Annotated in this window: 58 protein-coding genes, 1 other RNA gene and 1 pseudogene (1 of these 60 running past the window's edge); 25 read left to right on the top strand and 35 right to left on the bottom strand. The window is 66.9% G+C overall.

What is annotated here, in order from left to right; genetic code table 11:
• The 17 genes from SB751_RS16740 to SB751_RS16660 all read left to right on the top strand — a co-directional run.
• A protein-coding gene (locus SB751_RS16740) for an aminoglycoside phosphotransferase family protein (protein ID WP_144197230.1) crosses the window boundary here: on the top strand, nt 1-197 show its 3' portion. 850 nt of this gene lie to the left of the window's left edge; 197 of the gene's 1047 nt are visible here — the last part of the coding sequence; its start codon lies off the left edge, out of view; it ends in the stop codon at nt 195-197.
• 89 nt (nt 198-286) lie between these two features.
• Entirely contained in the window at nt 287-964 is a 678-nt protein-coding gene (locus SB751_RS16735; RefSeq protein WP_246118944.1) for an AzlC family ABC transporter permease, read from the top strand.
• A complete protein-coding gene (locus SB751_RS16730) occupies nt 961-1284 on the top strand; it encodes an AzlD domain-containing protein (protein WP_144197228.1) in 324 nt (107 codons plus the stop codon). The genes SB751_RS16735 and SB751_RS16730 overlap by 4 nt, the downstream gene beginning before the upstream one ends.
• Nucleotides 1285-1289: 5 nt before the next feature.
• On the top strand, nt 1290-2054 hold the full coding sequence (murU, locus tag SB751_RS16725) for an N-acetylmuramate alpha-1-phosphate uridylyltransferase MurU (protein ID WP_211943434.1): 765 nt from the start codon (nt 1290-1292) through the stop codon (nt 2052-2054).
• A gap of 99 nt (nt 2055-2153) precedes the next feature.
• The gene (locus SB751_RS16720; RefSeq protein WP_144197227.1) at nt 2154-3560 is read left to right on the top strand and encodes an aminopeptidase P N-terminal domain-containing protein; all 1407 of its coding nucleotides are present in this window, start codon (nt 2154-2156) and stop codon (nt 3558-3560) included.
• Nucleotides 3557-4114, top strand: coding sequence for a hypothetical protein (locus SB751_RS16715; RefSeq protein WP_244844806.1), 558 nt, complete (start codon nt 3557-3559; stop codon nt 4112-4114). Before SB751_RS16720 ends, SB751_RS16715 begins: the two co-directional genes overlap by 4 nt.
• Nucleotides 4032-5342 (top strand): UbiH/UbiF/VisC/COQ6 family ubiquinone biosynthesis hydroxylase, encoded by a 1311-nt coding sequence (locus SB751_RS16710; RefSeq protein WP_211943423.1) that lies wholly within the window; start codon nt 4032-4034, stop codon nt 5340-5342. Before SB751_RS16715 ends, SB751_RS16710 begins: the two co-directional genes overlap by 83 nt.
• 204 nt (nt 5343-5546) lie before the next feature.
• Complete coding sequence (gene dusB, locus SB751_RS16705; RefSeq protein WP_144197225.1) at nt 5547-6620, top strand: tRNA dihydrouridine synthase DusB; 1074 nt, start codon at nt 5547-5549, stop codon at nt 6618-6620.
• Nucleotides 6617-6850: a Fis family transcriptional regulator gene (locus SB751_RS16700; RefSeq protein WP_019447044.1), complete on the top strand. Its 234-nt coding sequence runs from the start codon at nt 6617-6619 to the stop codon at nt 6848-6850. Before dusB ends, SB751_RS16700 begins: the two co-directional genes overlap by 4 nt.
• A gap of 16 nt (nt 6851-6866) precedes the next feature.
• Nucleotides 6867-8441 (top strand): bifunctional phosphoribosylaminoimidazolecarboxamide formyltransferase/IMP cyclohydrolase, encoded by a 1575-nt coding sequence (gene purH, locus SB751_RS16695; RefSeq protein WP_144197224.1) that lies wholly within the window; start codon nt 6867-6869, stop codon nt 8439-8441.
• 119 nt (nt 8442-8560) lie between these two features.
• Nucleotides 8561-9106, top strand: a complete 546-nt coding sequence (ruvC, locus tag SB751_RS16690; protein ID WP_144197512.1) for a crossover junction endodeoxyribonuclease RuvC — start codon at nt 8561-8563, stop codon at nt 9104-9106.
• A gap of 123 nt (nt 9107-9229) precedes the next feature.
• Complete coding sequence (locus tag SB751_RS16685; protein WP_313818792.1) at nt 9230-10396, top strand: glycerophosphodiester phosphodiesterase; 1167 nt, start codon at nt 9230-9232, stop codon at nt 10394-10396.
• 77 nt (nt 10397-10473) lie between these two features.
• Nucleotides 10474-11055: a Holliday junction branch migration protein RuvA gene (gene ruvA, locus SB751_RS16680; protein ID WP_144197222.1), complete on the top strand. Its 582-nt coding sequence runs from the start codon at nt 10474-10476 to the stop codon at nt 11053-11055.
• 60 nt (nt 11056-11115) lie between these two features.
• The gene (gene ruvB, locus SB751_RS16675) at nt 11116-12186 is read left to right on the top strand and encodes a Holliday junction branch migration DNA helicase RuvB (protein WP_144197221.1); all 1071 of its coding nucleotides are present in this window, start codon (nt 11116-11118) and stop codon (nt 12184-12186) included.
• A 239-nt stretch (nt 12187-12425) separates the two neighbouring features.
• Nucleotides 12426-13007 (top strand): hypothetical protein, encoded by a 582-nt coding sequence (locus tag SB751_RS16670; RefSeq protein ID WP_144197220.1) that lies wholly within the window; start codon nt 12426-12428, stop codon nt 13005-13007.
• A 62-nt stretch (nt 13008-13069) separates the two neighbouring features.
• Complete coding sequence (locus tag SB751_RS16665) at nt 13070-13654, top strand: YSC84-related protein (RefSeq protein WP_144197219.1); 585 nt, start codon at nt 13070-13072, stop codon at nt 13652-13654.
• 147 nt (nt 13655-13801) lie between these two features.
• On the top strand, nt 13802-14545 hold the full coding sequence (locus tag SB751_RS16660) for a queuosine precursor transporter (RefSeq protein WP_144197218.1): 744 nt from the start codon (nt 13802-13804) through the stop codon (nt 14543-14545).
• A gap of 30 nt (nt 14546-14575) precedes the next feature.
• Here the strand turns inward: SB751_RS16660 and SB751_RS16655 are convergent, their stop codons facing one another.
• The 4 genes from SB751_RS16655 to tyrS are packed head-to-tail and all read right to left on the bottom strand — an operon-like array spanning nt 14576 to nt 17693.
• Nucleotides 14576-15250: a histidine phosphatase family protein gene (locus tag SB751_RS16655; RefSeq protein WP_144197217.1), complete on the bottom strand. Its 675-nt coding sequence runs from the start codon at nt 15248-15250 to the stop codon at nt 14576-14578.
• A 56-nt stretch (nt 15251-15306) separates the two neighbouring features.
• Nucleotides 15307-15954 carry a YbhB/YbcL family Raf kinase inhibitor-like protein gene (locus tag SB751_RS16650; protein WP_144197216.1) on the bottom strand — a complete coding sequence of 216 codons (648 nt, stop codon included), beginning with the start codon at nt 15952-15954 and terminating at the stop codon, nt 15307-15309.
• 20 nt (nt 15955-15974) lie between these two features.
• Nucleotides 15975-16445 (bottom strand): D-aminoacyl-tRNA deacylase, encoded by a 471-nt coding sequence (gene dtd / locus SB751_RS16645; RefSeq protein ID WP_144197215.1) that lies wholly within the window; start codon nt 16443-16445, stop codon nt 15975-15977.
• Between the two features lie 6 nt (nt 16446-16451).
• On the bottom strand, nt 16452-17693 hold the full coding sequence (gene tyrS / locus SB751_RS16640) for a tyrosine--tRNA ligase (protein WP_144197214.1): 1242 nt from the start codon (nt 17691-17693) through the stop codon (nt 16452-16454).
• A gap of 215 nt (nt 17694-17908) precedes the next feature.
• On the opposite strand from tyrS, the gene SB751_RS16635 reads away from it, so the two are divergent.
• Nucleotides 17909-19303, top strand: coding sequence for a M23 family metallopeptidase (locus tag SB751_RS16635; RefSeq protein WP_144197213.1), 1395 nt, complete (start codon nt 17909-17911; stop codon nt 19301-19303).
• 2 nt (nt 19304-19305) lie between these two features.
• Complete coding sequence (locus SB751_RS16630) at nt 19306-20448, top strand: anhydro-N-acetylmuramic acid kinase (RefSeq protein WP_211943426.1); 1143 nt, start codon at nt 19306-19308, stop codon at nt 20446-20448.
• 79 nt (nt 20449-20527) lie between these two features.
• Here the strand turns inward: SB751_RS16630 and erpA are convergent, their stop codons facing one another.
• From erpA to rplM, 5 genes are all read right to left on the bottom strand, one after another.
• The gene (gene erpA, locus SB751_RS16625; protein WP_092135946.1) at nt 20528-20896 is read right to left on the bottom strand and encodes an iron-sulfur cluster insertion protein ErpA; all 369 of its coding nucleotides are present in this window, start codon (nt 20894-20896) and stop codon (nt 20528-20530) included.
• Between the two features lie 112 nt (nt 20897-21008).
• Entirely contained in the window at nt 21009-21503 is a 495-nt protein-coding gene (locus tag SB751_RS16620; protein WP_144197211.1) for a polymer-forming cytoskeletal protein, read from the bottom strand.
• A gap of 22 nt (nt 21504-21525) precedes the next feature.
• On the bottom strand, nt 21526-22215 hold the full coding sequence (locus tag SB751_RS16615; protein ID WP_244844807.1) for a DUF6776 family protein: 690 nt from the start codon (nt 22213-22215) through the stop codon (nt 21526-21528).
• Nucleotides 22216-22483: 268 nt separating this feature from the next.
• The gene (gene rpsI, locus SB751_RS16610) at nt 22484-22876 is read right to left on the bottom strand and encodes a 30S ribosomal protein S9 (protein WP_092291885.1); all 393 of its coding nucleotides are present in this window, start codon (nt 22874-22876) and stop codon (nt 22484-22486) included.
• Nucleotides 22877-22888: 12 nt separating this feature from the next.
• Nucleotides 22889-23317 (bottom strand): 50S ribosomal protein L13, encoded by a 429-nt coding sequence (gene rplM, locus SB751_RS16605; protein WP_092291883.1) that lies wholly within the window; start codon nt 23315-23317, stop codon nt 22889-22891.
• A gap of 691 nt (nt 23318-24008) precedes the next feature.
• On the opposite strand from rplM, the gene SB751_RS16600 reads away from it, so the two are divergent.
• Nucleotides 24009-24431, top strand: coding sequence for an OsmC family protein (locus tag SB751_RS16600; RefSeq protein WP_144197209.1), 423 nt, complete (start codon nt 24009-24011; stop codon nt 24429-24431).
• A gap of 22 nt (nt 24432-24453) precedes the next feature.
• Here the strand turns inward: SB751_RS16600 and rnpB are convergent.
• From rnpB to SB751_RS16575, 5 genes are all read right to left on the bottom strand, one after another.
• An RNA gene (gene rnpB, locus SB751_RS16595) (RNase P RNA component class A) lies at nt 24454-24794 on the bottom strand.
• Nucleotides 24795-24818: 24 nt separating this feature from the next.
• The gene (locus SB751_RS16590) at nt 24819-25598 is read right to left on the bottom strand and encodes a DUF3025 domain-containing protein (protein WP_250025331.1); all 780 of its coding nucleotides are present in this window, start codon (nt 25596-25598) and stop codon (nt 24819-24821) included.
• A complete protein-coding gene (pyrC, locus tag SB751_RS16585; protein ID WP_144197207.1) occupies nt 25595-26629 on the bottom strand; it encodes a dihydroorotase in 1035 nt (344 codons plus the stop codon). The genes SB751_RS16590 and pyrC overlap by 4 nt, the downstream gene beginning before the upstream one ends.
• A gap of 10 nt (nt 26630-26639) precedes the next feature.
• Nucleotides 26640-27947, bottom strand: a complete 1308-nt coding sequence (locus tag SB751_RS16580; protein ID WP_211943428.1) for a glycerate kinase — start codon at nt 27945-27947, stop codon at nt 26640-26642.
• A complete protein-coding gene (locus SB751_RS16575; protein WP_092291873.1) occupies nt 27944-29017 on the bottom strand; it encodes a tartrate dehydrogenase in 1074 nt (357 codons plus the stop codon). Before SB751_RS16575 ends, SB751_RS16580 begins: the two co-directional genes overlap by 4 nt.
• A gap of 129 nt (nt 29018-29146) precedes the next feature.
• Between SB751_RS16575 and SB751_RS16570 the strand changes: the two genes are divergently transcribed.
• Nucleotides 29147-29977 (top strand): class II glutamine amidotransferase, encoded by an 831-nt coding sequence (locus SB751_RS16570; protein WP_144197205.1) that lies wholly within the window; start codon nt 29147-29149, stop codon nt 29975-29977.
• A gap of 87 nt (nt 29978-30064) precedes the next feature.
• Here SB751_RS16570 and SB751_RS16565 read toward each other — a convergent pair whose 3' ends face one another.
• The 6 genes from SB751_RS16565 to SB751_RS16540 all read right to left on the bottom strand — a co-directional run bounded on the left by SB751_RS16565 (nt 30065) and on the right by SB751_RS16540 (nt 35854).
• On the bottom strand, nt 30065-30799 hold the full coding sequence (locus tag SB751_RS16565; RefSeq protein ID WP_144197204.1) for an amino acid ABC transporter ATP-binding protein: 735 nt from the start codon (nt 30797-30799) through the stop codon (nt 30065-30067).
• Nucleotides 30796-31479, bottom strand: a complete 684-nt coding sequence (gltK, locus tag SB751_RS16560; protein WP_144197203.1) for a glutamate/aspartate ABC transporter permease GltK — start codon at nt 31477-31479, stop codon at nt 30796-30798. Before gltK ends, SB751_RS16565 begins: the two co-directional genes overlap by 4 nt.
• 10 nt (nt 31480-31489) lie before the next feature.
• A complete protein-coding gene (locus tag SB751_RS16555) occupies nt 31490-32218 on the bottom strand; it encodes an amino acid ABC transporter permease (RefSeq protein ID WP_144197202.1) in 729 nt (242 codons plus the stop codon).
• A gap of 66 nt (nt 32219-32284) precedes the next feature.
• Nucleotides 32285-33184 (bottom strand): glutamate/aspartate ABC transporter substrate-binding protein, encoded by a 900-nt coding sequence (locus SB751_RS16550; RefSeq protein ID WP_144197201.1) that lies wholly within the window; start codon nt 33182-33184, stop codon nt 32285-32287.
• A gap of 289 nt (nt 33185-33473) precedes the next feature.
• Nucleotides 33474-34781 carry a Glu/Leu/Phe/Val family dehydrogenase gene (locus SB751_RS16545; protein ID WP_144197200.1) on the bottom strand — a complete coding sequence of 436 codons (1308 nt, stop codon included), beginning with the start codon at nt 34779-34781 and terminating at the stop codon, nt 33474-33476.
• A gap of 122 nt (nt 34782-34903) precedes the next feature.
• Nucleotides 34904-35854: a LysR family transcriptional regulator gene (locus SB751_RS16540; RefSeq protein ID WP_144197199.1), complete on the bottom strand. Its 951-nt coding sequence runs from the start codon at nt 35852-35854 to the stop codon at nt 34904-34906.
• Between the two features lie 177 nt (nt 35855-36031).
• Between SB751_RS16540 and SB751_RS16535 the strand changes: the two genes are divergently transcribed.
• Both SB751_RS16535 and SB751_RS16530 read left to right on the top strand, forming a co-directional pair.
• Nucleotides 36032-36562, top strand: coding sequence for a cysteine dioxygenase family protein (locus SB751_RS16535; protein WP_144197198.1), 531 nt, complete (start codon nt 36032-36034; stop codon nt 36560-36562).
• A gap of 6 nt (nt 36563-36568) precedes the next feature.
• Nucleotides 36569-37027, top strand: a complete 459-nt coding sequence (locus SB751_RS16530) for an Lrp/AsnC family transcriptional regulator (protein WP_144197197.1) — start codon at nt 36569-36571, stop codon at nt 37025-37027.
• Nucleotides 37028-37045: 18 nt separating this feature from the next.
• Here the strand turns inward: SB751_RS16530 and SB751_RS16525 are convergent, their stop codons facing one another.
• The 4 genes from SB751_RS16525 to SB751_RS16510 all read right to left on the bottom strand — a co-directional run bounded on the left by SB751_RS16525 (nt 37046) and on the right by SB751_RS16510 (nt 41891).
• Nucleotides 37046-37819, bottom strand: coding sequence for an ABC transporter permease (locus SB751_RS16525; protein ID WP_144197196.1), 774 nt, complete (start codon nt 37817-37819; stop codon nt 37046-37048).
• A 15-nt stretch (nt 37820-37834) separates the two neighbouring features.
• A complete protein-coding gene (locus tag SB751_RS16520) occupies nt 37835-38752 on the bottom strand; it encodes an ABC transporter ATP-binding protein (protein WP_410748231.1) in 918 nt (305 codons plus the stop codon).
• Entirely contained in the window at nt 38749-39807 is a 1059-nt protein-coding gene (locus SB751_RS16515) for an ABC transporter substrate-binding protein (RefSeq protein ID WP_211943430.1), read from the bottom strand. Before SB751_RS16515 ends, SB751_RS16520 begins: the two co-directional genes overlap by 4 nt.
• Before the next feature lie 182 nt (nt 39808-39989).
• Complete coding sequence (locus tag SB751_RS16510) at nt 39990-41891, bottom strand: ABCB family ABC transporter ATP-binding protein/permease (RefSeq protein WP_144197194.1); 1902 nt, start codon at nt 41889-41891, stop codon at nt 39990-39992.
• 163 nt (nt 41892-42054) lie between these two features.
• Between SB751_RS16510 and SB751_RS16505 the strand changes: the two genes are divergently transcribed.
• Nucleotides 42055-42393, top strand: coding sequence for an acyl-CoA thioesterase (locus SB751_RS16505; RefSeq protein WP_410748254.1), 339 nt, complete (start codon nt 42055-42057; stop codon nt 42391-42393).
• 18 nt (nt 42394-42411) lie between these two features.
• Here the strand turns inward: SB751_RS16505 and SB751_RS16500 are convergent, their stop codons facing one another.
• From SB751_RS16500 to clsB, 7 genes are all read right to left on the bottom strand, one after another.
• Nucleotides 42412-43188, bottom strand: a complete 777-nt coding sequence (locus SB751_RS16500; RefSeq protein WP_144197192.1) for an enoyl-CoA hydratase — start codon at nt 43186-43188, stop codon at nt 42412-42414.
• A 41-nt stretch (nt 43189-43229) separates the two neighbouring features.
• Complete coding sequence (locus SB751_RS16495) at nt 43230-44186, bottom strand: DegV family protein (RefSeq protein ID WP_250025039.1); 957 nt, start codon at nt 44184-44186, stop codon at nt 43230-43232.
• Between the two features lie 137 nt (nt 44187-44323).
• Nucleotides 44324-45523 carry an acetyl-CoA C-acyltransferase gene (locus SB751_RS16490; RefSeq protein WP_211943436.1) on the bottom strand — a complete coding sequence of 400 codons (1200 nt, stop codon included), beginning with the start codon at nt 45521-45523 and terminating at the stop codon, nt 44324-44326.
• Between the two features lie 21 nt (nt 45524-45544).
• Nucleotides 45545-47971 carry a 3-hydroxyacyl-CoA dehydrogenase/enoyl-CoA hydratase family protein gene (locus SB751_RS16485; RefSeq protein ID WP_144197189.1) on the bottom strand — a complete coding sequence of 809 codons (2427 nt, stop codon included), beginning with the start codon at nt 47969-47971 and terminating at the stop codon, nt 45545-45547.
• 85 nt (nt 47972-48056) lie between these two features.
• On the bottom strand, nt 48057-49844 hold the full coding sequence (locus tag SB751_RS16480; protein ID WP_144197188.1) for an acyl-CoA dehydrogenase C-terminal domain-containing protein: 1788 nt from the start codon (nt 49842-49844) through the stop codon (nt 48057-48059).
• An 88-nt stretch (nt 49845-49932) separates the two neighbouring features.
• A complete protein-coding gene (locus tag SB751_RS16475) occupies nt 49933-50523 on the bottom strand; it encodes a TetR/AcrR family transcriptional regulator (protein WP_092291837.1) in 591 nt (196 codons plus the stop codon).
• A 379-nt stretch (nt 50524-50902) separates the two neighbouring features.
• Nucleotides 50903-52234, bottom strand: coding sequence for a cardiolipin synthase ClsB (gene clsB, locus SB751_RS16470; protein WP_410748230.1), 1332 nt, complete (start codon nt 52232-52234; stop codon nt 50903-50905).
• Between the two features lie 93 nt (nt 52235-52327).
• Between clsB and mobB the strand changes: the two genes are divergently transcribed.
• Complete coding sequence (gene mobB / locus SB751_RS16465) at nt 52328-52837, top strand: molybdopterin-guanine dinucleotide biosynthesis protein B (RefSeq protein WP_144197186.1); 510 nt, start codon at nt 52328-52330, stop codon at nt 52835-52837.
• 10 nt (nt 52838-52847) lie between these two features.
• Here the strand turns inward: mobB and SB751_RS16460 are convergent, their stop codons facing one another.
• From SB751_RS16460 to SB751_RS16445, 4 genes and pseudogenes are all read right to left on the bottom strand, one after another.
• A complete protein-coding gene (locus SB751_RS16460; RefSeq protein WP_410748229.1) occupies nt 52848-53606 on the bottom strand; it encodes an endonuclease/exonuclease/phosphatase family protein in 759 nt (252 codons plus the stop codon).
• Nucleotides 53603-54076, bottom strand: coding sequence for a dihydroneopterin triphosphate diphosphatase (nudB, locus tag SB751_RS16455; protein ID WP_144197185.1), 474 nt, complete (start codon nt 54074-54076; stop codon nt 53603-53605). Before nudB ends, SB751_RS16460 begins: the two co-directional genes overlap by 4 nt.
• A 47-nt stretch (nt 54077-54123) precedes the next feature.
• Nucleotides 54124-55041, bottom strand: a complete 918-nt coding sequence (locus tag SB751_RS16450; RefSeq protein ID WP_144197184.1) for a hypothetical protein — start codon at nt 55039-55041, stop codon at nt 54124-54126.
• 159 nt (nt 55042-55200) lie between these two features.
• A pseudogene (locus SB751_RS16445) lies at nt 55201-55721 on the bottom strand (DUF2235 domain-containing protein); the annotation flags it as partial.

Genomic DNA, 55721 nt, shown 5'->3' with positions numbered 1-55721 from the left:
TGCAGCGCCACCTGAAGGTGCTCGGCATCTTCGCCCGCCTGTACCACCGCGATGGCAAGGACGGCTACCTCGCCAACCTGCCGCTGGTGCTCAAGTACACGCGCAACGTGGCCGGCCGCTACACCGAACTGCGCAAGCTGGTGCGGCTGCTCGATGCCCTGGAAGGCACCGAGCGCCCCGCCGGGTTCACGTTTTGAGCGCCACCCCCGCTGATCCTGCATCGCCCAGCCCCGCGCCGGTCACCCGTGGCGGGGAATGGTGGGCCGGCGTGCGCGCGCTGGCGCCGATGCTGCTCGGCGTGGTGCCGTTCGGCCTGATCTATGGCGTGCTGGCGGTCAATGCCGGCATGCCCGCCTGGCTGGCCTGCGCGATGAGCGCCATCGTGTTCGGCGGCGCCTCCCAGATGATCCTGACCCAGCTCTGGTCCGCCGGCACGCCGGCGCTGGTCATCGCCTTTACCGTGGCGATGGTCAACCTGCGCCACGCGCTCTATTCGGCCACCATCGCCCCCTCGCTGGCGCCGCTGCCGCGCCGCTGGAAGGCGCTGGTGGCCTACCTGCTGACCGATGAAGCCTTCGCCGCCATGACGCGCCGCCTGGGCGATACCGGCGAACGGGCGCGCTACCGCCACTGGTTCTACTTCGGCGCCGGCTTCTCGCTGTGGTCGAGCTGGCAGCTCTCCACGCTGGCCGGCGTGCTGGTCGGCGCGCAGGTGCCGCAGGACTGGCCGCTCGATTTCTTCCTGCCGCTGACCTTCATCGCCATCATCGTGCCGAACCTGAAGCACCGCGCCCACGTGGCTGCCGCGCTGGTGGCCACGGCGCTGGCGGTGGCCTGCTTCGGCCTGCCGCACAAGCTGGGCCTGATGGTGGCCGCGCTGGGCGGCATCGCGGCGGGCATGCTGCTGCTCGGGCGCGGGCACCCCACGCCGCGCCGCAGCCCGCGCAAGGAGCCGGCGGCATGAATCCGATGACCTTGCTGTGGGTGTTCCTGGGCGCCGGGCTGGCTACGTACTTGATCCGGCTGTCGTTCATCGCCGTGGAAGGCCGCGTGCGGCTGCCGTCCTGGTTCCGCACCGCGCTCCAGTTCGTGCCGGCGGCGATGCTCTCGGCGCTGATCGCCCCGGACCTGCTGATGCACGACGGCGCGCTCTACCTGAGCCCCTATAACACCCGGCTCGCGGCCGGGCTGGTGGCCATCGTCATCGCCGCCTACACGCGCAGCGTGGGCTGGACGATTGCCGGCGGCATGGCCACGCTGATCGCCCTGGAGTATTGGTTGTGAACACCCTGAAAGCGATGATCTTCGCGGCGGGACGCGGCGACCGCATGCGTCCGCTGACCGATACCTGCCCCAAGCCGCTGCTGCACGTGGGCGGCAAGCCGCTGATCGTCTGGAAGATCGAGGCGCTGGCGCGCGCCGGCCTGACCGACATCGTGATCAACCATGCCTGGCTCGGCGAGCAGCTGGAAACGGCGCTCGGCGACGGCTCGCGCTTCGGCGTGCGCCTGCACTGGTCGGCCGAAGGCAGCGCGCTGGAGACCGCCGGCGGCATCGCCAAGGCCCTGCCGCTGCTGACGACCAACCCCGACGCCGGCGAGATCTTCCTGGCCGTGTCGGGCGATATCTTCTGCGACTTCGACTACGCCACGCTGCTGCCACGCGCCCGCGCCATGGCCGGCGCGGTGCGCCCGATGATGCACCTGGTGATGGTGCCGAATCCGCCCTTCCACCCGCGCGGCGACTTCGCGCTGGCTGGCGATGGCCTGCTGCGGCTGCCCGATCAGGCAGGGGACGGCGAATCGCTGACCTTCGGCAATATCGGCCTGTACGACACGCGCCTGTTCCGCGAGATCGCGCCGGGCCAGAAAGTGGCGATGACGCCTTATTACCGCGCCGCGATTGCCAGCGGCGATGCCACCGGCGAACGTTTCGACGGGCGCTGGGAGAACGTCGGCACGCCGGCGCAGCTGGCCGCGCTGGATACGGAACTGCGCGCCGGATTAGGCGCCGAACCGGGCGCGCCCGCCACGGGCACCGGCGGCCGCGCCTGAGGCGCCCGCGCCACCGGCCAGGCTCCCAGGGGGCCACCCGCACGCCGACGGGTTTAGAATCGGCATCATTCCCCACCTCGCCACCTCGCCACCCACTCCATGTCCGCACCCGACTCCGCCCTGCTTGGCGCCTGCCGCGACCGCCGCGCCCGCGTGCTGCAACACCTGCGCGCCGGCGGCGGCGGCGTGGCCATCGTGCCCACCGCGCCCGAGGCCATGCGCAACCGTGACAGCGACTATCCCTATCGTCACGACAGCTATTTCTATTACCTGACCGGCTTCACCGAGCCCGAGGCCGTGCTGGTGCTGGTGGCCGGCGCGCCCGGGGACGGCCCCGGCGCGGACCGCAGCATCCTGTTCTGCCGCCCCAAGCACGAGGAGCGCGAGATCTGGGACGGCTTCCGCCATGGCCCCGAAGGCGCGCGCGCCGCGTTCGGCCTGGACGAGGCGCACTCGGTGGAGGAAATCGACGCCCTGCTGCCGCCGCTGCTGGCCAATCGCGCCCAGGTGGCGTATCCGCTCGCTGCCTCGGCCGAGACCGACCTGAAGGTGCGCGGCTGGCTCGACGCCGTGCGCATGCAGGGCCGCGCCGGCGTGGCCGCGCCGTCCGCCGCGCTCGACGTGCGCACCCTCCTCGACGAAATGCGGCTGTTCAAGGACGCCGGCGAGGTGGCGATCATGCGCCGCGCGGGCGAAATCTCCGCCCAGGCGCACGTGCGGGCCATGCGCGCCTCGCGCGCCGGGCTCAAGGAATATCACCTCGAAGCCGAACTGCTCTACGAATTCCGCCGCCATGGCGCGCAGAGCGTGGCCTACAACTCGATCGTGGCCACCGGCCCGAACGCCTGCGTGCTGCACTACCGCGCCGGCCCGGCCGAATTGCGCGATGGCGACCTGTGCCTGATCGACGCCGGCTGCGAACTCGACGGCTATGCCTCCGACATCACCCGCACCTTCCCGGTCTCGGGCCGCTTCTCGCCCGCCCAGCGCGAGCTGTACGACCTGGTGGTGGCCGCGCAGGAAGCCGCCATCGCCCAGACGCGCGCCGGCGTGCCGTACAACGTGCCGCACGACGCCGCCGTGAAAGTGCTGGCGCAGGGCATGCTCGACACCGGCCTGCTCGACCGCAACAAGGAGGGCACGCTGGACGACGTGCTGGCCAGCGGCAGCTATCGCCGCTTCTATATGCACCGCACCGGCCACTGGCTGGGCATGGACGTGCACGACGTGGGCGAGTACCGCACGCCGGGCCCGCTGCCCGCCGGCCATGAGGGCGAGCGGCCGTGGCGGCCGCTGGAACCCGGCATGGTGCTGACCATCGAACCTGGTATTTATGTGCGCCCGGCCGAAAACGTGCCGGAGCGCTACTGGCATATCGGCATCCGGATCGAGGACGACGCCGTCGTCACCACCGGCGACTGCGACCTGCTCACGCGCGGCGTGCCGGTCAAGGCCGATGAGATCGAGGCGCTGATGCGCGACAACCTGGGAGATTTCGCACGATGAAGACCCTGCTCCGCAAGCTGTTCAGCGGTGGCGGCACGCAATATACGCATTCCAGCAAGCCCGCAGCAGCGCGGCAAGTGGTGCCGGGCGAGCCGTTCGTGATCAATCTGTATGACGACCGCCTGGTCGTGCATCGTCCTGACGGCCAGCGCGAGGAACTCGCCTGGGCGGCGCTGGAACGTGTGATCGTGCGCGTTTCCGACCGCGCGCCCTGGGCCGGTGCCGCCTGGCTGATCCTGGCCGGCGACGCCGAGAGCAAGCAGGGCTGCGTGGCCCCGCTGGACGCCGCCAACGGCGATGCGCTGGTGGCGCACCTGCAGGCGCTGCCCGGCTTCAGCCAGCAGAAGCTCGACAACGCGCTGCGCGATGCCGCTGCCGGCAAGTCACGCACGGATGCCGTGCTGTGGAAGCGCGCCGCGGCCAATGCAGCAAACGCGGCCGAGACTGCCCAATCCGGCGAGGAAGCTCCTGATGACAAGCACCGTGACCCCGACGCCCAGCACCAGCACCAGTCCCAACACCAGTCCCAGCCACAGTCCGGCGCCCAGCCCTGAGCCGTTCGACATTGCCATCGTTGGCGGCGGGCCGGTCGGCCTGGCGCTGGCGGCGCAGCTCTTGCGCACCACGCCGTGGCGGATCGTGCTGATCGATGCGGCCACGCCGGCACGCGCCGCGCGGGACCCACGGGCGATTGCGCTGTCGCACGGCAGCCGCCAGCTACTGGAGCAGATTGGCGCGTGGCCGATGCCGGTGCAACCCATCGAGCACATTCATGTGTCGCAGCGCGGGCGCTTTGGCCACGTGAAACTGCATCACGACGATTACGGCGTGCCGGCGCTCGGCTATGTCGTGCGCTACGGCGACCTGTGCCAGACGCTGGAACGCGCGCTGGCGCGGGCTGCGGAGGCTGCGCCGGGCCGTCTGGCGCGCCTGTTCGAGACGCGCATCGACGACATCGCGCAGGACACCAAGGACGCCAAGGCCGATCGGCAGGAAGACGCGGCGCTGGTGCGGCTGAGCGGCACCTCGCATGCCGATCAGGTCGGGCTGCCCATGGCGCTCACGGCGCGCATCGCCGTGCAGGCCGAAGGCGGACTGTTCCACCAGCGCACGCAGCGGCTGGCGCGCGGCGCCGAACCCTCGCGGCGGCGCGACTACCAGCAGACGGCCATCATCGGTCATGTGACGTGTACGCAACCTCGCCCCGGCTGGGCGTGGGAGCGCTTCACCGAGGAAGGGCCGCTCGCGCTGCTGCCGCATGACGAACACGGCACTGCCGGCTACGCGCTGGTCTGGTGCTGCCCGCCTGATACGGCCATGCGGCGGCTGGCGCTTTCCGAGGCCGAATTCGCCGAAGAACTGGGCGAGGCGTTCGGCTCGCGCATGGGCCGTTTCACGCTGGTGGGCAAGCGCCACGCGTTCCCGCTGGGGCTGAACGCGGCGCCGGTGACCGTCGATGGCCGCATCGCGGCGGTCGGCAACGCCGCGCAGACGCTGCATCCGGTGGCCGGACAAGGACTGAACCTGGGCCTGCGCGATGCCTTCGCGCTGGCCGACTCGCTGCGCGCCGGCTGCACGCCGCAGGCGTTGCTGGCCTTCGCCAGCCGCCACCGTGTGGACCGGGCCATGACCATCGGCGTGACCGACCTGCTGCCGCGCGTCTTTGGCGTCGGCGGGCCGCTGGCGGCCCATGCGCGCGGGGCGTCGCTGGCGGCGCTGGCCTGCGTGGCGCCGCTCAAGGACGCGCTGGCGCGGCACATGATGTACGGCGCGCGCCGCTGACATCCCAGTCGCGGCGGGCGGGGCGGCCGTGCCACGCAGGCATGGCCCGCCCCCGTCATCCATGATATTTGCTCATTTCTTGGGCAACCCGGTCCGTTTGGCGGTAAAATCCCGCCCTCGCGCCTTCCCCCAGTACCTGTTTACCGAACGTGCCGAGTGACGCAAACCCGTCTCCGGGCACCTGTTCCCTTCGCTATTCCTATCGTGCAGATCGGTCCGCATCGTCTTCGCAACAACCTGTTCGTCGCCCCCATGGCCGGGGTGACGGACCGGCCGTTCCGGCAGCTGTGCAAGCAGCTGGGCGCGGGCTACGCGGTGTCCGAGATGGTGGCGTCCAACGCCCAGCTGTGGAAGAGCGAGAAGACCATGCGCCGCGCCAACCACGCGGGCGAGGTGGAGCCGATCTCGGTGCAGATCGCTGGCGCCGAGCCGGGGATGATGGCCGAGGCGGCCCGCTACAACGTGGACCGGGGCGCCCAGATCATCGACATCAACATGGGTTGCCCGGCCAAGAAGGTCTGCAACGTGGCGGCCGGGTCGGCGCTGCTGCAGAACGAGCCGCTGGTGGTGCGCATCGTCGAGGCCGTGGTGGCCGCCGTGGGCGACCGCGTGCCCGTGACGCTGAAGATCCGCACCGGCTGGGACCGCGAGCACAAGAATGCGCTGCGCGTGGCGCGCCTGGTGGAAGACGCCGGCATCAGCATGCTGACGATCCACGGGCGCACGCGCGCGGACCTGTATCACGGCGAGGCCGAGTACGAGACGATTGCGGCGGTCAAGCAGTCGATCCGGATTCCCGTGGTGGCCAACGGCGACATCACGTCGCCGCAGAAGGCGCGCCAGGTACTGGCCGCCACCGGCGCGGACGCGATCATGATCGGCCGCGCGGCGCAGGGCCGGCCGTGGCTGTTCCGCGAGATCGAACACTTCCTGGCGACCGGCGAGATGCTGCCGTCGCCCGAGGTGGCCGAGATCCGCGCGATCATGAACCATCACCTGGCCGACCACTACGCGTTTTACGGCGAGTTCACCGGCGTGCGCACCGCGCGCAAGCACATTGCCTGGTACACGCGCGGCCTCAAGGGCGCGAACCTGTTCCGGCATCGGATGAACACGCTGGAGTCCACCACGGCGCAGCTGGAGGCCGTGAATGCCTTCTTCGACGAGCAGGCGGCGATTTCCGACCGCCTGGTCTACGTGGAAGACGGCGACGCCACGGCCGAAGGTGAAAATAAGAACGCCGACAACAACAAGAACAAGGAATTGCTTGCCGCATGAGCCGCAACGCCATCGATCAATGTATCCGGGACAGCCTGGATACCTACTTTCGCGACCTGGACGGCGAAGAGCCGTCCAATATGTACAACATGGTGCTGGAGGCCGTGGAGCGGCCCCTGCTGGAAGCCGTGATGGTGCGCGCCGAGCGCAACCAGTCGCTGGCGGCCGCCTATCTCGGCATCAATCGCAACACGCTGCGCAAGAAGCTGCAGCAACACGGTTTACTTTGAAGCGTTCCCCCAAGCCATGATCAAGCAAGCCCTTCTCTCCGTTTCCGACAAGACCGGCATCGTCGATTTCGCGCGCGACCTGAACGCGCTCGGCGTGGTGCTGCTTTCCACCGGCGGCACCGCCAAGCTGCTGGCCGACGCCGGCCTGCCCGTGACGGAGGTGGCCGACTACACCGGCTTTCCGGAAATGCTGGACGGCCGCGTGAAGACGCTGCACCCGAAGGTGCACGGCGGCATCCTGGCCCGCCGCGACCTGCCCGAGCACATGGCCGCGCTGGCCGAGCACCAGATCCCCACCATCGACCTGCTGGTGGTGAACCTGTACCCGTTCCAGCAGACCGTGGCCAAGGACGACTGCACGCTGCCGGACGCCATCGAGAACATCGACATCGGCGGCCCGACCATGCTGCGCTCGGCGGCCAAGAACCACCGCGACGTGACCGTGATCGTGGACCCGGCCGACTACGCCGTGGTGCTGGACGAGATGCGCGCCAACGCCAACAGCGTCGGCTACGACACCAACTTCCGCCTGGCGACCAAGGTTTTCGCGCATACCGCTCAATATGACGGTGCGATCACAAATTACCTGACCAGCCTCGGCGCCGACAAGTCGCACCAGGCCCGCAGCGCCTATCCGCAGACGCTGAACCTGGCCTTCGAGAAGGTGCAGGAGATGCGCTACGGCGAGAACCCGCACCAGTCGGCCGCGTTCTACCGCGACCTGAAGGCCGTGGACGGCGCGCTGGCCAACTACGTGCAGCTGCAGGGCAAGGAGCTGTCGTACAACAACATCGCCGACGCGGACGCCGCGTGGGAGTGCGTGAAGTCGTTCGACGCTGCCAACGGCGCCGCCTGCGTGATCATCAAGCACGCCAACCCGTGCGGCGTGGCCGTGGGCGTGAACGCGCTGGAAGCCTACGACAAGGCCTTCAAGACCGACTCGACCTCGGCCTTCGGCGGCATCATCGCCTTCAACGTGGAACTGGACGAAGCCGCCGCGCAGGCCGTGGCGAAGCAGTTCGTGGAAGTGCTGATCGCCCCGTCGTTCAGCACGGCGGCCCGCAACGTGTTCGCGGCCAAGCAGAACGTGCGTCTGCTGGAGATTCCGCTGGGCAAGGGCGTGAACCAGTACGACCTCAAGCGCGTGGGCGGCGGCCTGCTGGTGCAGGGCCCCGATGCGCGCAACGTGCAGCCGTCCGAGCTGCGCGTGGTGACGCGCCGCCACCCCACCCCGAAGGAAATGGACGATCTGATGTTCGCCTGGCGCGTGGCCAAGTTCGTGAAGTCGAACGCCATCGTGTTCTGCGGCGGCGGCATGACGCTGGGCGTGGGCGCGGGCCAGATGAGCCGCGTGGACTCGGCCCGCATCGCCAGCATCAAGGCGCAGAACGCCGGCCTGACCCTGGCGGGCTCCGCCGTGGCCAGCGACGCCTTCTTCCCGTTCCGTGACGGCCTGGACGTGGTGGTGGACGCCGGCGCAACCTGCGTGATCCAGCCGGGCGGCTCGATGCGCGACGACGAGGTGATCGCCGCCGCCGACGAGCGCAACATCGCCATGGTGCTGACCGGCACGCGCCACTTCCGGCACTGATGTATCCCGCTGGGGACCGGGGCGCCCGCTTCGATCCCCAGGGCCCCGCGCCCATCGGCGCGGGCGCCAATCCGCAATTCCACTACACTACGCGCATCTCTCCGGCTTCTCCCGCTTTCATGCGCATCCTCGGCATCGATCCCGGCCTCCGCACCACCGGCTTTGGCGTGTTGGAAAAACACGGCAACAAGCTGGCCTACGTGGCCTCCGGCACCATCAAGAGCGACGGGAATTCCAGCCTCCCGGAGCGGCTCAAGACCCTTTACGACGGCATCGCCGAAGTCGCCCGCACCTATGCGCCCGACTGCGCGGCCATCGAGAAGGTCTTCGTCAACGTCAATCCGCAGTCCACGCTGATGCTCGGCCAGGCGCGCGGGGCCGCCATCTGCGGCCTGGTCGGCCATGGCCTGCCCGTGTTCGAGTACACCGCGCTCCAGCTCAAGGTGGCCGTGGTCGGCTATGGCCGGGCCAACAAGGAGCAGGTGCAGGAGATGGTGATGCGGCTGCTGGCGCTGTCCGGCCGGCCCAGTTCCGATGCGGCCGATGCCCTCGGCGTGGCCATCTGCCATGCCAACGGCGGCGATACGCTCGGCACGCTGGCCGGCATGGCGCCCGACCTGGCCCGCAAGGGGCTGCGCGTGCGCCGCGGGCGCCTGGTCGGCTAGGCCGTCACACCTCGGCATACCTCAACAAACCCGGGCCCTGCCGCGTCGGCGGGCGCCGGACAGGCCAACCCCGGCCTCTGCTCGTACAATCGGCGTTCCGCCCCCTCCCATGAACGCCGCGCGATGTCCCTCCTTCCCCGCCTGACCCTTGCCTTTGCCACCGCCACGCTGATCGCGGGCTGCACCACGCCGTCGCACCACGCGCACAAGGACAAGGTTGCGGCCGCGGCATCCCCGGCCCCCGCCCAGGCCGCGCCGCCGGCCCCGAAGGCGCTGGTCATCGCCCATCGTGGCGCCAGCGCGCTTCGGCCGGAGCACACGCTGGCGTCCTACGCCAAGGCCATCGAGGACGGCGCCGACGTGATCGAGCCAGACCTCGTCATGACCCGCGACGGCGTGCTGGTGGCCCGCCACGAGAACGACATCACCGGCACCACCAACGTGGCCGAAGTGGCCGGGTTCGCCGACCGCAAGCGCATCAAGGTCATCGACGGGGAACGCCTGACCGGCTGGTTCACCGAGGACTTCACACTGGCCGAACTGAAGACGCTGCGCGCCCGCGAGCGGATTCCGAAGCTGCGCCCGCTCAACGCCAAGCTGAACGACCAGTTCGAGATTCCCACCTTCGACGAAATCCTGCGGCTGGCCTCGCAGGCCGCCCTGAAGCGCGGCCGCCCGGTGGGTCTCTACCCTGAGCTGAAGCATCCGAGCTACTTCCGGGGCATCGGCCTGCCGCTTGAGGAGAAGCTCGCCGCCGCGCTGCAGGGCAACGCCTACGCCCGCAGCGCGCCGGTCTACGTCCAGTCGTTCGAAGTGGGCCCGCTGCGCACGATGAAGCGGCTGCTGGGTACGTCGATGCCAAACGTGAAGATCGTGCAGCTGATTGGCAGCCCGTCCGGCCGCCCCGCCGACTGGCGCCTGGCCGGCGACACGCGCAACTACGCCGAGATGCTCACGCCGCTGGGCCTGCGCGAGGTGGCCACCTACGCCAACGGCATCGGCCCCGAGAAGAGCAACGTGGTGCCGCGCGACGCCCAGGGCGCGCTGGCCGCCCCCACCGCGCTGGTGACCAACGCCCACGCGGCAGGGCTGACCGTCCACCCGTACACGTTCCGGCCCGAGAACGGCTTCCTGCCGAAGCCTTTGCGGGTGGCCGGCGGTGACGCCACGCGCAGCCCCAACGGCCTGGTGCGCGAGATCCAGGCCTTCCTGGCCGCCGGCGTGGATGGCATCTTCACGGACGACCCGGCACTGGGCCGCCGCGCGGTGGACAGCACGCCGGAGCGGTAGCACGGCGCGATAACCCCCAGCGCGCCACCCGCTCGCGCTACACTTGCCGGCAATTTCGTCACCCCACCCTGCCCACCATGATCGGTCGCATTGCCGGCACCCTGCTTGAGAAGAATCCCCCGCACCTGTTGGTCGACTGCCACGGCGTGGGTTATGAGATCGACGTGCCGATGAGCACGTTCTACAACCTGCCCGCCGTGGGCCAGCCGGTGACGCTGCTGACGCAGCAGATCGTGCGCGAGGATGCCCACCTGCTCTACGGCTTCGGCTCGGCGTCCGAGCGCAACACGTTCCGCGAACTGATCAAGATCACCGGCATCGGCGCGCGCATGGCGCTGGCCGTGCTGTCGGGGCTGTCCGTCGCCGAACTGGCGCAGGCCGTCACGCTGCAGGAGGCGGGCCGGCTGACGCGGATTCCGGGCATCGGCAAGAAAACCGCCGAGCGGCTGCTGCTGGAGCTCAAGGGCAAGCTGGGGGCCGAACTGGGCCACGCGCCCGGCGCCACGCCCGTGGCCGACAACGCCGTGGACGTGCTCAACGCCCTGCTGGCGCTGGGCTACTCCGAGAAAGAGGCCGCGCTGGCCATCAAGCAGGTGCCGGCTGGCACGGGCGTGTCCGACGGCATCAAGCTGGCGCTGAAGGCGCTCTCGAAGGGCTAGCGAAGGGCGAACGCTAGGGGCAGCCGGCGTAGAATGGCGGCTGTTCTGCATTCCACTGCCATGATCGAAACCGACAAGCTCACCGGCGCCGAGCGCCAGCCCGAACGGGTTATCTCGGCCACCCCCGCCTCCGCCCGCGAGGAGGCCTTCGAGCGCGCCCTGCGGCCCAAGCTGCTGGATGAGTACGTCGGCCAGGAAAAGATCCGTGGCCAGCTCGACATCTTCATGCACGCGGCCCGCAACCGCCGCGAGGCGCTGGACCACGTGCTGCTGTTCGGCCCGCCGGGCCTCGGCAAGACCACGCTGGCCCACATCATCGCGCGCGAGATGGGCGTGAGCCTGCGCCAGACCTCCGGGCCGGTGCTGGAGCGCCCGGGCGACCTCGCCGCGCTGCTGACCAACCTCGAAGCCAACGACGTGCTGTTCATCGACGAAATCCACCGGCTCTCGCCGGTCGTCGAGGAAATCCTGTACCCGGCGCTCGAGGACTACCAGATCGACATCATGATCGGCGAAGGCCCGGCGGCCCGCTCGGTCAAGCTGGACCTGCAGCCGTTCACGCTGGTGGGCGCCACCACGCGCGCCGGCATGCTGACCAACCCGCTGCGCGACCGCTTCGGCATTGTGGCGCGGCTGGAGTTCTATACGGCGGAGGAACTGGCGCGCATCGTCACGCGCTCCGCCCAGTTGCTCAACGCGGTGATCGAGCCCCAGGGTGCGCTGGAGATTGCGCGCCGGGCACGCGGCACGCCGCGCATCGCCAACCGGCTGCTGCGGCGCGTGCGCGACTACGCCGAGGTGAAAGGCGACGGCACGATCAGCCGCGAGACGGCCGACGCCGCGCTGGCGATGCTCGACGTGGATCGCGTCGGCTTCGACCTGATGGACCGCAAGCTGCTGGAAGCCGTGCTGCACAAGTTCGGCGGCGGCCCGGTGGGTGTGGACAACCTGGCGGCGGCCATCGGCGAGGAGCGCGACACCATCGAGGACGTGCTGGAGCCCTACCTGATCCAGCAGGGTTACCTGCAGCGCACTCCGCGCGGGCGGGTGGCGACGGCGGCGGCGTATCGGCATTTCGGGCTCGCCACGCCCCAGGACGACACGGGCGGCGATCTGCTTGAGGCACCCTGAGCGCCGCCCTGAGCGTCCACCGGGGCGCCCCCTGCGCCTCTCCCCAGACAAAATCGGCCGATTCCGGCCTGCTGCGGTGCGCAACGACCGCGCATTGCAGCCCTCCCTAGCCAGTTAAACGTTTTCGCGCGCCGCTCCAAATTTTTTCGAAGTGGATTGCCCGCTTATGGCCGGTTGTCCACAATGGCTCCATCAGTTTCCACTCCCAGCGCCCACTGCGCCAGAAAGGACACAGAGCCATGATCCAGCGACCCATCCCGACCCTTGCCATGCTTGCCAGCCTGCTCCTGGCCGCTGGCGCCGCGCATGCGCAGAAGACGCCTGCGCCGGTCGGCATCGCCGAGGAAGCCGTTATCAGCGGCAAGGTCGTCGATATCGATGCCAACTCGAAGGCGGTGCTCGTGCAGGGGCCGAAGGGCAATATCGTCGAGATCGTGGGCGGCGACGAGGCCAAGAACATTGGCAACGTGCGCAAGGGCGACATCGTCACGCTGACCCGCGCGGCGGCCGTGGTGGCGGCGCTGGAGCCGCTCGACAGCAAGGACACCGCGCTGATGGAGCAGGTGGAGCGTACCTCGCGCGCGCCGGAGGGCGGCAAGCCCGGCGTGATGCGCGAGATCACCACCACCATCACGGCGCAGATCACCAAGATCGATACCGCCAATCGCACCGTGACGTTCCGTGGCCCGCGCGAGACGCTGCGCACGGTCAAGGTCCGCGACCCGAACATCGACCTCACCAAGATCAAGCAGGGACAGATGGCGAAGATCGTTGTGCGGGAGGTTGTCGCCATTACCGTGAAGTCGCCTAACGCCGGCTGAAATCCGGTCCGAACCACCGGAAAGAGTCGAATGCAGTACTTTTCCCCATCAGGAGGTTGCATATGAATCGACGCCATTTCGTGACGCGGGTGACCGGATCCGGCCTGCTCGTGGCCACGGCATTTGCCGCGGGCTGCACCACCACGGGCCCCAAGACGCCAGAGGACGCCGCGGCCAAGAGACAGGAAATCGACGCCGGCGTGGACGGCGCGCTGAACCGGCTCTACGCCTCGGTGGACGGCTCGCGCGAGCTGGCCAACCGCTCCCAGGGCATTCTGGTGTTCCCGCGCGTGATCGGCGGCGGGCTGGTCGTGGCCGGCGAGTATGGCGACGGCGCGCTGCGCACGAAAGGCGCCACAGTGGGCTACTACCGCACGATTTCGGCTTCGTTCGGCTTCACCGCCGGCGGCCAGTCGAAGGCGGTGATCATGATGTTCATGACGCCCGAGGCCTACAACAAGTTCGTGCAGTCCAGCGGCTGGACGGCCGGCGTGGACGGCAGCGTGGCGCTGGCCAAGATCGGCGCAAACGGCAAGCTGGATACCGTCACGGCCCAGCAGCCGGTGATCGGCTTCGTGCAGACCAACGCGGGGCTGATGTTCGATGCCTCGCTCGATGGCTCCAAGATCAGCAAGCTGTCGCTCTGATCGACTGGTTTTCCATCCTCCAGGGTGTGTTGGCTCCCGGCTCCGGCCGGGAGTTTTCTTTTGCGGGCCCGGCGCAGGCGGCTTGCCGACACGTGTGGCGCCGCGCTGGCATAATCGCGCGAACCCCGCACCGGAAGCTCCCCGCCCATGCCAGAGTCTCACGCCACGCCCCTCCCTGCCGTCGATGCCGCGCATACCGGGCGCGTCTACCGCTACTACGACTTCGTCATGGTGGCCTTCGTCACGGTGCTGCTCTGCTCCAACCTGATCGGCGCAGCCAAGGCGGCGCAGGTCACGCTGCCGTGGATCGGCCCGGTCACCTTCGGCGCCGGCGTGCTGTTCTTCCCGATTTCCTACATCTTTGGCGACGTGCTCACCGAGGTCTACGGCTATGGCCGCGACCGCCGCGTGGTCTGGGCCGGCTTCACCGCGCTGGCCTTCGCCACGTTCATGAGCCTGGTGGTGCTGAAGATGCCGGTGGCGCCGTTCATGGCGGATTACCAGAAGAGCCTGGAGGATGTGTTCGGCAACACGTGGCGGATCGCGCTGGGGTCGCTGATCGCGTTCTGCTGCGGCAGCTTCACCAACAGCTACGTGCTGGCCAAGATGAAGCTGTGGAGCGGCGGGCGCTGGCTGTGGACGCGCACCATCGGATCCACGCTGGCCGGGGAGCTGGTCGATTCGTCGCTGTTCTACGTGATTGCCTTCTACGGCATCTGGCCGCTGGAGAAGGTCATCCAGGTGGCCGTGGCGCAGTACGTGCTGAAGACGGCCTGGGAAGTGGTGATGACGCCGGTCACCTACAAGGTGGTGGGGTTCCTGAAGCGGGCCGAGAACGAGGACTGGTTCGACCGGCACACGAACTTCACGCCGTTCCGGCTCAAGGTCTGAGGCCCCGGGGGCGGGCCCCCGGAAGCGCGATCAGGGCACGCGCTTGTCGACTTCGTCGAGCGCCAGCGCCTCCAGGTGGCTCACATCGCCCCATTGCAGCAGGGTCAGGTGCGCGCTGTCGCTGCGCAGGCGGTTGACGCTGGCGTTCAGCAGCTCGTGCTGGCGCGGCGCCTCGAGCGTCATGCCGGTGGCCTCGCGATACAGGCAGTCGAGCACGCCGCCGTGCGCCACCAGCGCGATGCGCTCGCCCGGATGCCGGCGCGCCAGCGCCAGCGCGGCCTCGACCGCGCGTTCGTGGAATTCCAGCAGCGATTCGCCCTCGGGCGGCGCGTAGTCCGGCACGCGGGCCTGCCAGCGCGCGAAGTCCTCGGGGCGCGCCTCGGCCACTTCGGCATAGGTCATGCCTTCCAGGTCGCCGTAGCAGCGCTCGCGCAGGCGGTTGTCGGGGCGCACCGGCAGGCCGAGCGTCTCGGCCAGCGGCGTGGCGGTTTCCATGGCGCGGCCCAGGTCGCTCGAATAGATCGCGTCGATCGGCTCGCCGGCCAGCGCCTCGGCCAGCGCGGCAGCCTGGGCGCGGCCCACCTCGTTCAGCGGGATATCGAGCTGGCCCTGCAGCCGCCGCGCGCGGTTCCAGGCCGTCTCGCCATGGCGGATCACGATCAGGTGGGTGTAGGCCAGCGACTGCGGCCCGGTGCTTTGCGACATGCCGGTTCCTTGGGGGCGACGGTTGCGCGCGGGGTCTGCGCCCGGCGCGCGGATGATTACCGGATCAGTTTCGGATTGAGCGTGTAGGTGCCGGTCAGCGAGGCTTCGGCCAGCACGTGGCCCTGGATGGCCTGGCGCACGTCGGCGCCGGTGAAATGGCCTTCCACCGGCAGGCGTTCGATATCGAGCGCGTAGACGGTGAACACGTAGCGGTGCACGAGCGCGTCGTTCCACGGCGGGCAGGGACCGTCGTAGCCGAAGTAGTGGCCCTTCATGTCCTCGTCGCCGGAGAACCAGGCCGTGTAGTCGTTGGTGCCATGGCGCAGGCCGCCGGCCACGGCCGTGCCGACCAGCGTGTCCGGGCCCGGCTTGCCGCGTGCGATCACGCCGTCGCTGTGCGTGCCGGCCGAGATCGTGTTCAGGCCCGGCGGCATGTCCACCAGCACCCAGTGGAAGAAGTCCGCGCGCGGCAGCGACGCCGGCACTTCGCGGTCGGGCTGGTTCACGTCGTCGCCCACGGTCGGCACATCGGGATCATGGCAGACCAGCACGAACGAACGCGTCTCGGCGGGGGCCCCGTCCCAATGCAGGTCCGGATTGCGGTTGCTCGACAGCGCCACATGATTGGCGGCATCGGGCACGCAGAACGCAAACTCGCCCGGAATGGGCGCGTTGTCGGCAAATGCCTTGCTCCAGAGTTTCATGAGGATCTCCTTGGGATGTGTCACGCCGTGCCGGCCGGCGGCACACGCAGCCAGAACGTCACAGGGCCGTCATTGACGAGGCTGACCTGCATCATCGCGCCGAACTCGCCGGTTTCGACCGACGGATGCGCGGCGCGCGCGCAGGCCACGAAATGTTCATACAATCGCCGTCCCGTCTCGGGCGACGCCGCCGGCGTGAAGCTTGGCCGCGTGCCGCTGTTGGTATCGGCGGCGAGCGTGAACTGCGACACCACCAGCAGCCCGCCCGCCTTGCCCTGCCCGTCCATGTTCTGCACTGGCAGGTTCATCTTGCCCTCGGCGTCTGAAAACACGCGGTAGGCGAGCAGCTTGGCCAGCAGGCGTTCGGCCTGGGCCTCGGTGTCGCCGCGCTCGGCACAGACCAGCGCCAGCAGCCCGGCGCCGATTTCGCCGGTGATGCGGCCCGCCACGGTCACGCGGGCCTGCGCCACACGCTGGATCAGGGCGATCATCGCGCCTTACGCCAGGGTCACGCGCGCGAAGCGGCGCTTGCCCACCTGGACCACATAGGTGCCGGCGGCCACCTTGGTGGCCTTGTCGCTCACCACGGAGCCGTCGATCTTGACCCCGCCCTGCTCGATATTGCGGTTGGCCTCCGAGGTGGACGGCACCAGGCTGGCCTGCTTCAGCAGTTGGGCGATGCCCAGCGGCGCGCCTTCCAGCGTCACCGCCGGAATGTCGTCCGGCACGCCACCGCGCGCGCGGTGATTGAAGTCCTCGAGCGCCTTGTCGGCATCGGCCGCGCTGTGGAAGCGCGTGACGATCTCCTGCGCCAGCATCACCTTGCAGTCGCGCGGGTTGCGGCCCAGCGAGATCTCCTGCTTCATCAGGTCGATCTCGCTCATCGGCCGGAACGACAGCAGCGTGAAGTACTGCCACATCAGGTCGTCCGAGATGCTCATCAGCTTGCCGAACATGTCGTTCGGAGCCTCGGTCACGCCGATGTAGTTGTTTTTCGACTTCGACATCTTCTCGACGCCGTCCAGCCCCACCAGCAGCGGCATGGTCAGGATGCACTGCGGCTCCTGGCCATATTCCTTCTGCAGCTCCCGGCCCACCAGCAGGTTGAACTTCTGGTCGGTGCCGCCCAGCTCGATATCGGCCTTGAGCGCCACGGAATCGTAGCCCTGCATGAGCGGATAAAGGAACTCATGGACCGAAATCGGAATCCCAGACCGGAACCGTTTGGTGAAGTCGTCGCGCTCCATCATCCGGGCCACGGTGTACTTGGCCGCCAGCTGGATCATGCCGCGCGCGCCGAGCGGGTCGCTCCACTCGCTGTTGTAGCGGATCTCGGTCCGGGCGGGGTCGAGCACCAGGCTGGCCTGGCGGTAGTAGGTCTGGGCGTTGGCCTCGATCTGCTCCCGGGTAAGCGGCGGCCGGGTGGCATTACGGCCCGACGGATCGCCGATCGTGGAGGTGAAATCGCCAATCAGGAAGATCACCTGGTGGCCAAGGTCCTGGAGCTGGCGCAGCTTGTTCAGCACCACGGTATGACCCAGGTGGATGTCAGGCGCGGTGGGGTCCAGGCCCAGCTTGATACGGAGCGGCACCCCGGTGGCCTCGCTGCGGGCGAGCTTCTGGAGCCACTCGGCTTCGATCAACAGCTCGTCGCAGCCACGCTTGGTGATCTCCAGGGCATGCATCACCGACGGCGTAAGTGGATATTTGGCCGCGGCGGCCGGGGTCACTTCAGACATGAGATAAGTCGTTGAAATAATTAAGGAATCGCCGACGGACAGCCGGAGTCGTTCTGGTATAATCCGCGCTTTGTGCCTGCCGGGGCAGCCCGGCGGCAACCGCCATTGTAGGCGGCTGACAAACATTGGCCCGCGCCGCAACCTCGGGGGAGGAAGGCAGACGAAGACACATCGTCGCGGCAGCGGAGCCCGGAATCAAGGTTGAATTTTACGTGATGTGGTCCAGTCTCCGCGAAGTTTTCGCGCGCGAGCTGGTGGTGCTTGTCGACCCGACCAACCCCCAGCATGCCCGGCGCCGCAAGCAACTCACCGTTGCTGTCGGCACCGTTTTCACGCTCGGCATGGCTGCCGCGATGGGCGTCGCCCCGCGCAATGCCTATGACGACCCCCAGGCGCCGAAGGTGCGGGAGGCCATTCGCCTGCCCGACCTGCGCACCCAGCTCGAGCAACTCACCGAGAGCGACACCGAGAACCGCTACGTGCGCGAAGACCGCATGCAGCGCGGCGACACCCTGGCCACGCTGCTGCGCCGGCTGGGCGTGGAAGACCCGGACGCCCAGGCGTTCATCCTCAAGAACGCCACCGCGCGCGGGCTGCTCAACCTCGACGCCGGCCAGGCCGTGCAGGCCGAGATCGACGACCGCAACCTGCTGGTGTCGCTGCAGGCCAACCTGGGCGGCGACGCCGCCGCCTCGCGCGAACTCGTGATCGAGCGCGTGGCGCCGAAGGCCGAGGGCGGCGACTACACCTACAAGGCGCGCGTCCAGTCCGTGGACAACGACGTGCACTACGAGATGGCCTCCGGGGCGATCGAGGCCGGCGGCTTCTTCAAGGCAATGGACGGCGCCAACGTGCCGGACGAGATCGTCCAGCAGATGATCTCGATCTTCTCGGGCGTGATCGACTTCCACCACGACATCGCTAAGGGCGACCGCTTCCGTATCGTCTACGAGGCCGGTTTCCGCGACGGCGCCTTCGTGCGCAACGGCCGCGTGGTGGCCATCGAGCTGATCAATCGCAACACATTGCACCAGGCGCTCTGGTACGCGCCGGAAGACAGCGCAGCCGGCGCCTACTACACGTTCGACGGGCGCAGCATGAAGCGGCCGTTCCTGCGCTCGCCGGTGGAGTTCTCGCGCGTGTCGTCCGGTTTCGGCGGGCGTGACCATCCGCTCCACCACCAGTGGGCGCAGCACAAGGGCGTCGACTTCGCCGCGCCGCAGGGTACCAAGGTCATCGCCACCGGCGACGCCACCGTGGACTTCGTCGGCCAGCAGAACGGCTACGGCAATATCGTGGTGCTTCAGCACGCGGGCGGCTACTCCACGTACTACGCCCACCTGTCCGGCTTTGCCGGGCTGCGCCAGGGCCAGCACGTGAGCCAGGGGCAGGTGATCGGCTATGTCGGCGCCACCGGCTGGGCCACCGGGCCGCACCTGCACTACGAGTTCCGCTTCAACGACGTGCCGCAGAACCCGCTGACCATCACCCTGATGGAAGCGCCGGCGCTGACCGGCAAGTCGCGCACGCAGTTCCTGACCTATACCAGCGCGATGTTGAGCCGCATCAACATGCTGCGCACCTACAACGTCCTGACCGCCAGCAACTGACCATGTCCGTGCCCCCGGCAAGCAGCGAGCGATTTATCGGCCTGATGTCGGGCACCAGCATGGATGGCGCGGACGGCGTGCTCGTCGATTTTTCCGGCGCGCACCCGGTCGTGCTGGCGGCGGCGCACACGCCCTTCCCCCAGCCATTGCGCGAGGCGTTCGGCGCCTTGCAGCAACCGGGCGACGACGAGATCCATCGTGAGGCGCTGGCCGCCAACGCGCTCGCCGGCGTCTATGCCGAATGCGTGGCAACGCTGCTGCGGCTCGCCGATGCCCGCCCGGCATCGATCGCGGCCATCGGCGCGCACGGCCAGACCATCCGCCATCGCCCCGGCCTCTATGACGGCACGGGCTACACGCGGCAGAGCCAGCATCCGGCGCTGCTGGCCGAGCTGACCGGCATCGCCGTGGTTGCCGACTTCCGCAGCCGCGACGTGGCCGCCGGCGGCCAGGGCGCGCCCCTCGTGCCCGCCGTGCACGCGGCGCTGTTCGGCGCGCCAGACGAGACCCGCGTGGTCTGCAATATCGGCGGCATCTCCAACATCAGCATCCTGCCGGCAACGGCCAGCGGGCGCCCAGTCACCGGGTTCGACTGCGGCCCCGGCAACGCGCTGCTCGACGACTGGATACACCGCCATCGCGGCCTGCCCTACGACGACAACGGCGCCTGGGCCGCCAGCGGCACGGTGGATGCAGCGCTGCTGGCGCAATGCCTGACCGAACCGTATTTCGGCGCGCCGCCGCCCAAGAGCACCGGGCGCGACCTGTTCCACCCGGGCTGGCTGCAGACGCTGCTGGCCACGCGCGGCAACCGCCAGCCGCCCGCCGCCGACGTGCAGGCCACGCTGGCGACGCTGACGGCCACCGCCATCGCGCGTGACGTGCAGACGCACGCCGCCGATGCGCGCCGGCTCATCGTCTGCGGGGGCGGCGCCCGCAATGGCTATGTGATGGCCGAACTCGCGCGGCTGCTGCCGGGCGTGGCGGTGGAGACGACCGATGATTTCGGCGTGCCGGTGCTGGAGGTGGAGGCACTCGCCTTCGCCTGGCTGGCGCGGCAATGCGTGCGGCGCGCACCCGGCAACGTGCCCACGGTCACCGGCGCGGCCGGCCCGCGCGTGCTCGGGGCGATCTATCCGCGTTAGATTCGCGCGCGGATTTCCCAAAATCGCAGACAACAAAAAAGCGCACCGAAGTGCGCTTTTTTATCGACCGTAACCGGGTTCAGACCGAGAACGACGAGCCGCAACCGCAAGTGGTCGAGGCATTCGGGTTCTTGATCACGAACTGCGCGCCGTTGATGTCTTCCTTGTAGTCGATCTCGGCGCCCACCAGGTACTGGTAGCTCATCGAGTCGATCAGCAGCGTCACGCCGTTCTTGACCATCGTGGTGTCGTCTTCGTTGACGTCTTCGTCAAACGTGAAGCCGTACTGGAAGCCAGAGCAGCCGCCGCCCTGCACGAACACGCGCAGCTTCAGCTCGGCATTGCCCTCTTCCTCGATCAACTGCTTGACCTTGTCGGCGGCGCTGTCGGTAAAGACGAACGGTGCCGGCACGTCCTCGGTTACGGGTGCCTCAGCGACTGCGTTCATGGGGATTCTCCTGTTTAGATACGCCGTATTCTAAGCGCTACTTCGAAATCGTGCCGAACCCGTTAAATTTCAAGGGCTTCTGGGCGCTCACGTCACATCCATCGGCAAAAGATCAGGCCGTGGCGCCCGCGTTCTCGGGCGTGACGCTGGACGACACCTCGCCAGCCTCGGCTTCGGACGTGTTCGATTCCATTGGCGTCTCTTGATTGACCTCGGCGGCCGGCACATGGTTCGGCAGTGCGCGCACTTCGCCCTGCCCGATCGGCACGAGGCGACCTTCGACGATGGCGCCTTGATGCATTTCCAGCGCCGCATAATGCACTTCGCCGTAGACGCGCGCATGGGGCTGGAGTTCGAGCAGTTCGCTGGCGCTCACCGGGCCGGTCACGGTGCCGTTGAGGATCAGGTGCCCGACGCGCACTTCGCCCTCGACCGCGCCCTTCTCGCTGATGACGAGCATGCTGCGCTGCGCGTCCGATGCCAGCACGTTGCCGCGTACGCGGCCATCCAGGCGCAGACCGCCCGCGAACGTGACATCGCCCTCGATGGTGGCGTCCTGGCCGATCAAGGTGTCGATCGACAGGCCTTTCTTCTTCGAAAACAACATGATCCCTCTCCTTGTTCGGGTCCTACGGCGTTGCCGACTGCGCCGCGCGGACCTGTCCGTTCTGCACGATACGGACCGATACGGCACGTACCTCGGCGCCCTTGGGAATCGCCAGGTCGCCCTCGATACGCTGGTAATGCGTGAGGCGCACCGCCGGCAGCGGCACCTCCTTCGGATTCGGCAGTGTCAGGGTTAACGGCTGCCCAGCCCGGACCGCTGAAATTGTGAACTGTAAATCACCCCTGAATTCGGGCTGCTCGACAAACGCCTTGGAGCCGCCCTGCATCACGAGCAGGCGATAGTGCACAGACTGGGGCTGTGCCTCGTCGATGACCACGCGGAAACTGCGCACGTGGATGCCGGACGTATCGCCGGTGGCCGGCAGCAGCGCCTCGAAGAAGCCGAGATCTTCCTTGAGCTGGCTCACCTCGGCTTCCGCCGACTTCAGTTGCTGCACCAGGCGCTCGCGCTCGGCGCGGGCCATCTCCAGCCGGGCCTCCGGCGTGTTCGCACTGGTACGCAGGCGGTCGCGCTCGGCCGTCACTTCGGCCAGTTGCTCATGCAGCGCGGCATTGGCCGCTACAAGGGTCGCATCCGCCGGCGCGGCTGGTTGGCGCACACCACGGCTCGCATCGATGGCCCATGCCACGGCCAGCCCCAACCCGATAGCCAGCAGCAGCGCCCAGATCCACACACGCCAGGGCCGATGCACACGAATCACGGCCCGCGAAGCGCGCAATCCCCGGCGCGGTCGCAGCGGGCGGTATTTCAGGCCCATGGCACCATCGTTCGTCCTCTCATTCACAGGCCCGTGATTGTATCTCCGAGCCGCCATTGTGCGGCTCAATGTATGACATCTGAGACACCTTCACCAAAAAAGTGATGATTTCACCACGACGCAGACGAAAAAAAACCGCACGACAGAGCGTGCGGCTTTTCCGGATTCGACAGATCCGCGTGAGCGGACCTGCGAATGCGCATCAGCGCTTCGAGAACTGCTTCCGGCGACGTGCCTTGTGCAGACCGACCTTCTTACGTTCCACTTCACGTGCATCGCGCGTGACGAAACCGGCCTTCGACAGCGTCGGCTTCAGCGTGGCGTCGTAGTCGATCAGGGCGCGGGTGATGCCGTGGCGCACTGCGCCGGCCTGGCCCGTTTCGCCACCGCCGGTCACGTTGACCTTGATGTCGAACGTTTCGGCGTGGGTGGTCAGTTCCAGCGGCTGACGCACGATCATCAGCGAGGTTTCGCGAGCGAAATACTCGTTGATGGGCTTGCCGTTGACGACGATTTCACCCTTGCCCGACTTGATGAAGACACGAGCCACAGCGCTCTTGCGGCGGCCAGTACCGTAATTCCAGTTACCGATCATGGATTGGCCTCCTTAGATGTCGAGCGTCTTGGGTTGCTGTGCCTCATGCGGATGATCAGCTTCGGCGTAAACCTTCAGCTTCTTGATCATTGCATAGCCCAGCGGACCCTTCGGCAGCATGCCCTTGACAGCCTTTTCCAGGGCACGGCCCGGGAAACGCTGCTGCATCTTGCCGAACGTCGTTTCGTAGATACCGCCCGGGTAACCCGAATGGCGATAGTACTTCTTGTCCGTTTCCTTGGTACCCGTGACACGCAGCTTGGCTGCGTTGACGATGACGATGTAATCGCCCGTGTCGACGTGCGGAGTGAATTCCGGCTTGTGCTTGCCGCGCAGTCGGCGTGCCACTTCGCTGGCAACACGGCCGAGGACCTTGTCCGTCGCGTCAATCACGTACCAGTCGCGCTTTACCTCATGAGGCTTGGCGGAAAAGGTCTTCATGATTTTTCCTGACTATTGAATACTGCCCGAGGTGACGGTCGCCGTTTTAGCGTCCTGTCGATCGGCCGGCCCTTGGGACCTGACCTTCCTGCTTGTGTTTGCAGGCTCTCCCTGACTCTTTTTCCGGGGGCAATGACCGGAAAAGCCTGCGATTATACTCGGGGAATGCGATGGCGCACAAGCAAAGTCGTGGCTTTTCGTCAAGCCCCCTGCATCACATGGAAGCCGGGGACGAAATGAGGATGAAAAAAAACCCAAGTCGGTTTGGACTTGGGTTTGAATCCACCAAAGGAGGAGGGTGGAGGAGACACCGGTAGATTGACGGGGCGGCGGGCGGTGCGGAGGGCTTTCGCTTTCGCACTCTGGCGCGCCAGATGCGCCGTCGTTCAATGAAATGGATTATACATAGCGGCTGCCGCAACGCAAGAAAATTTGCACTGCGAAATCGCATTGCATATTACGCAATGCCTTAATAGGCGCTTACAGATGTTTGCCTTTTTGAAAAATCAATGACTTAGCGTCGATGTGATGTTGAGTCATCGGCGCCACAGTAGAGCATTTCCTCAGATTCCCGAGGGAAATCCCTTGCCCCGGGCACGGCGCGCCGATGCCATATACTCACGAAATGCAAGATTCGTGATTGCGCGGACGTGAGCGCGAAAACACACTCGTAAAACCAGGAACGAACAAAATGGAATGCAAAGTGACATGGATGGGCCCGGAAGGCATGAGCTTCGTGGCCCAGACCGGCAGCGGCCATATCGTGGCGATGGACGGCGCGCCCGATGGCGGCGGCAACAACCTGGCGCCGCGCCCCATGGAGATGGTGCTGCTCGGCACCGGCGGCTGCACGGCCTATGACGTGGTGCTGATCCTCAAGCGCGGCCGCCAGGACGTGCGCGGCTGCACGGTGAAGCTCGACGCCGAGCGCGCCGGCGAGGACCCGAAGGTCTTCACGCGCATCAACTTCCACTTCACGGTGACGGGCCGCAACCTGAACCCGGCCACGGTGGAGCGTGCGATCACGCTGTCGCACGACAAGTACTGCTCGGCCTCGATCATGCTGGCCAAGACCGCCGAGATCACGCACACGATGGAAATCGTCGAGGGCTGAACGCCCTGACGTCAGGAAGGTAGAGCAAAGCAGGCCGATAAGCCGGATTCTGTGCGCGCGGCCCGCCTTGCGGCGCGCTGCGCGTGACAACCATTCCTCTAGGCCGACCGTTACCGGCCGGCTCCAGCTCCCTACCCGCAGACTCAGCGGGCCGCTTCATCGTCTGCCTATTTGGGATTGCTCCGGGTGGAGGTTACCGCGTTTCACCCTTCCCGCCAGGCGAACCCGGCGGCAAGACTCGTCTCTGTGGCCCTATTCCGCACGTTGCCGTGGATGGCTGTTAGCCAACACCCTGCCCTGTGGAGTCCGGACTTTCCTCCCCTTGCCCCTTGCGAGACAAGCAGCGATTGTCTGGCCTGCTTTGCGGCCCGCAGTCTACCACCGAACTCAGCGGATCTGGCGGCCGGGGCGGAACACGGCCGTATCGTCGTAGAACGACGGCGCCTCGTTCTCATCACACCAGCCAGGAATGCCCAGCACCGGCAGCGGCGCGAAGCAGCGGCCACCGCGCAGCGTGCCCTGCCCGGCTGCCTCGGCGAGCGACGCGGCCAGGGTCTGGTCGATGACCGGCAGTGGCGTGCCGGGCGGCACCGGCAGCCACCACGCGTGGGCCGTGATCGCCTTGTAAGGCTGCACCAGCTTTTCCAGCAAGGCGTGGCCGAACGGGATGACCGCGCACGCGCTGCCCCACGCGGCGCGCGCCTCCACGAACAGCGTGCGCCAGGCAAACCCTTGCAGCGCCTGGGCCAGCCGGGCGTCCTCGGTCAGGAAAATTACCGCGTTCTCGTCGAATAGCGTTGCGGCATCGCGCAGGCCGCCACGTACGGGCCGCACGCCGTCACGCGTGATGGCCTCGGCCTGGAGCCGGTTCAGCACGGCCTTGGTCGCGGGGAAATGGAGCCAGATCAGCGCGTTGAACGCGTCGTGGAGGTTCTCACGCGTGGGGACGTGGCCAGTGGCGTGGATATGCGCCTCATAGGCCACCCCATCGGGAAGATCAGACTGGGGGACGAAGCGCAGCGGCTGGCCGTTGGCGTTCGCCAGCCCGGCAGCTACGGCTTGTTCGTCGAGCGCCGCGCGCGGATCGGCGGCGGAAAGCGCGACCCCGGAGGCGGCGAATGGCCGGAACCACGGCCGCGTCCAGTCGATGCCAGGCAAGGCGCTTATTGCGCCTTCCAGCGCAGGGTCTCGCCGGCGCGCAGCGGCACCAAGGTGGTGTCGCCGTACGGCAGTTCAGCCGGCAGTTCCCAGTCTTCCCGCGAGAGCGTAAGCGTGCCGGTGTTGCGCGGCAGGCCGTAGAACGCCGGACCGTGGAAGCTGGCGAAGCCTTCCAGCTTGTCGAGCGCGCCGGCGGCATCGAACGCTTCGGCGTACAGCTCCATCGCATGCAGTGCCGTGTAGCAGCCCGCGCAGCCGCAGGCGTGTTCCTTCAGGCCGCGTGCATGCGGCGCGCTGTCCGTGCCGAGGAAGAACCGCGCGCTGCCCGACGTGGCCGCCTTGACCAGCGCCTCGCGGTGGGTCTCGCGCTTGAGCACCGGCAGGCAGTAGTAATGCGGGCGGATGCCGCCGGTGAAGATCGCGTTGCGGTTGTACAGCAGGTGGTGCGCGGTGATCGTCGCGCCAACCGGGCCTTCGGCCTCGGCCACGTACTCGGCCGCGTCCTTGGTGGTGATGTGCTCGAAAACCACCTTCAGCTCCGGGAAGTCCTTGCGCAGCGGCCGCATCACGCGGTCGATGAACACGGCTTCGCGGTCGAAGATATCGATGTCGCCATCGGTCACTTCGCCGTGCACCAGCAGCGGCAGGCCGGCGCGCTGCATGGCCTCCAGCGTGGCGGCACAGCGGCGGATGTCGGTCACGCCGGCATCGCTGTTGGTGGTGGCACCGGCCGGATACAGCTTCACCGCGTGGACGAAGCCGCTCGCCTTGGCGGCGACGATTTCCTCGGCCGGCGTGTTGTCGGTCAGGTACAGCGTCATCAGCGGCTCGAACGCCATGCCGGACGGCAGCGCGGCCAGGATGCGCGCCCGGTAGGCGGCGGCCTGCTCCACCGTGGTCACGGGCGGCTTCAGGTTCGGCATGATGATGGCGCGGCCGAACTGGCGCGCGGTGTCCGGCAGTACGGCGGCCAGCGCCGCGCCATCGCGCAGGTGCAGGTGCCAGTCGTCCGGGCGGGTGATGGTGAGCGTCTGGGTCATAGCTGGAAAATCAAAGAATCAGGATGGCGCGGTAATCGTTCACGTTGGTGCGCGTGGGGCCGGTCTGGACCAGGTCGCCGATGGCATCGAAGAAGCCCCAGGCGTCGTGCGCGTCGAGTTGCTGGCGGGCGGAGACCCCTGCGGCCTCGGCGCGCTGGAGCGAATCGGGGCAGCACAGGGCGCCGGCGTTGTCCTCGGAGCCATCGATGCCGTCCGTATCGGCGGCAATCGCATGGATATTGTCCGCCCCGCCCAGCTCGATCGCCAGCGAGAGCAGGAACTCCGAGCAACGACCGCCCCGGGCCCGTTCCGCGCCGCTGGCGGGCAGCGTCACCGTGCATTCGCCACCGGAAATCAGCGCCACCGGCGCCGCGAACGGCGCATTGTACGCGCGAATCTCGCGCACCAGCGCGGCATAGACCCGCGCGACTTCCTGGGCTTCGCCGGTCACGGTGTCGCCGAGGACCACGGGCTGGACGCCCTGCTTGCGAAACAGCGCGGCGGCGGCTTCCAGGCTGCCGTGCGCGGTGGCGATCATGTGGTTCTGGACCCGGGTGAACAACGGATCACCCGGTTTGGGCGTCTCGTCGATCTCGCCCCGCGCGCCGCGTTCCAGGTGCGATTGCACCGGGGCCGGCACCTTCGCGCCATAGCGCTGGAGGATGGCGAGGGCATCGGCATAAGTGCTCGCATCGGGCACGGTGGGGCCGGAAGCGATGGCGCTGGGATCATCGCCGGCCACGTCCGAGACGATCAGCGTGGTCACGGGCGCCTTGCTCGCCTGCGCCAGCCGGCCGCCCTGGATGCGCGACAGGTGCTTGCGCACGACGTTCATTTCTGTGATGGGTGCGCCACACCGAAGCAGTTCGCGCGTGGTGGCCTTGAGGTCCGCCATGGCGATGCCTTCGGCCGGCAGCGACAGCAGGCTCGACCCGCCGCCAGACACCAGCACGATCAGCCGGTCTTCCGGCCCGAGCGCCTGCACGCGGGTGAGGATGTCCGCCGCGGCCTGTTCGCCGGCCTCGTCGGGCACGGGATGGCCGGCCTCGATCACGCGGATATGGTCGGTCGGCAGGCCATGCGCGTAGCGGGTGACGACGATGCCGTCGAGCGTGGCGCGGCCCGCGTAGGCACGCTCGACGGCCAGCGCCATCGATGCGGCGGCCTTGCCCGCCCCGACCACGAGCGTGCGGCCGCCGGCGTGGGGCGGCGGCAGGTGGGCGGCGACGATCTCGAGCGGGTCTGCGGCGGCGACGGCGGCCCGGAAGCTCTCCAGCAGCAGCGTACGGGGATCGATATGGGAGTTCGCGGTATTCACAGCGCCTCCGCAATCGCACGGCCCAGGTCTGCCGTTCCGGCGGTGCCGCCAATGTCGCGCGTCAGCGGCGCGTGGCCTGGCCCGGCGGCCAGCACCTTCTCGATGGCGGCCAGCACGGCGGCGCCCGCATCGGCATGGCCGAGGTGCTCCAGCATCATCGCGCCGCACCAGATCTGGCCGATCGGGTTGGCCACGCCACGCCCGGCGATGTCCGGCGCCGAGCCATGCACCGGCTCGAACAAGCTCGGATAGGTCTTGTCCGGGTTGATATTGCCCGACGGGGCCACGCCGATCGTGCCGGTGCAGGCCGGGCCGAGGTCGGACAGGATGTCGCCGAACAGGTTGCTGGCCACCACCACGTCGAACCAGTCCGGATGCTGCACGAAGTGCGCGGTCAGGATGTCGATGTGGTACTTGTCCACCTTCAGGCCGGGGTAGTTGGCGGCCATGGCCTCCACGCGCTCGTCCCAGTACGGCATGGTGATGGAGATGCCGTTCGACTTGGTGGCCGAGGTCAGGTGCTGCTTGGGCCTTTTCTGGGCCAGTTCGAACGCGAATTTCAGGATGCGGTCCACGCCGACGCGGCTCATCACGGTCTCCTGGACCACGATTTCGCGCTCGGTGCCCGGGAACATGCGCCCGCCGATGCTCGAATACTCGCCCTCGGTGTTCTCGCGCACCACGTAGAAGTCGATATCGCCAGGCTGGCGGCCGGCCAGCGGGCTCTTGATGCCGGGCATCAGGCGCACCGGGCGCAGGTTTACGTACTGGTCGAACGAGCGGCGGAACTGGAGCAGCGAGCCCCACAGGGACACGTGGTCCGGGATCTTCTCGGGCCAGCCCACGGCGCCGAAGTAGATGGCGTCGTACTTGACCAGCGTGTCGAACCAGTCGTCCGGCAGCATCTTGCCGTGGCGGGCGTAGTAATCGTAGCTGGAGAAGTCGAAGTGGTCCCACTGGAAGTCGATGCCGAAGCGGCGCGCGGCGGCGTCCATGGCACGGATGCCTTCGGGCATCACTTCCGTTCCGATTCCGTCTCCGGGAATGACAGCGATCTTGTATTGACTCATGGCTGGGAAGGGGCTGGGGCTGAACAACTGGGGGGCGCCCGGGCGCCGCGCTTGGCAGCGTCCCGCACGCGCGGGATAATGTCTGCATTCTATTGCAAAGCGGCAGCCCCTTGCCGCACCGGTGCCCCCATGTGCCAGCTGCTAGGCATGAACTGCGCCACGCCAACCGACGTGACGTTCTCCTTCACGGGCTTTGCCGCCCGTGGCGGCGTGACCGACCACCATGCCGACGGTTTCGGCGTGGCGTTCTTCGAGGACAAGGCCTGCCGGCTGTTCATCGACAACCAGTCTGCCGGCACCTCGCCGGTGGCCGAGCTGATCAAGCGTTATCCGATCAAGTCGAAGAACGTCATTTCCCATATCCGCAAGGCGACGCAGGGCACAGTGCTGCTGGAAAACTGCCATCCGTTCATGCGCGAGCTCTGGGGCCGGCACTGGATCTTCGCCCATAACGGCGACCTGAAGGGCTTCGCGCCGTTCCTCTCCGGTGTGTACCAGCCGGTGGGCGACACCGACAGCGAACTCGCGTTCTGCACGCTGATGCAGGGGCTGCGCAAGCGGTTCCCGGGCTCCCAGCCGCCGCTGAACGAGTTGGGCCACGCGCTGGCGGACATCACGCGCGACATCACGCTGCACGGCGTTTTCAACTTTCTACTATGCAATGGGCAGGCGCTGTTCGCGCACTGCTCGACGCACCTGTACTACATCGTGCGGCAGTGGCCGTTCTCGAAGGCGCATCTGATCGATGCCGACCTGTCGATCGATTTCGCCCAGGTAACTACGCCCGACGACCGCGTGGCCGTGATCGCCACCGCCCCGCTGACCGACAACGAGACCTGGACGCGCTTCATGCCGGGCGAACTGATCATGTTCGAACATGGGCTACCGACAATGACCCTGACCGTGCCGATCCCGCCCGAGGTGCAGGCGAAGAACGCGGCCAATACGGCGTGTACTTGAGACTTCTGGCTTTGGGGAGGGTGAAGCGGGAGGGATGCTGCGCCCCTCTCCCGTGGGGAGAGGGGGTCTGACGACCTGCTACACCGATCAGTGTTGCAGGATCTTCGACAGGAACTGGCGGGCGCGCTCCGAGCGGGCGGCGATATCGCCGAAGAACTCTTCCTTCGGGCAGTCCTCGACGATCTTGCCGGCGTCCATGAAGATCACGCGGTTGGCCACCTTGCGTGCGAAGCCCATTTCGTGGGTCACGCACATCATGGTCATGCCTTCCTGAGCCAGCTGCACCATCACGTCCAGCACCTCGTTGACCATCTCCGGGTCAAGCGCCGAGGTCGGTTCGTCGAACAGCATGCAGATCGGGTCCATCGACAGCGCGCGGGCAATCGCCACGCGCTGCTGCTGGCCGCCGGACAGCTGGCCGGGGAACTTGGACGCCTGGTTCTTCAGGCCCACGCGCTCCAGGTACTTCAGGCCCTTGGCCATCGCCTCGTCCTTCGAGCGGCCGAGCACCTTCATCTGGGCGATGGTCAGGTTCTCGGTGATCGACAGGTGCGGGAACAGCTCGAAGTTCTGGAACACCATGCCCACGCGCGAGCGCAGCTTCGGCAGGTTGGTCTTGGGGTTGCCCACCGAGGTACCGTCGACCAGGATGTCGCCCTTCTGGAACGGCTCCAGCGCGTTCACGGTCTTGATCAGCGTGGACTTGCCCGAACCGGACGGGCCGCACACCACCACCACTTCACCCTTGGCAACCTTGGTGGTGCAGTCGGTCAGCACCTGGAACGTGCCGTACCACTTGGAAACGTTATTAATTTCGATCATACAGCCACCTTTTTCTGATAACGCTTGACCAGCAGCGAAGCGGAGAAGCAGATAACGAAGTACACGAAGCCCGCGAACAGCAGCATCTCGACGATGCGGCCGTCGCGCTCGCCAATGCCGTAGGCCTGGCCGAAGAAGTCAGCCAGCGCGCTCACGTAGACCAGCGACGTATCCTGGAACAGGATGATGCCCTGCGTCAGCAGCAGCGGCACCATGTTGCGGAACGCCTGCGGCAGGATCACCAGCCGCATGGTCTGGCCGTAGGTCATGCCCAGCGCCTGCGCGGCGAACATCTGCCCGCGCGACACGCTCTGGATACCGGCCCGGATGATCTCTGAGTAGTAAGCGGCCTCGAACAGCGCGAACGCAATGAGCGCCGAGGTCATCCGCAGATCGGCCGCGGGCGACAGGTTGAACAGCTTCTGCAGCAGCTGCGGGATGATCAGGAAGAACCACAACAGCACCATCACCAGCGGGATGGAGCGGAAGATGGTCACGTACCCCTGGGCAAACCAGTTCAGCGCCCTGAAGGAGGACAGGCGCATCATCGCGAGGATGGTGCCCCAGACAATGCCCACCACCACCGCGGTCACGGTGATCTTGAGCGACACCATCATGCCCTCGCCCAGCACGCGCAGGGTGTCGGGGTTGATGGAACTGAAGTCGAATTCGTATGCCATGTGCGCCCCTTTACTTGCCGCCGATGAAGCCCGGCACGCGGGTCCGGCGTTCCACCCAGCGCATGATCAGCATGACCGTCACGTTGATCAGCATGTACATCACTGTGACCGCGATGAACGATTCATACGGACGCGCCGTGTAGTCCACCAGCTGGCGGCCCTGCGCGGCGAGTTCCAGCAGGCCGATCGTGGAGGCCACCGCCGAGTTCTTGAAGATGTTCAGGAATTCGGAGGTCAGCGGCGGCACGATGACGCGGAAGGACATCGGCAACAGCACGAAGCGGTACGTCTGCGCGAGCGTGAAGCCCATCGCCAGGCCGGCGTTGCGCTGGCCCGGCGGCAGCGAGTTGATACCCGAGCGCACCTGTTCGCAAACCCGGGCGGCCGTAAACGTGCCCAGGCAGAGCATGGCGGCCAGGAACTGCTGGGTGAACGGGTTCATCTGCTTGATCGCGTCGCCGAACGGCAGCAGCTCGGGAATCACGAAATACCAGATGAACAGCTGAACCAGCAGCGGAATGTTCCGGAAAATCTCGACATACGTCGCGGCAATACCCGACAGCAGCTTGTTCGGCACCGTGCGCAGCACGCCGAGCACCGAGCCGATGACGAGGGCGATGGCCCACGAGGTGAGGCCCAGCGCGATCGTCACCTTGAGACCGGAAATCATCCAGTCCAGGTACGTCTCGTTCTGCGCGGCCTGCTCGAGGAACACTCCCCAGTGAAAAATGTAATCCATAGTGCGTCCTTCAAAAAGAAACGGAAGGACTTCTCCTTCCGTTTCGCACTGCTCTGATCACAGGGATCAGTCGAGTGCCTTGTCGTTCGGGTTCTTGAAGAGCGCCTTCATGTCTTCGGACAGCGGGAAGTCCAGGTTCAGGCCCTTCGGCGGTACCGGTTGCATGAACCACTTGGTGTACATCGTGTTGATCGAGCCGTCCTTCATCAGGCCGGTGATCACGGTGTCCGTCACCTTCTTGAACGGGGCATCATCCTTGCGGATCATGCAGCCGTACGACTCGCGCGATTGCGGCTTGCCAACGACGATCCAGTCGGCCGGGTTCTTGGCCTTGGCGCGTTCGCCGTAGAGCAGCGCGTCGTCCATCATGAACGCCACGGCACGGCCCGACTCCAGCGTCAGGAACGACTGGCCATGGTCCTTGGTGCTGATGATGTTGGCGCCCAGCTTCTGCTCGTCGTTCATCTTGCGCAGCAGGCGCTCGGACGTCGTGCCAGCGGTGGTCACCACGTTCTTGCCCTTCAGGTCGGCCCAGTCCTTGATGCCGCCATCCTTCTTCACCATGATGCGGGTGCCGATGATGAAGATGCTGGTCGAGAACGAGACCTGCTTCTGGCGTTCCAGGTTATTGGTCGTGGAACCGCACTCGATGTCGATCGTGCCGTTCTGCAGCAGCGTGATCCGGTTCTGCGAGGTAATCGGAATTTCCTTAACCTGCAGGTTCGGCAGCTTCAGCTGGTCCTTCACGGCTTCCACGATCTTCATATTGATATCGTAGGAATAGCCCACCTGGCGCACGCCGCCAAGGTTGTAGTTGAACGGAATCGAGGAATCCCGCACACCCAGCGTAATAACACCCGTGTCCTTGATCTTCTGCAGCGTGCCCGTCAGCGGCTCTGCAGCCTGCGCGGTACCGCACAGAATACCCGCAGCAACCGCCAGGCTAGCCAGCTTGGCTACATTCATAACATCTCCTTGACCATGAAGAGAAAGGCGGGACTCTAGCAAAAAAAACGCCCCACCGGCGAAACAGTATTGCTTAGCTCGTGACCCAAGACAACGGGTTTTTCCCCTAACTGGTGCCTGTGCGGGCATGGTTGCGCGGCATTGCGCCAAAATGCGACACAACTGCAATGGTTCCGAGAACAAAAAAACGCGGCTGCCGGAAAACTCCGGCCGCCGCGTCCTTTCATGTCGGGGAATGGATCGATGCTGCATCGCAACATCGATCCACCCCTTTCATTGCCCGTTTCAATCAGGGATACAGGCCGCGCATCTCGCGCGCCTGCAGGATTCGCGTACAGGCAACGATAAACGCAGCCGTCCGCAGCGTGACCTTATTGTCCTGGGCAACCTGCCAGATCGCCCGGAAGGCCTCTTGCATGATTCGTACCAGGCGCTCGTTGATCTCCTCCTCGGTCCAGAAGAAGCTCGAGAAATCCTGCACCCATTCGAAGTAGGACACGGTCACGCCGCCGGCATTGGCGATGACGTCCGGGCAGACCAGGATGTTGCGCTCGCGCAGGATGTCGTCCGCCTGGGGCGTGGTCGGGCCGTTGGCGCCCTCGATCACCAGCTTGGCCGTAATCTTGGGCGCGTTGGCAGCCGTGATCTGGCCTTCCAGCGCGGCCGGGATCAGGATGTCGCACTCCACTTCCCAGAACCGCTCGGTGGTCAGCACTTCGCCCTGGAAACCGTCGATCGTGCCGCTGTGCGACGCGTATTCCATCATCGCCGGCACATCGAGGCCGGCCGGGTTGTACAACGTGGTGCGGTGGTCCTGCACGGCCACCACCTTGGCTCCGGCCTCGTGGAACAGCTTGGCTGCCACGGCGCCCACATTGCCGAAGCCCTGCACGGCCACGCGTGCGCCCTTGATGTCCATGCCGAGGTTGCGGGCGGCTTCCGAGCCGACCACGAACACGCCGCGGCCGGTAGCCTCGTGACGGCCCAGCGACCCGCCCAGCGAGATCGGCTTGCCGGTCACCACGCCGGTGGCCGTGCTGCCCGAGTTCATCGAGTAGGTATCCATCATCCAGGCCATGACCTGGGCGTTGGTATTCACGTCCGGCGCCGGAATATCCTTGGTCGGGCCGATGATCAGGTTGATTTCACTGGTGTAGCGGCGCGTCAGGCGTTCCAGTTCGGCCGTGGAGAGCGTGCGCGGATCCACGCGGATGCCGCCCTTTGCACCACCGTAGGGCACATTGACGGCGGCATTCTTGACCGACATCCACGCCGACAGGGCCATCACCTCGGACAGCGTCACGTCCTGGTGGAAACGCACGCCGCCCTTGCCGGGGCCGCGCGAGAGGTTGTGCTGCACGCGATAGCCCTCGTAGTGGGCGATGGTGCCGTTGTCCAGTTCGATGGGCACGTCCACGATCAGCGCACGCTTGGGGCGCTTCAGCGTTTCCACCCAGCGGGCCAGCGAGCCCAGGTAGGGCGTGACGCGGTCGACCTGCTGGAGGTAGATGCCCCAGGGCCCGAGCGCGTCGGCGTTCAGGTACGAAGGCAGGGTGTGGGAGGCGATGGACGGCTTGGACGGTGCTGCGGAAGACATCGTTGAGTTCCGAGTGAAGGTGACACGCAGAATATCGGCGCCTCCATATCGGAATCCAATGCCGTTTGCTCATCCCGCCCTGCAGCATTATGCAAGGCTTGCATAACCTTGCGCCCCGGCCCTCAAGCTTGCGTCGTCAACGAAGCCCAGACCTTGTCCACCAGCTGGCGCTTGCGCCGGCTCTGGCCGCCGCGCCGGTCGTTGCCGGCATCGGTGGGCCGTTCGCGGTAGAGCCGGATCTCCATGTCGATGGACTGCGGCAGCCCGCGCGCGGCCTCGGCCCGCACCAGCCGGCCGGCGTGCACGTCGTCCCGGACCGCGCTCTCGGGCAGGAAGGCCATGCCGTGGCCGGCCAGCGCCATGACCTTGAGCGCCTCGGCCATGTCGGTCTCGTAGCATTTGTCGAGCTTGAGGGTGTCTGCCGACTCGGACAGCAGCATGTCCACCATCCGTCCCAGGAACGCATTGGGCGTGTAACTGAGGAACGGCACCGGCTTCTTGTCGGTGCCGGGCAGCCGGAACACGGGCCGGCCGGCGCTGTCGGGCACGCTGTAGGGCGACAGCCGCTCGGTGCCGAGCACCAGCATGTCGTAGTGGGCCGGATCGAGCTGGATGGCCTGGCGCGGGTGGTGGTAAACCATGACCAGGTCGCAGCCGCCCTCCACCAGCATCAGCACGGCATCGTGGACGTTCAGCGCCCGCAGCCGGCACGGCAGCGTGCCGACCTTGCGCTCCACGCCCTTGAGCCATTCCGGGAAGAAGGTCAGCGACAGCGTGTGCGGCACCGCGAATTCCAGCACCTGGGCGTTGGCCGAGCGCTGGCCGCGCATCAGCGCCCGGGTCTCGCTGACCTGGGCCAGCATGGCCAGCGCCTGCTCGTAGAACACCTTGCCGGCGTCGGTCAGGGTGGTCGGGTAGCTCGAGCGGTCGATCAGTTCGGTGCCCACCCACGCCTCGAGCGACTGAATGCGCCGCGAGAACGCCGGCTGCGTGACATGCCGCAGCTCCGCCGAGCGCGAGAAGCTGTGCGTCTCGGCCAGGCTGACGAAGTCTTCAAGCCATTTGATTTCCATGGCGCGGATTATCGCTTGCCGGCCGCCCGGCTGCACGATAAGCAAATCCATTCCAATTTCTTGCCGATTATTGGAACATGATTACAATCTGAGCATGTTTTGGACGACAGATTGGATATTCTTGCTCAGAGGGGCCGACTAAGATGAATGTGATCCCATCCTGCCCTCGCATCCGCCATGCAGCCATCCGTCCTCCCTTCGTCCTTCTCCCTGCTCGCCACCGGCATGGAGGCCACACTGGCCCAGAGCGCGCGGATGGTAGCGACGCACGTGGCGGCCAGCCTGCCGGACGCCGACACCCTGCTCGCCAGCCTGCCCCCGGGGGCGCTCGAAGGCAGTCCGGACCGCTACACGCGGCATCTGGTCCATGCCGATCCGTTCGAGCGGTTCTCGGTCATGGTGCTGGTCTGGCGGCCGGGGCAGTTCAGCCCGGTCCACGGCCATCGCACCTGGTGCGCCTACCGCGTGCTGCGCGGCACGCTGGCCGAGCGCCACTACCGCTGGAACCCGCAGGACCGCACCGCCACGCAGGTCAACGCCGTCACGCGCGAGGCCGGCGATACTTTCAGCGTGCCAGCCGGCCTGCAGCACATCCACGCGCTGGGCAATGCCAGCGACGCCGTAGCGGTGTCGCTCCACATCTACGGCGTAGACCAGGACCGCATCGCCACCGGCGTGAACCTGCTGGTGGATACCATCGTCAGTTGAGGATTCATGGACCGCTATGACCGCCAGATCCTGGAGATCCTCCAGGAAGATGCCACCGTGCCCGTCGCCGAGATTGGCGAGCAGGTCGGCCTCACGTCCACGCCGTGCTGGCGGCGGGTGCAAAAGCTCGAGGAATCGGGCGTGATCCGCAAGCGCGTGGCGCTGCTGGATGCCGGCAAGCTCAATGTGGGCGTGACCGTGTTCGTGTCGATCCGGACCAACCAGCACAACGTGAAATGGCTCAAGGCCTTCCACGGGCTGGTGGCGTCGATCCCGGAAGTGACCGAGTTCTACCGCATGGCGGGCGACACGGACTACCTGCTGCGCGTGGTGGTGCCCGATATCGCCGCCTACGACGCCGTGTACAAGAAGCTGATCCAGGGCGCGGAACTGGCCGATGTCAGCTCCAGTTTCGCGATGGAACAGATCAAGTACACGACGGCGCTGCCGCTGGACTACGCCTGACGACCATCCGAGCGCGCATCAGCCCCGGTGCGCCCAGCCCGTCATGCGCTTTTCCAGCACCGCGAACAGCTCGTACATCCCCATCGCCATCACGGCGATGACGACCAGGCCCGCGAACGCCAGCGGCATCTTCATCGCCGAGCCGGCGGAGACCAGCAGGTAGCCGATGCCCTCGTTGGCGGCGCTCATCTCGGACACCGTGGTGCCAACGAAGGCCAGCGTGATGGCCACCTTCAGCGAGGCGAAGAAGAACGGCATCGCGCGCGGCAGGCCCACCTTGAGCAGCACGTCGCGGCGCTTGGCGCCGAGCACGCGCAGCACGTCCTCGAGTTCCGGCTCCAGCGTGGCCAGCCCGGTGGCGATATTGACCATGATCGGGAAGAACGAGATCAGGAACGCCGTGAGGATGGCCGGCCCGGCGCCCAGCCCGAACCAGACCACGAGGATCGGCACGAAGGCGGCCTTGGGCAGCGCGTTGAAGGCAGTCATCAGCGGGTAGGTGGCCGCGTAGGCCAGCTTCGACGAGCCCATCAGCAGGCCCAGCACCACGCCGACGCCAATCGCCAGTCCAAAACCAACCATCGTGGTCCAGAAGGTGCGCCAGGCATGGCCGGCGATTACGCCGCTGTATTCGGCCAGCGAGGCGGCGATGGCCGACGGGCTCGGCAGGATGAAATCGGAGATCTGGAAGACGAGGCACGCGCCCTGCCAGAGGATCAGGAAAGCCCCCAGCAGGAGCCACGGCGCCACGCGCTGTACGCGCTTTGCCTGGGTGGAAGTCATGGTTGCCATGGTGTGGATCGCTTCTTATTGCTGGCGGACGTGGCCGATCTTCTCGCGCAGCTCGTGCACGCGTTCGGCGAACGGTTCGGAATAGGTGACGTCCAGCGCACGCGGACGCGGCAGGTCGATCTCCTTGCGCAACAGGATGCGGCCCGGGCGGGCGCTCATCACGTAGACCGTGTCGGCCAGGAACACGGCCTCCCGCAGGTCGTGCGTGACGAGGATGACGTTGAAGCGCTGGGCCTGCCAGAGGTCGCGCAGCACGCACCAGAGTTCCTCACGCGTGAAGGCATCGAGCGCGCCGAACGGCTCGTCCAGCAGCAGCATGCGCGGCTGGTGGATCAGCGCGCGGCAGATCGACGCGCGCTGCTGCATGCCGCCGGACAGCTGCCACGGGAACTTGTCCTCGTAGCCCGCCAGGCCGACGGTCTTGAGCAGGTCGCGCGCCCGGGCCTCGTACTCCTTGCGCCTGGCGCGCATGGTGGAGCGGTACGGCTCGACGATCTCCAGCGGCAGCATCACGTTGTCGAGCGTGGTGCGCCACGGCAGCAGCGTCGGCGCCTGGAAGGCCATGCCGACCTGCTTGAGCGGGCCGCTCACCTTCTGGCCGGCGATGCTGACCACGCCGCGTGTGGCGGGCCGCAGCCCGGTGGCCAGCTTCATGAAGGTGGACTTGCCGCAGCCGGACGGCCCGACGATGGCGATGAACTCGCCCTGCGCCGCCTGCAGCGAGATGTCCTCCACGGCAAACTCGCCACGCCGCGCCAGTTCGTCGTCATAGGCGAGCCAGACGCGGTTGAAGTCGACGAACGGCTTGGGGCGAGCCTCGGGAGCCTCGGGAGCCTCGGGAGCCTCGGGAGCCTCGGGAGCCTCGGGAGCCCCGGTGGCCCCGGTAGCCGCCCCGCCCGAGGCGGCAGACAGGTTGTCTCGCGCCATCATCATCGCAGGACGTCCAGTTCGGCGGCGGAAGGCAGGTAGGCGTCGGTCCAGAGCGTGTCCGGGTTGATCCGGCCCTTGGTGCCGAACGCATCGGCCACCTGCGACGCCATCAGCGAAAGGCGCGGCTTGCTCACGCGGCCGAAGCCCTCGGCCCTGGCATCCGGCGACTTCACCACGCTGTCCAGCGCCAGCTTCAGGCGGCGCACTTCCAGCTTCTCGTCGATGATGCCGTCACGGGCCTTCACTGCCTTGATGCCTTCCTCGGGGCTGGCGATCACGTCGCGCGCGGACTTGGAGAACGCGCGCAGGAACGCCTTGACCGCCTCCGGGTTGCTCTTCAGGAACTGCTCGGAGGCGATGATGGCGTTGCCGTACAGCTTCACGCCGAACTGCGGGTACGGCAGCACGACGATGTCCTCATCCTTCACGCCACGCGCGTTCAGGTTCAGGATCGACGTGAACGAGAAGCCGGTGATGGCGTCCAGGTCGCCGCGCGTGAGCATGGTCTCGCGCAGCGTGGGGTCCATCGCCTGCCAGTTGAACGACTGGGCCTGCAGGCCGTTGGCCTTGGCGAAGATCGGGAAGGCGCGGCGGCCGGCATCGAACACCGGGGCGCCAAGCTTCTTGCCGGTGAGGTCCCTGGGCGCGCGGATGCCGGACTTCTTCAGCGCCAGCACGGCGGCCGGCGTGTTGTTGTAGACCATCATCACAGCCACCGGCTTGTTCTTGGCGTCCGGGTTGTTGCCGTAGAACTCCATCACCGAGGCCAGGTCGGCGAATCCCATGTCATAGGTGCCGGAGGCCACGCGGTTCACCACGTTGCCCGAGCCGTTGCCGGCGTCGATGGACACGTCGAGCTTCTCCGCCTTGTAGTAGCCCTTCTGCTCGCCCAGCAGGAACAGCGCGGACGGGCCCTCGAAACGCCAGTCGAGCTGGAAGCGGACCTTGGTGGCGGCTTGCGCCTGAGCGGTGCCTGCACAGAGTGTCGACAGCACCATGGTGGTGCCCAATGCGGTGCACAGCTTCAGCAGATGACGACGCGCGGCGAATTGCGGCATGAACCTTCTCCAGTTGTTGATCTCTCCTGGGAAGGCATTTCGCAAGGCGCGTGCCAGCTTTTCACATGGGTGTCATGCCCCGATCCGGGGCACGCGCGCCGTGCATTGACGAACCATGATTGTGCGTGGGGGTCTGTGGGCCGGGGTTGCCGACAGGGATTGTCGACAATCCCAAGCCAATCTCAGGCGTCCTGCGTGGCGTCCCCGACGTCGATGGCGAGCACGTCGGACGGCGACGCCGCCTCCACCGCCCCCTCCGCCGCACTGCGCGCCTGGATCAGCCACATCTCCGCGTAGCGGCCGTTGGCGCGCATCAGCTCGGCATGCGTGCCGCGCTCGACGATGCGCCCGTGATCCATCACCAGGATCTGGTCGGCGTGGACCACGGTGGAGAGCCGGTGGGCGATCAGCAGCGTGGTGCGGTTCTGCGCCAGCCGCATCAGTTCGGCCTGGATGGCCTGCTCGGTGCGCGAGTCAAGTGCCGAGGTGGCTTCGTCGAACACCAGGATCGGCGGATTCTTGAGCAGCGTGCGGGCGATGGCCACGCGCTGCTTCTCGCCGCCGGACAGCTTCAGGCCGCGCTCGCCCACCGGGGTGTCGTAGCCCTGCGGCAGTTCGCGGATGAAGGTGTCGATCTGGGCCGCTCGCGCGGCTTCGATGACCTCGTCGCGCGTGGCCTCCGGCCGGCCGTAGGCGATGTTGTAGTAGATGCTGTCGTTGAACAGCACGGTGTCCTGCGGCACGATGCCGATCGACGCCCGCAGGCTCGACTGCCGCACGTTGCGGATGTCCTGGCCATCGACCTCGATCCCGCCGCGCGTCACATCGTAGAAGCGGAACAGCAGCCGCGCCAGCGTGGACTTGCCCGAGCCACTATGACCGACCACGGCGGTGGTCGTCCCCGCCGCGATGGTGAAATCCACGTCATCCAGGATCACCCGGTTGCTCTCGTAGCCAAACCCCACATGGCGGAAGCGCACCTCGGCGCCGCGCACCTGGAGCGGGAGCGCGCCGGGCGTGTCGGCCACCTCCTGGTTGGTGCCGAGCAGGACGAACATGCGATCCATGTCGGTCGTCGACTGCTTGATCTCGCGGTAGATCACGCCGAGGAAGTTCAGCGGGATATAGAGCTGGATCATCAGCGTGTTCACCAGCACGAGGTCGCCCAGCGTCAGCGTGCCGGCCGCCACGCCCACCGTGGCGCGCCACAGGATCAGGATCAGCCCCAGTGCGATGATCGTCTGCTGGCCGAAGTTCAGGAACGACAGCGAGTTCTGCGAGCGGATCGCGGCGGTGCGGTAGGTGCGCAGGTTCTCGTCGTAGCGACGGGCCTCGTATTCCTCGTTGCCGAAGTACTTCACGGTCTCGAAGTTCAGCAGCGAGTCGATGGCCTTCTGGTTGGCGCGCGAGTCCAGCTCGTTCATCTTGCGCCGGAAGTGCGTGCGCCACTCGGTCACGACGATGGTGAAGACGATGTAGCCGACCAGCGCGCAGGTGGTGATCGCCGCGAACCAGATGTCATAGCGGACCACGAAGAAGCCGATCACCAGCGACATTTCCACCAGCGTGGGCAGGATGCTGTACAGCGAGTACGAGATCAAGGACTGGATGCCGCGTGTGCCGCGCTCGATGTCGCGGCTCATGCCGCCGGTCTGCCGCTCCAGGTGGAAGCGCAGCGACAGCGCATGCAGATGGCGGAAGACCTGGAGCGCGATCTCGCGCACCGCGCTCTGCGTCACCTTCGAAAAGAGGATCTCCCGCAACTCGGTGAACAGCGTGCCCGACAGCCGCAGCACCCCGTAGGCGACAATCAGGCCGACCGGCACCACGAGCAGCGCGGCGGTATCGCCGGGGGCGATGTTCATGCTGTCGATCAGCTTCTTCATCAGCACCGGCACGCCGAGGTTGGCCACCTTGGCCGCCACCAGGCAGGTCAGCGCCAGCATCACGCGCCACTTGTAGTGCCAGACGTAGGGCAGCAGGTTACGGACGGTCTGCCAGTCGCTGCGGGGCTTGCCGCCGGCGGGGAACAGCGATTTGGCCGATTCGGGGGGCGAATCGGCGGACGTGGAGTAGCGGCGCATACGTTAGAATTCTTGCCAATGCCGCGATTGTCGCAGAGATCGCACAACCCGGCAGGCCATGACATTCCCCCGCACCCCGCCTCACCTTCCTGCCGATATGAACCATCCTGCCCCGCTCTCCGAATTGCCCGCCGGCAAGAACCCCGCCCTCCGCGTGGTGCCGATGCCCGCCGACGCCAATGTGCATGGCGATGTGTTCGGCGGCTGGATCATGTCCCAGGTGGACATCGCCGGCTCGATCCCGGCGGTGGAGCGCGCCCAGGGCCGCGTCGCCACGGTGGCGGTGAACTCGTTCCTGTTCAAGCACCCGGTGATGGTGGGCGATCTGGTGAGCTTCTATGCCGATATCGTCAAGACCGGCCGGACCTCGATCACCGTGTCGGTGGAGGTCTACGCGCAACGCATGCGCCACAGCAATGAATGCGTGAAGGTGACGGAGGCCACGCTGACGTACGTGGCCACCGACGACACGCGGCAGCCGAGAATGCTCCCGACTGCCTGAAGCACCAACGCCCGCGTCCTAGCTGAACTTCGAGAAATCGGGCTTGCGCTTCTCGAAGAACGCCGAGAACGCCTCTTTCGCTTCCGGCGCCACCAGCATGCGCCGGAACACCTCGCCCTCCTCGCCCATCTTCCGCTCCACGGCGGCCACGTCGTCGCCCTTCATCAGCCGCTTGGTCTCGCGCAGCGACGACGCCGGCAGCGCGGCCAGCTTGGCCGCCTGCTGGCGCACATAGTCCTGCAGCTCCCCCACGGGCAGCACCTTGGTCACCAGACCCATCGCCAGCGCCTCCTGCGCGCTGAACGCCTCGCCCAGCAGCAGCTTCTCGGCGGCGCGCTGGTAGCCCACCAGACGCGGCAGCAGCAGGCTCGACGCCGCCTCCGGGCACAGGCCAAGCTGCGCGAACGGCAGCGACAGCTTCGCCGTGTCCGAGGCGTAGACGAGGTCGCAATGCAGCAGCAGCGTCGTGCCGATGCCCACCGCCGCGCCACTGACCGCCGCCACCACAGGCTTGCTCGCGTGGCTGATCGCATGCAGGAACTGGAACACCGGGGCCGGCGTGCCATCCGTGCCGTGCGACGGCGGGCGCTTCATGAAGTCCTCGAGGTCGTTGCCGGCGGTAAAGATCTCCGGCTTGCCCTCGATCACGATCACGCGCACGGCGGGGTCGGTCTCCGCCGCGCGCAGCGCATCGGCCATGGTCTGGTACATCGCGGCCGTGATCGCATTCTTCTTGTCGATGCGGTCGAAGCCAATGGTCAGGATGCCCTGGTCGATTCGTGTGGCAATGCTCATGTCAAACCTCGTCTGTCTCGTCTAGCTCATTGGGATGCCGCTCATACATACGGTGGCGGCACTTCGGAAAGATAACCAATGCTGAACGCGCCGGCGCCGATATTCAACGCCACGGTCAGGCTCATCGGGGCCAGCATCAGCTCCACGCCGGCGCGCTCGGCCGTGGCGGCCAGCGCCTGCCACGCGGGCCACGCGCGCACCTCGTCGATATTGCCGGCATAGGCCACCGAGATGTCCGGTGTCAGCAGGCAGCCGGCACGCACGCAGCTCTCGGCATGGGCCAGCAGCCGGCGAATGCCTTCCTCCTGCCCGCGCGCCTTGCCAATTGCCTCGGTCTCGCCCTGGTGCATGCGGATGATCGGGCGGATGTTGAACGCATTGCCCAGCATGTAGCGGCCCCAGGTAATGCTGTTCTCGCCCTTCTGCTTGGCGCGCGTATACATATAGAGCAGCTCGTTCGGCACCATGATCATGTGCGCGGCGTCGCGCAGGCGCGTCTCCACGGCGTGGGAGATGTCGGCGCCATCGGCGCCGTCGGCCAGCATGCGGGCCACCTCGCGCACGATCAACGCCTGCCCCGGCCCGATGGCGCCGGTGTCGATCACGGTCAGGTCGAACAGGCCGCTGCGCCCGGCGTCCTTGCGCAGCTTGAAGCTGCGCGCCACGGTGCCGACCACGGCGCCGGTGGCGTTCGCGTAGAACTTGCTGCGCGTGCTGGCAATCGTCAGCAGGATGGCGCGATCGCAGCCGGCCACCACGTGCCGGAGCAGATGGTCTTCCAGCTCGCGTTCGAGCAGGGGGATCGATTCGGCGTAGTGGTCCTGCTTGCCGACCAGATACTGCTGGTACAGGTCGGGCAGCGCGGCTTCATCGCGGGTGTCGACCACGAAGCGGTCGCCGGCGCGAATCCGGAAAGGGATGGTATGGACGCCCAGCGCGTCCATCATTGCGCGCGGCATGTCGCATGCCGCGTCGGCCAGAATGGCTGTCTCCTGCATATTATTGTGCTCCTCCGTATCAAGCGTTCCAGTGTGTGGCTTCTCCGCATCCATCGCACTACGTTCTTCACCTGATCAGAGGGTTCGGGACAGCCCACCCGCCGGGCTGTCCCGGTGGCGCGCTGCCCGTGGCGCGTTTAAACGCGCTCGAAGATACCGGCGGCGCCCATGCCCGTGCCCACGCACATGGTCACCATGCCGTACTTGAGATTGTGGCGACGCAGCGCGTGCACCACGGTGGCCGAGCGGATCGCGCCCGTGGCACCGAGCGGGTGGCCCAGCGCAATCGCGCCGCCCATCCGGTTGACCTTGGCCGGGTCCAGCGCCAGGTCACGCATCACCGCCAGCGACTGCGCGGCGAAAGCCTCGTTCAGCTCGATCCAGTCGATCTGGTCCTGCGTCAGGCCCGCCGCGCGCAGCGCGGCCGGAATCGCTTCCTTCGGGCCAATCCCCATGATCTCGGGCGGCACGCCCCGCACCGCGAACGACACGAAGCGGGCCAGCGGCACGAGGTTGAACTGCTTGAGGATCTTTTCCGAGACCAGGATCAGCGCGCCGGCGCCGTCCGACGTCTGCGAGCTGTTGCCGGCCGTCACGCTGCCCTTGTTGGCGAACACCGGGCGCAGCTTGCCCAGGCCTTCCAGCGACGTGTCAGGGCGCGGACCCTCGTCCAGCGAGATAGTACGCGTCTTGACGCCGACCTGACCAGTGGCGAGGTCCGGGAACTTCTCGGTTACCTCGATTGGGGTAATTTCATCGGCAAACTCCCCGGCCTGCTGCGCGGCCATCGCCTTCTGGTGCGACGCCAGCGAGAACGCGTCCTGGTCCTCGCGGCTGACCTTCCACTGGGTGGCCACCTTCTCGGCGGTCAGGCCCATGCCATAGGCGATGCCGACGTTCTCGTCCCGCGTGAAGATCGACGGGGACATGGACGGCGTGTTGCCCATCATCGGCACCATGCTCATCGATTCCACGCCGGCGGCGATCATCACGTCCGACTCGCCCACGCGGATGCGGTCCGCGGCCATCGCCACGGCCGACACGCCCGAGGCGCAGAAGCGGTTCACAGTGATGCCGCCCACGGTGTTCGGCAGGCCGGAGAGCAGCGCGCCGATGCGCGCCACGTTCAGGCCCTGCTGGGCTTCGGGGATGGCGCAGCCCACGATGGCGTCCTCGATCAGCGCCGGGTCGAGGTTGGGTACCTGCGCCACGGCGGCGCGCAGGATCATGGCGAGCAGGTCGTCAGGCCGGGTGTTCCGGAACGCGCCCTTGGGGGCCTTGCCAATTGGCGAACGGGTGGCCGCGACGATGTAGGCGTCTTGCAGTTGTTTCATGATGTCGGTTCCTATTCTGGCCTGTTAGTTGCGCACGGGCTTGCCGGTCTGCAGCATGCCCATGATGCGCTCCTGCGTCTTGCCCGTGCCGAGCAGCTCGATGAAGGCGCGGCGCTCCAGCGCCAGCAGCCAGTCCTCGCTGACCAGCGAGCCGGCCTCCACGTCGCCGCCGCACACGGCCTCGGCGATGCGCGTGGCGATCAGGAAATCGTGGGCCGAGATGAAGTTGCCGTCGCGCATGTTGACCAGCGACGCCTGGATGGTGGCGATGCCCGAGCGGCCCGCCACCGGCACCAGCGCGCCGGGCACCGGCGCACGGTAGCCGGCGTTGGCCAGCGCGCGCACTTCGCTCTGCGCCACGTACAGCAGTTCGTGGACGTTGAAGACGATGGTGTCGGTCGGCTGCAGATAGCCGATCTGCTGCGCATCGAGCGCCGAGGTGGACACCTTCGCCATCGCCGCCGCCTGGAAGCGGTTGGTCAGGAATTGCAGGTAGTTGGTGCTGCCCGCCGCCTGCGCCGCACGCGCGGCAGCCAGCGCTGCCTCCTTGAGGCCGCCGCCGGCCGGGACCAGGCCCACGCCCACTTCCACGAGACCGATATAGGTTTCGAGCGCCGCCACGCGTTTGGCCGAATGGAGCATCAGCTCGCAGCCACCGCCGAGCGCGATGCCCGACGCCGCCGCCACCACCGGCACGGCCGAATACTTCACACGCATCATGCCGTCCTGGAACTTCTTGACGAACGGCTCGATGCCCTTGGCGCCGCCCATCATGAACGCGGGCATGGCAGCTTCGAGGTTGGCGCCGGCCGAGAACGGACCGCCGGGCGCGCCCAGCTGCAGCGAGGTCGGCTGCCACACCACCAGGCCCTTGTAGCCGGCTTCGGCCAGGTCGATGGCGCGCGTCAGGCCGTCGATCACATCGGGCCCGATCGTGTTCATCTTGCTCTTGAAGGACACCACCAGTACGTCGTCGGCGCCGGCGCTGGTCCAGATGCGCACGGCATCGTTCTCTTCGACAGTCTTGCCAGCCTTGCGTGGATCGGCCGCGTCAGTGCCGCGCAGCGCCGCGCGGAACACCTGGCGCTGGTACACCGGCAGTTCGGCGCGCTGGACGAACGAGCTGGTCGCCGGCGACCAAGAACCCTTGGCGCCATGCACGCCCTGGTTCTCGGCCACGGCGCCGCTGAACACCCAGGCGGGCAGCGCGGCGTTCGACAGCGCCTTGCCTGCATCGACATCTTCCTTGACCCACTCGGCCACCTGCTTCCAGCCGGCGGCCTGCCAGTCCTCGAACGGACCCGAGTTCCAGCCGAAGCCCCAGCGGATGGCCAGGTCCACGTCAGCCGCCGAACCGGCGATCTGCTCGAGGTAGACGGCGATGTAGTGGAACACGTCGCGGAACACGCTCCACAGGAACTGCGCCTGCGGGTTGGTCGATTCGCGCAGCAGCTTGATGCGCTCCGCCGGCTCCTTCTTGAGCATGCGGACCACGATCTCGTCGGCCTTCTTGCCCGACTCCACGTACTGGCCGGTCTTGGCGTCCAGCACCTTGATCGCCTTGCCTTCCTTCTTGTAGAAGCCGGCGCCGGTCTTCTGGCCCAGCGCGCCCGCATCGACCAGCCCCTTCAGCACGGCCGGCGTCTGGTAGACCGGGGCGAACGGGTCGTTGGTCAGATTGTCCTGCATCGTCTTGATCACGTGCGCCATGGTGTCCAGGCCCACCACATCGGCGGTGCGGAACGTGGCGGACTTGGCACGGCCCAGCTTGGAACCGGTCAGGTCGTCGACGACATCGAACGGAATGCCGAACTTCTCGGCCTCGGCGAACACGGCCAGGATCGAGAAGATGCCGACACGGTTGGCGATGAAGTTCGGCGTGTCCTTGGCGCGCACCACGCCCTTGCCGAGCGTGGTGGTCAGGAAGGCTTCCAGGCGGTCGAGGATCTCGGGCTGCGTGGTGGCCGTCGGGATCAGTTCCACCAGATGCATGTAGCGCGGTGGATTGAAGAAGTGCACGCCGCAGAAGCGGGACTTCAGGCCGGCGTCGAAGCCGTCGGACAGCGCGGTAATCGACAGCCCCGAGGTATTGGTCGCGAAGATCGCCTGCGGGGCCAGGTGCGGGGCCACCTTCTTGTAGAGGTCGTGCTTCCAGTCCATGCGCTCGGCGATGGCTTCGATCACCACGTCGCACTCGCCCAGCAGGGCGATGTCATCTTCGTAGTTCGCGGCGCGGATCAGGCCGGCCTCATCCTTGATGCCGAGCGGCGCGGGCGAGAGCTTCTTCAGGTTCTCGATGGCGCGCAGGGCGATGCCGTTCTTGGGGCCTTCCTTGGCGGGCAGGTCGAACAGCACCACGGGCACACGGGCGTTGACCAGGTGGGCGGCAATCTGCGCCCCCATGACGCCGGCACCCAGCACGGCGACTTTCTTGACGATGAAATTGGACATGCGCGCTCCTCAGTCTGTGAGCGTTGAGAGGATGTGAGGTACGGGCAGGCGCGGCGGCGGATGGCCGCACGCGCCTGCCGGCAAATCAGAACAGGTCGGCGTCCAGCGCCATCAGCGTGGCCGAGCCGGCGCGCGCCTTGCGGATCTCCGCGGCGGTTTCCGGCAGCAGCTTGGCGAAGTAGAACCGCGCCGTGGCCAGCTTGCTGGTGTAGAACTTGTCGCCGCTGCCCTCCTTCTCGAGCGCGAGCCTGGCCATGCGGGCCCAGAAATACGAGAACACCAGGTGCCCCACCACGCGCAGGTACGGCACGGCGGCCGCGCCCACTTCGTCCGGGTTGCCCATGGCCTTCATACCGATTTCCATGGTCAGCTTCTGCACCTTGTCGCCAAGGTCGGCCAGCGGGTTCACGAACTCCTGCATCGCCTCGTTGGTGCCCTCTTCCTCGACGAACTGCTGCACGATCTTGCCGAACGCCTTCATCTTGGCGCCCATGTCGCCCAGGATCTTGCGGCCCAGCAGATCCAGCGCCTGGATCGTGTTGGTGCCTTCGTAGATCATGTTGATGCGGGCGTCGCGCACGTACTGCTCCATGCCCCATTCGGCGATGTAGCCGTGGCCGCCGAACACCTGCATGCCCTCGTTGGTCGAGGCGAAGGCGTTATCGGTCAGGAACGCCTTGATCACCGGCGTCAGCAGCGCCACGAGATCGCCGGCTTCCTTGCGCACGGCGGCGTCGGGGTGCGACAGCTCGCGGTCGATCTGCAGCGCGGTCCAGTAGCTGAACGCGCGGCCGCCCTCGACATAGGCCTTCTGCGTCAGCAGCATGCGGCGCACGTCCGGGTGCACGATGATGGGGTCGGCGGGCTTCTCAGGCGCCTTCGGGCCGGTCAGCGCGCGCATCTGCAGGCGGTCCTTCGCGTAGGCCAGCGAGTTCTGGTACGCCACCTCGGTCAGGCCCAGGCCCTGGGCGCCCACGCCCAGGCGCGCGGCGTTCATCATCACGAACATCGCGTTCAGGCCCTTGTTCGGCTCGCCCACGAGCCAGCCGCGTGCGCCGTCCAGGTTCATCACGCAGGTAGCGTTGCCGTGGATCCCCATCTTGTGCTCGATGGAGCCGCACTTGATGCCGTTGCGCTCGCCCGGGTTGCCGCTGGCATCGGGGATGAACTTCGGTACCACGAACAGCGAGATGCCCTTGGTGCCTTGCGGGGCGTCCGGCAGGCGGGCCAGCACCAGATGGATGATGTTCTCGGCCAGGTCGTGTTCGCCCGCCGAGATGAAGATCTTGGTGCCCGAGATCAGGTAGGAGCCATCGGCCTGCGGCTCAGCCTTGCTGCGCAGGATGCCGAGGTCGGTGCCGCAATGCGGCTCGGTCAGGCACATCGTGCCGGTCCACACGCCGGACACCAGCTTGGGCAGGTAGGTCTGCTTCAGTTCCGGCGTGCCGTGGGCATGCAGCGCCTCATAGGCGCCGTGCGAGAGGCCCGGGTACATCGTCCACGCCTGGCCGGCCGAGTTCAGCATCTCGTACAGCGCGTTGTTGATGATGATGGGCAGGCCCTGGCCGCCGAACTCGGGGTCGCAGGCCAGCGCCGGCCAGCCGGCTTCGACGTACTGCCGGTATGCCTCCTTGAAGCCCTTGGGCGCGCGGACCACGCCATCGCCCTCGTAGGTGCAGCCCTCGCGGTCACCGGGCTGGTTCAGCGGGAAGACCACGTCGGCGCAGAACTTGCCGGCTTCCTCGATAACCTGGTTGATGGTGTCCGCGTCGATGTCGGCGTGCGTCGGCATCGCCTTGAGTTCGGCTTCTGCGCCGAGCAGTTCATGGAGCACGAACTGCATGTCGCGCAACGGTGCGGTGTACTGGCCCATCAAAAACTCCTTGGAGGTTTGCGATGCCGCCACGTGCACGCGCCGCGCCGCCTGCAGGGAGGGGGCGAGACCGTTGCCGGGGGCGGCGTCAGGTACGGTAAGACTGAATCAGTTTGTTGAGCGCGACCATGGCAAGTTCGGCGCTGTCCGGCAGGCGCAGGAAACGGGCGTCGTGATGCAAGCCTAGTTCAAGGCTGTACATCTCGAACAGCATCGTGCGCGGATCGCAGTCCGCGCGCAGGTGCCCCTCCTCCTTGGCCTGGTCGATTGCGCGCATCAGCGCGGCCCGCCAGATCGTGACGCTCTTGACCAGCTCGTCACGCACCGGGCTTTCCGCGCGATCGTCGTACTCGACCGCCCCGCTGATGTAGATGCAGCCCGTGGTCACTTCCTGGATGCGCTTTTCCATCCAGCGCCGCACCATCGACCACAGGCGCGGCAGACCGCGCGGCTCGTGCAGCGAGGGGTAGAACACCTCCTGCTCGAACCGGCGGTGATACTCGCGCACCACTTCCACCTGCAGGTCCTCGCGCGAACCGAAATGCGCGAATACGCCGCTCTTGCTCATCTGCATGCGTTCCGCGAGCAGGCCGATGGTCAGCCCTTCCAGCCCGTCGCGGGACGACAATTCCAGTGCGGCATCGAGAATCGCCACGCGCGTCATCTCACCCTTGCGCAAGGGCGCGGGCGCGGCAGCGGATTCAAGACGGACTGACTGGTGTCGCATGATTTTCTCTCCGTTCTCGCAGCGCCCTTCTCCGGCGCTGCCTATGACCTGACTTTGCTTTGAACCTGGCATTGCGGCTGCCGTAATGCCGTGGCAAGCCGCGAATGCACGCAGTCTAAGCCAAAAAAGAACGGTCGTTCAGATTATTCTGGCGAGGCCGTTTGGCATCAAGCAATTAATTAGACCGGGGTTTCTAAACAGACGGTGCTGGCGCTGCGCTGACCACGCATTGCAGCAACGGCTTAAAACCGCCCGGCACCAGCGCGCGCGGGATGGCACGTGCGGCAGGGCAGCATGGTAACGCCACGCGCGCCGCCATGCGTCGAGGCGCTCAGTAGGGCCCCGTCACCCCGGCGATGACGACGCCGACGCGCAACACATAGTAGGCCGCCCAGTTGGCAAACCGGCGCAGGCGCGGCAGGCCCGCGTGCGCCTCCGGCACCACGCGCGCGCTGCGCTGGGCCATGGCGCGTTCCAGGTGCGCGCGCAGGTCGTTCGCGAAGTGGGTGTCGTAGACGGCCACGTTGGCCTCGCGCGCCAGCAGCAGGCTGAACGGGTCCATGTTGCTGGAGCCGACCGTCGCCCAGGTATCGTCGACCACGGCCACCTTCGCGTGCAGGAAGCTCGCCTCGTATTCGTAGATCTCCACACCCGCCTCGAGCAGGGTGGCATAGAGCGCATGCGTGGCGAAATGCTGGAGCCGGTACTCGACCACCCCCTGGAGCAGCAGCCGCACCCGCACGCCGCGCTCGCGGCAGGCCAGCAGCGCGCGGCGCATCTTGTGGCCCGGCAGGAAGTAGGCGTTGGCCAGGATCACGTCCTGCCGTGCCGCACCCAGCGCGTAGAGGTACTCGCGCTCGATCGTCCGGCGGTTGCGCAGGTTGTCGCGCAGCAGCAACGCGGCCGGCACGCCGGCTGGCTGTATGTTGCGCCGCGCCTGCCGGGCGGCCGTGGTCAGCGTCTCCACCTCGGCGAAGGCGGCGGCGGTCTCGCGCAGGCCGCGGCGCTGGGCAATACGGAACCAGAGCCGGGCGGACGCCAGCGCGATCTGCGCCACCAGGGGCCCGGACACGCGCACCGCGAAGTCGTAGCGCGGGCCGAGCTCGGGCAGATCGAGCGGGCCGTGGTTGTGATCGTCGATGATATTGATGCCGCCGACGAACGCCACGCTGTGGTCGATCACGGCCATCTTGCGGTGGAGCCGGCGCAGATGCCGGCGCGCGAACTTGAAGCCGCGCAGTGGCCGGTAGATCTCGAGCTTCACCCCGCCGGCCCGGAGGCGCTGTTGCAGGGCTTCGGGCATGTCGCCGGCGCCGAAGCCATCGACCACCAGCCGTACGTCCACGCCTCGCTGCGCTGCAGCGATCAGCGCCTCGCTGACGCGCTGGCCTACCCCATCATCGGCATAGATATAGGTCTCCAGCACGACGTGGCGGGTGGCCGCGCCGATGGCGGCGATCAGGGCGGGGAAGAAGGTTTCGCCATTGCGCAGCAGTTCCACGGCATTGCCGGGCACCGGATTGCCGCGCCGGCGGCCCCAGCGCAGCAGCGGCGTGCGAAGGGCGGCGCCAGCCGGCGCTGCCTTGGGGGGAATGGGCGGCGCCGGAGCCTGGGGCGTCGAGGCAGGTGTGGGGCGGTCGACCCGGTCGTAGATCCGTGACATGGCTTGATTATCGGATAACGGGCGGCTCCTGCACATCGCCCTGGCCAACTCTGCTATTGTCGGGCCATTGTGTGGCGGAAAACGGAAAGAATTGTGAAGGTATTCGGCATCGCCGGTGCGTCGGGCAGCGGCAAGACCACGCTGCTGGACCAGCTGATTCCCCGCTTCGTGGCCGACGGCCTGCGGGTAGCCGGCATCAAGCACACCCACCACGGCTTCGACCCCGACACCCCCGGCAAGGACTCCTGGCGCATGCGCGCGGGCGGCTGCGAGAACGTCGTGCTGGTCGGCGCGCGTCACCTGACGCTGATGCGCCACTACCCGGAATCGAAGCCGTCGCCCGAGATCAGCGAGGCGCTGGCCGTGCTGCCGCCCGAGACCGACCTGGTGCTGGTCGAAGGCTATAAATGGAGCGATTTCCCCAAGCTCGAGGTCTATCGGCCCGCCCACGGCAAGCCGCCGCTCTGGCGCGACGTGCCCGGCGTGGTCGCCGTGGCGACGGACGCCCCGGCCGAAGTCGCCACGCAGACGGCGCTGCCGGTACTCGACCTCGCCGACGCGGATGCCATCTACCGCTGGGTCCGCTCCGCGCTGAGCCTGTAACCCCCGGGCGCTACGCCTCGGGAATCGCCACCCGGCGGGCCAGTTCCGCCACCAGCGGCACATGGTCCGAACGCTCGGCCCATTCGCGGCCGGTCAGCGCCTGGGTGCGCTCGATCTCGAATCCCCGTACATAGATCCGGTCCAGTTGCCACCACGGCATATGGCTCGGGAAGGTGTGGATGCGCCCGCTCTTGGCGTGCGCCGACTCCACCGCGTTGAGCGTGTTGCAGATCTGGGCGTCGAGCCGATGGTTCCAGTCGTTGAAATCGCCGGCGATGACCAGCGGCGCTTCGGCCGGCACCACGGCGCGCACGCGCTCCACCAGCGCGCTCGCCTGCCGCGCCCGGCTGCGCGCGAACAGGCCGAAATGCACGCAGATCAGGTGCGCTTCCACGCCGTTGATGTCCGCCACGGCGTGCAGCAGGCCGCGCTGCTCGAAGCGGTGATCCGAGATATCGAGATTTTCCGACATCAGGATCGGATGCCGGGACAGGATGGCGTTGCCGTGATGGCCGTGGTCGTAGACCGCGTTACGGCCGTAGACCGAATGCGGATAGGCATCCGTGGCCAGGTAGTTGAGCTGGGTGTGGTCAGGGTCGAACAATTCGGCGGCGACCAGCCGGTCATTGCGGTCCTGCACTTCCTGCAGGAAGACGATGTCCGCATTCATGGTCTGCAGGCCGGTACGCACATTCTGGATGCGCGGCTTGCCGCTGAATCCCTTCACGCCCTTGTGGATGTTGTACGTGACCACGCGCAGCTTCATCATGCCGCTCCCGAGGTCACATCGAGCCCCGCCGCCGCGCGCCAGGCCAGCTGGCGCACGGCTTCCGCATTGCTGCTGGAGAAGCAGCGCTCGGCGGCCTCCTGCCAGGGCAGCCACGCGTAGCGCAGATGCTCACGTGGCGCCAGCGTCACCGGGAGCGGTGCCGGCACGCACAGCCCGAACCAGTGCTCGGTGTTGCGTGCCACGCCAGGCGCGTAGCGGTGGCGCCACTGGGGGTAGATGTCGTACTTGATGGTGTGTTGCCAGTCGGTCAGGCTATGCGCGCTGGCGATGATGCCGGTTTCCTCGGCCACCTCGCGGGCGGCGGTCACTGGCAGGGGCTCATCCTCGGCGTCCAGGCTGCCGGTGACCGACTGCCAGAAGCCGGGCCGGTCGGCGCGCTCGATCAGCAGGACTTGCAGGTCTGGCGTGTAGATGACAACCAGCACCGATTCGGGAATCTTGTAGGGCATGGGGCGCGTTGGAAGGACAAACCCAAGGATAGCGCAAACCCCTCCGCTCAGGCCGCCGAGCGATCGGCGGCAGGTGCCGGCATCCCGTCTTCCGGCCTGGCGTGGCGCAGCCAGGTTTCGAAAACGTCCGGCGAGTCGCCATGGCCCCACGCCGAACGCAGTTGCTGCATCAGCGGCGCCAGCGCCTGCGTGTAGCGCTGCGAGGCCACGTGGGCATGCTCGGCGAGCGCATCGGTGCTCTCGCGCAATTGCGCGGCCAGATTGGCACGCTCCTGGCCGATGTCCTTCTCACGCTGGCCCAGCTGGTTGTATTTCTGAATCAGGAAGCGCTGGTAATCGCCCGCCTCCACGCCTTGCGCGGCCTGGGCGTTGACCTGCTCGAAGCGCATGACGATGCTGGCGGTCTCCTGTTCGACGTGGGCGGCTTCCGCCACCAGCGCCTGAAGCGCCTCCTGGAGCGTCAGCGCCTCGCGGCGATGGGTCTGGAGCCGGGCGGCTTCATCCTCGAACGTGCGCTGGGCGGTCAGGTAGGCCTGCACGACGGGCTGCGGGGCCACGACCAGCAGCGGGTCCGCACCGCCAGCACGCCGGCCGGACAGCAGCGCGTCCTCGGCCAGGCGCAGGTTGCCGACATCCTCGAGCCAGCGCCCGCGGGCCATGACAGTCGCCACGGTATCGAGCGACAGGCGGCGCAGCGCATCGGCACGCTGGGCCGTGACCGGCTCGGCGCCATCGGGGCCTGTAGCAATGGGATGCGCCGTTTGCGCCGCATGGGCGATGTCGGGCACGCAGGCCGCCACCGTCGTCGCCACCGATTCGGACATCGCCTGCGCCGACTTGCGCACCGCGCGACGCAGCTCGAATTTCGCCAGCAACATCATCACCAGGCCGGCCACCAGCCACGTCAGGATGGTCTCCGCATGCGCCTGCAGGAACTGGCGGATTTGTTCGATATCGAGGTTCACAGATTCGTCCTCCCAGACGGCGCGGCACGGTTGATTATGGGTTTTTCAACCTAGGGAGACATTGTTGCGGGAGGCTTCGTTCCTATTCGTAACAAATGGAAACGAGATTGTTGGCGTTGGGGGGCGCAATCCCTGAGTAATGTCGACGTTTGTTTCAGTTCAGGCCATGGAAGCCATCGCCGAATTCAGCAGATGCTCTGCGCCGGAAGGCGCGATCAGTTCTCGCGGCCTCAGATAACCGCTGTGGTCCACGCGCAGAAACCCCGCGCGCGAGTCGTGGATGTAGTGGTCGAACAGACGGAGCAGGCCCGGCGACAGCTTGGGGGGATTCACCCAGGCTTCCCAGTAGGCGGCTTCCTCGTCGGACAGCGGCTGGTTCATCGGGCTGCGCGGACCGCCGGCCGCATCGATGGTGCGGTCGTATTCGCTGCGATTGGTCTTCCACAGCTCCGTCAGGTAACTGCGCCAGTTCATCGTGTCCACTTCGACCTTCAGGCGTTCATGAAACGCCTGAATGCGTTGCAGCTGCGCCTGTACTTCCGGGTCGGTCGAACACACGTTCGTGTAGATGTCACAAGGCTTCTGTTCGAAGCGCTCCTTCAACCAGCCATAGTAGAGGCGCATGTGTCTGAAGATCTGCGCCTCGAGCGTGCCGCCGGCATCGACATGGCTCATGTATT

The organism is Cupriavidus sp. SIMBA_020, assembly GCF_046535395.1.
GTDB lineage: Bacteria > Pseudomonadota > Gammaproteobacteria > Burkholderiales > Burkholderiaceae > Cupriavidus > Cupriavidus campinensis.
This window is presented reverse-complemented; position numbering and strand designations above follow the sequence as displayed.

Excerpts from the sequence above, each read along its gene's own strand:
- SB751_RS16540 (WP_144197199.1), bottom strand. The coding sequence starts at position 35,854 with ATGGAAATCAAATGGCTTGAAGACTTCGTCAGCCTGGCCGAGACGCAC.
- SB751_RS16630 (WP_211943426.1), top strand. The coding sequence starts at position 19,306 with ATGTCCGTGCCCCCGGCAAGCAGCGAGCGATTTATCGGCCTGATGTCG.
- rpsI (WP_092291885.1), bottom strand. The coding sequence starts at position 22,876 with ATGATCGGTAACTGGAATTACGGTACTGGCCGCCGCAAGAGCGCTGTG.
- SB751_RS16555 (WP_144197202.1), bottom strand. The coding sequence starts at position 32,218 with ATGGATTACATTTTTCACTGGGGAGTGTTCCTCGAGCAGGCCGCGCAG.
- SB751_RS16520 (WP_410748231.1), bottom strand. The coding sequence starts at position 38,752 with ATGATGATGGCGCGAGACAACCTGTCTGCCGCCTCGGGCGGGGCGGCT.
- SB751_RS16735 (WP_246118944.1), top strand. The coding sequence starts at position 287 with ATGCTGCTCGGCGTGGTGCCGTTCGGCCTGATCTATGGCGTGCTGGCG.
- SB751_RS16485 (WP_144197189.1), bottom strand. The coding sequence starts at position 47,971 with ATGTCCAATTTCATCGTCAAGAAAGTCGCCGTGCTGGGTGCCGGCGTC.
- SB751_RS16480 (WP_144197188.1), bottom strand. The coding sequence starts at position 49,844 with ATGGGCCAGTACACCGCACCGTTGCGCGACATGCAGTTCGTGCTCCAT.
- SB751_RS16660 (WP_144197218.1), top strand. The coding sequence starts at position 13,802 with ATGCCAGAGTCTCACGCCACGCCCCTCCCTGCCGTCGATGCCGCGCAT.
- dtd (WP_144197215.1), bottom strand. The coding sequence starts at position 16,445 with ATGATCGCCCTGATCCAGCGTGTGGCGCAGGCCCGCGTGACCGTGGCG.
- SB751_RS16720 (WP_144197227.1), top strand. The coding sequence starts at position 2,154 with ATGTCCGCACCCGACTCCGCCCTGCTTGGCGCCTGCCGCGACCGCCGC.
- ruvC (WP_144197512.1), top strand. The coding sequence starts at position 8,561 with ATGCGCATCCTCGGCATCGATCCCGGCCTCCGCACCACCGGCTTTGGC.
- ruvB (WP_144197221.1), top strand. The coding sequence starts at position 11,116 with ATGATCGAAACCGACAAGCTCACCGGCGCCGAGCGCCAGCCCGAACGG.
- SB751_RS16600 (WP_144197209.1), top strand. The coding sequence starts at position 24,009 with ATGGAATGCAAAGTGACATGGATGGGCCCGGAAGGCATGAGCTTCGTG.
- SB751_RS16620 (WP_144197211.1), bottom strand. The coding sequence starts at position 21,503 with ATGTTGTTTTCGAAGAAGAAAGGCCTGTCGATCGACACCTTGATCGGC.
- SB751_RS16460 (WP_410748229.1), bottom strand. The coding sequence starts at position 53,606 with ATGATGAAGCTGCGCGTGGTCACGTACAACATCCACAAGGGCGTGAAG.
- SB751_RS16565 (WP_144197204.1), bottom strand. The coding sequence starts at position 30,799 with ATGATCGAAATTAATAACGTTTCCAAGTGGTACGGCACGTTCCAGGTG.
- SB751_RS16545 (WP_144197200.1), bottom strand. The coding sequence starts at position 34,781 with ATGTCTTCCGCAGCACCGTCCAAGCCGTCCATCGCCTCCCACACCCTG.
- clsB (WP_410748230.1), bottom strand. The coding sequence starts at position 52,234 with ATGTCACGGATCTACGACCGGGTCGACCGCCCCACACCTGCCTCGACG.
- SB751_RS16570 (WP_144197205.1), top strand. The coding sequence starts at position 29,147 with ATGTGCCAGCTGCTAGGCATGAACTGCGCCACGCCAACCGACGTGACG.
- gltK (WP_144197203.1), bottom strand. The coding sequence starts at position 31,479 with ATGGCATACGAATTCGACTTCAGTTCCATCAACCCCGACACCCTGCGC.
- SB751_RS16650 (WP_144197216.1), bottom strand. The coding sequence starts at position 15,954 with ATGAAACTCTGGAGCAAGGCATTTGCCGACAACGCGCCCATTCCGGGC.
- SB751_RS16515 (WP_211943430.1), bottom strand. The coding sequence starts at position 39,807 with ATGCCGCAATTCGCCGCGCGTCGTCATCTGCTGAAGCTGTGCACCGCA.
- SB751_RS16510 (WP_144197194.1), bottom strand. The coding sequence starts at position 41,891 with ATGCGCCGCTACTCCACGTCCGCCGATTCGCCCCCCGAATCGGCCAAA.
- SB751_RS16655 (WP_144197217.1), bottom strand. The coding sequence starts at position 15,250 with ATGTCGCAAAGCACCGGGCCGCAGTCGCTGGCCTACACCCACCTGATC.
- SB751_RS16530 (WP_144197197.1), top strand. The coding sequence starts at position 36,569 with ATGGACCGCTATGACCGCCAGATCCTGGAGATCCTCCAGGAAGATGCC.
- SB751_RS16670 (WP_144197220.1), top strand. The coding sequence starts at position 12,426 with ATGATCCAGCGACCCATCCCGACCCTTGCCATGCTTGCCAGCCTGCTC.
- SB751_RS16495 (WP_250025039.1), bottom strand. The coding sequence starts at position 44,186 with ATGCAGGAGACAGCCATTCTGGCCGACGCGGCATGCGACATGCCGCGC.
- tyrS (WP_144197214.1), bottom strand. The coding sequence starts at position 17,693 with ATGTCTGAAGTGACCCCGGCCGCCGCGGCCAAATATCCACTTACGCCG.
- SB751_RS16505 (WP_410748254.1), top strand. The coding sequence starts at position 42,055 with ATGCCCGCCGACGCCAATGTGCATGGCGATGTGTTCGGCGGCTGGATC.
- ruvA (WP_144197222.1), top strand. The coding sequence starts at position 10,474 with ATGATCGGTCGCATTGCCGGCACCCTGCTTGAGAAGAATCCCCCGCAC.
- nudB (WP_144197185.1), bottom strand. The coding sequence starts at position 54,076 with ATGCCCTACAAGATTCCCGAATCGGTGCTGGTTGTCATCTACACGCCA.
- SB751_RS16700 (WP_019447044.1), top strand. The coding sequence starts at position 6,617 with ATGAGCCGCAACGCCATCGATCAATGTATCCGGGACAGCCTGGATACC.
- SB751_RS16525 (WP_144197196.1), bottom strand. The coding sequence starts at position 37,819 with ATGGCAACCATGACTTCCACCCAGGCAAAGCGCGTACAGCGCGTGGCG.
- SB751_RS16550 (WP_144197201.1), bottom strand. The coding sequence starts at position 33,184 with ATGAATGTAGCCAAGCTGGCTAGCCTGGCGGTTGCTGCGGGTATTCTG.
- SB751_RS16715 (WP_244844806.1), top strand. The coding sequence starts at position 3,557 with ATGAAGACCCTGCTCCGCAAGCTGTTCAGCGGTGGCGGCACGCAATAT.
- SB751_RS16665 (WP_144197219.1), top strand. The coding sequence starts at position 13,070 with ATGAATCGACGCCATTTCGTGACGCGGGTGACCGGATCCGGCCTGCTC.
- SB751_RS16635 (WP_144197213.1), top strand. The coding sequence starts at position 17,909 with ATGTGGTCCAGTCTCCGCGAAGTTTTCGCGCGCGAGCTGGTGGTGCTT.
- erpA (WP_092135946.1), bottom strand. The coding sequence starts at position 20,896 with ATGAACGCAGTCGCTGAGGCACCCGTAACCGAGGACGTGCCGGCACCG.
- purH (WP_144197224.1), top strand. The coding sequence starts at position 6,867 with ATGATCAAGCAAGCCCTTCTCTCCGTTTCCGACAAGACCGGCATCGTC.
- SB751_RS16500 (WP_144197192.1), bottom strand. The coding sequence starts at position 43,188 with ATGAGCATTGCCACACGAATCGACCAGGGCATCCTGACCATTGGCTTC.
- SB751_RS16535 (WP_144197198.1), top strand. The coding sequence starts at position 36,032 with ATGCAGCCATCCGTCCTCCCTTCGTCCTTCTCCCTGCTCGCCACCGGC.
- pyrC (WP_144197207.1), bottom strand. The coding sequence starts at position 26,629 with ATGACCCAGACGCTCACCATCACCCGCCCGGACGACTGGCACCTGCAC.
- SB751_RS16575 (WP_092291873.1), bottom strand. The coding sequence starts at position 29,017 with ATGAGTCAATACAAGATCGCTGTCATTCCCGGAGACGGAATCGGAACG.
- SB751_RS16710 (WP_211943423.1), top strand. The coding sequence starts at position 4,032 with ATGACAAGCACCGTGACCCCGACGCCCAGCACCAGCACCAGTCCCAAC.
- rplM (WP_092291883.1), bottom strand. The coding sequence starts at position 23,317 with ATGAAGACCTTTTCCGCCAAGCCTCATGAGGTAAAGCGCGACTGGTAC.
- SB751_RS16685 (WP_313818792.1), top strand. The coding sequence starts at position 9,230 with ATGTCCCTCCTTCCCCGCCTGACCCTTGCCTTTGCCACCGCCACGCTG.
- SB751_RS16730 (WP_144197228.1), top strand. The coding sequence starts at position 961 with ATGAATCCGATGACCTTGCTGTGGGTGTTCCTGGGCGCCGGGCTGGCT.